Annotated in this window: 50 protein-coding genes and 2 pseudogenes (2 of these 52 running past the window's edge); 19 read left to right on the top strand and 33 right to left on the bottom strand. The window is 59.5% G+C overall.

The window, feature by feature from the left end; genetic code table 11:
- From P6U16_RS28080 to P6U16_RS28055, 6 genes are all read right to left on the bottom strand, one after another.
- Positions 1–233, bottom strand: the start of a protein-coding gene (locus P6U16_RS28080; RefSeq protein ID WP_277704945.1) for a branched-chain amino acid transaminase. 682 nt of this gene lie to the left of the window's left edge; the window shows 233 of its 915 coding nt (coding positions 1–233); the start codon lies at positions 231–233; its stop codon lies beyond the left edge, outside the window.
- 38 nt (positions 234–271) lie between these two features.
- Complete coding sequence (locus tag P6U16_RS28075; protein WP_277704944.1) at positions 272–1,435, bottom strand: PLP-dependent aminotransferase family protein; 1,164 nt, start codon at positions 1,433–1,435, stop codon at positions 272–274.
- A 109-nt stretch (positions 1,436–1,544) separates the two neighbouring features.
- The gene (locus tag P6U16_RS28070; RefSeq protein ID WP_277704943.1) at positions 1,545–2,831 is read right to left on the bottom strand and encodes an extracellular solute-binding protein; all 1,287 of its coding nucleotides are present in this window, start codon (positions 2,829–2,831) and stop codon (positions 1,545–1,547) included.
- Between the two features lie 23 nt (positions 2,832–2,854).
- Positions 2,855–3,691, bottom strand: a complete 837-nt coding sequence (locus tag P6U16_RS28065; protein ID WP_277704942.1) for a carbohydrate ABC transporter permease — start codon at positions 3,689–3,691, stop codon at positions 2,855–2,857.
- The gene (locus P6U16_RS28060; RefSeq protein WP_277705062.1) at positions 3,688–4,572 is read right to left on the bottom strand and encodes a sugar ABC transporter permease; all 885 of its coding nucleotides are present in this window, start codon (positions 4,570–4,572) and stop codon (positions 3,688–3,690) included. Before P6U16_RS28060 ends, P6U16_RS28065 begins: the two co-directional genes overlap by 4 nt.
- A gap of 71 nt (positions 4,573–4,643) precedes the next feature.
- The gene (locus P6U16_RS28055) at positions 4,644–5,816 is read right to left on the bottom strand and encodes an ABC transporter ATP-binding protein (protein WP_277704941.1); all 1,173 of its coding nucleotides are present in this window, start codon (positions 5,814–5,816) and stop codon (positions 4,644–4,646) included.
- Between the two features lie 175 nt (positions 5,817–5,991).
- On the opposite strand from P6U16_RS28055, the gene P6U16_RS28050 reads away from it, so the two are divergent.
- From P6U16_RS28050 to P6U16_RS27975, 16 genes and pseudogenes are all read left to right on the top strand, one after another.
- On the top strand, positions 5,992–6,912 hold the full coding sequence (locus P6U16_RS28050; RefSeq protein ID WP_277704940.1) for a LysR family transcriptional regulator: 921 nt from the start codon (positions 5,992–5,994) through the stop codon (positions 6,910–6,912).
- 204 nt (positions 6,913–7,116) lie between these two features.
- Positions 7,117–8,334: a pyridoxal phosphate-dependent aminotransferase gene (locus tag P6U16_RS28045; protein WP_277704939.1), complete on the top strand. Its 1,218-nt coding sequence runs from the start codon at positions 7,117–7,119 to the stop codon at positions 8,332–8,334.
- Positions 8,331–9,202 (top strand): annotated as a pseudogene (locus P6U16_RS28040) (isocitrate lyase/phosphoenolpyruvate mutase family protein). The gene P6U16_RS28045 and the pseudogene P6U16_RS28040 overlap by 4 nt, the downstream one beginning before the upstream one ends.
- An 8-nt stretch (positions 9,203–9,210) precedes the next feature.
- Complete coding sequence (locus P6U16_RS28035) at positions 9,211–9,450, top strand: hypothetical protein (protein WP_277704938.1); 240 nt, start codon at positions 9,211–9,213, stop codon at positions 9,448–9,450.
- Positions 9,451–9,531: 81 nt separating this feature from the next.
- Positions 9,532–10,731 (top strand): glycine C-acetyltransferase, encoded by a 1,200-nt coding sequence (locus tag P6U16_RS28030; protein WP_277704937.1) that lies wholly within the window; start codon positions 9,532–9,534, stop codon positions 10,729–10,731.
- 20 nt (positions 10,732–10,751) lie between these two features.
- The gene (gene tdh, locus P6U16_RS28025; protein WP_277704936.1) at positions 10,752–11,780 is read left to right on the top strand and encodes an L-threonine 3-dehydrogenase; all 1,029 of its coding nucleotides are present in this window, start codon (positions 10,752–10,754) and stop codon (positions 11,778–11,780) included.
- 39 nt (positions 11,781–11,819) lie between these two features.
- Entirely contained in the window at positions 11,820–13,469 is a 1,650-nt protein-coding gene (locus tag P6U16_RS28020) for a Na/Pi cotransporter family protein (RefSeq protein WP_277704935.1), read from the top strand.
- A gap of 67 nt (positions 13,470–13,536) precedes the next feature.
- Positions 13,537–13,863, top strand: coding sequence for a LysR family transcriptional regulator (locus P6U16_RS28015; protein ID WP_277704934.1), 327 nt, complete (start codon positions 13,537–13,539; stop codon positions 13,861–13,863).
- Positions 13,864–14,303: 440 nt separating this feature from the next.
- Positions 14,304–15,890, top strand: a complete 1,587-nt coding sequence (locus P6U16_RS28010) for an ABC transporter substrate-binding protein (protein ID WP_277704933.1) — start codon at positions 14,304–14,306, stop codon at positions 15,888–15,890.
- Positions 15,891–15,912: 22 nt separating this feature from the next.
- Complete coding sequence (locus P6U16_RS28005) at positions 15,913–16,851, top strand: ABC transporter permease (RefSeq protein ID WP_277704932.1); 939 nt, start codon at positions 15,913–15,915, stop codon at positions 16,849–16,851.
- A gap of 11 nt (positions 16,852–16,862) precedes the next feature.
- Positions 16,863–17,714, top strand: a complete 852-nt coding sequence (locus P6U16_RS28000) for an ABC transporter permease (protein WP_277704931.1) — start codon at positions 16,863–16,865, stop codon at positions 17,712–17,714.
- Positions 17,711–19,360, top strand: coding sequence for an ABC transporter ATP-binding protein (locus P6U16_RS27995; RefSeq protein ID WP_277704930.1), 1,650 nt, complete (start codon positions 17,711–17,713; stop codon positions 19,358–19,360). The genes P6U16_RS28000 and P6U16_RS27995 overlap by 4 nt, the downstream gene beginning before the upstream one ends.
- A 239-nt stretch (positions 19,361–19,599) precedes the next feature.
- On the top strand, positions 19,600–20,814 hold the full coding sequence (locus P6U16_RS27990) for an amidase (protein WP_277704929.1): 1,215 nt from the start codon (positions 19,600–19,602) through the stop codon (positions 20,812–20,814).
- A gap of 12 nt (positions 20,815–20,826) precedes the next feature.
- Positions 20,827–21,756, top strand: coding sequence for a MurR/RpiR family transcriptional regulator (locus P6U16_RS27985; protein WP_277704928.1), 930 nt, complete (start codon positions 20,827–20,829; stop codon positions 21,754–21,756).
- A gap of 29 nt (positions 21,757–21,785) precedes the next feature.
- Complete coding sequence (locus P6U16_RS27980; protein WP_277704927.1) at positions 21,786–22,976, top strand: serine hydrolase; 1,191 nt, start codon at positions 21,786–21,788, stop codon at positions 22,974–22,976.
- 535 nt (positions 22,977–23,511) lie between these two features.
- Entirely contained in the window at positions 23,512–25,353 is a 1,842-nt protein-coding gene (locus tag P6U16_RS27975; protein WP_277704926.1) for a methyl-accepting chemotaxis protein, read from the top strand.
- Positions 25,354–25,832: 479 nt separating this feature from the next.
- Here P6U16_RS27975 and P6U16_RS27970 read toward each other — a convergent pair.
- The 14 genes and pseudogenes from P6U16_RS27970 to P6U16_RS27905 form a co-directional block, all read right to left on the bottom strand.
- A pseudogene (locus tag P6U16_RS27970) lies at positions 25,833–27,496 on the bottom strand (electron transfer flavoprotein-ubiquinone oxidoreductase).
- 5 nt (positions 27,497–27,501) lie between these two features.
- Positions 27,502–28,443 (bottom strand): electron transfer flavoprotein subunit alpha/FixB family protein, encoded by a 942-nt coding sequence (locus tag P6U16_RS27965; protein ID WP_277704925.1) that lies wholly within the window; start codon positions 28,441–28,443, stop codon positions 27,502–27,504.
- A gap of 24 nt (positions 28,444–28,467) precedes the next feature.
- Positions 28,468–29,217 (bottom strand): electron transfer flavoprotein subunit beta/FixA family protein, encoded by a 750-nt coding sequence (locus P6U16_RS27960; protein WP_277704924.1) that lies wholly within the window; start codon positions 29,215–29,217, stop codon positions 28,468–28,470.
- Between the two features lie 47 nt (positions 29,218–29,264).
- The gene (locus tag P6U16_RS27955) at positions 29,265–30,125 is read right to left on the bottom strand and encodes a sugar phosphate isomerase/epimerase family protein (RefSeq protein ID WP_277705061.1); all 861 of its coding nucleotides are present in this window, start codon (positions 30,123–30,125) and stop codon (positions 29,265–29,267) included.
- A 10-nt stretch (positions 30,126–30,135) separates the two neighbouring features.
- Positions 30,136–31,284 (bottom strand): dihydrodipicolinate synthase family protein, encoded by a 1,149-nt coding sequence (locus tag P6U16_RS27950; RefSeq protein ID WP_277704923.1) that lies wholly within the window; start codon positions 31,282–31,284, stop codon positions 30,136–30,138.
- 9 nt (positions 31,285–31,293) lie between these two features.
- Positions 31,294–32,076: a 3-ketoacyl-ACP reductase gene (locus P6U16_RS27945; protein WP_210307508.1), complete on the bottom strand. Its 783-nt coding sequence runs from the start codon at positions 32,074–32,076 to the stop codon at positions 31,294–31,296.
- Positions 32,073–33,218: an acyl-CoA dehydrogenase family protein gene (locus tag P6U16_RS27940; RefSeq protein ID WP_183908947.1), complete on the bottom strand. Its 1,146-nt coding sequence runs from the start codon at positions 33,216–33,218 to the stop codon at positions 32,073–32,075. Before P6U16_RS27940 ends, P6U16_RS27945 begins: the two co-directional genes overlap by 4 nt.
- Positions 33,219–33,341: 123 nt before the next feature.
- Complete coding sequence (locus tag P6U16_RS27935; RefSeq protein ID WP_277704922.1) at positions 33,342–34,340, bottom strand: zinc-binding dehydrogenase; 999 nt, start codon at positions 34,338–34,340, stop codon at positions 33,342–33,344.
- Positions 34,341–34,359: 19 nt separating this feature from the next.
- A complete protein-coding gene (ugpC, locus tag P6U16_RS27930) occupies positions 34,360–35,439 on the bottom strand; it encodes a sn-glycerol-3-phosphate ABC transporter ATP-binding protein UgpC (RefSeq protein WP_277704921.1) in 1,080 nt (359 codons plus the stop codon).
- Between the two features lie 44 nt (positions 35,440–35,483).
- Positions 35,484–36,308, bottom strand: a complete 825-nt coding sequence (locus P6U16_RS27925; RefSeq protein ID WP_277704920.1) for a carbohydrate ABC transporter permease — start codon at positions 36,306–36,308, stop codon at positions 35,484–35,486.
- 13 nt (positions 36,309–36,321) lie between these two features.
- Positions 36,322–37,215 carry a sugar ABC transporter permease gene (locus tag P6U16_RS27920; protein ID WP_277704919.1) on the bottom strand — a complete coding sequence of 298 codons (894 nt, stop codon included), beginning with the start codon at positions 37,213–37,215 and terminating at the stop codon, positions 36,322–36,324.
- Positions 37,216–37,272: 57 nt separating this feature from the next.
- Complete coding sequence (locus P6U16_RS27915) at positions 37,273–37,572, bottom strand: hypothetical protein (protein ID WP_277704918.1); 300 nt, start codon at positions 37,570–37,572, stop codon at positions 37,273–37,275.
- Positions 37,569–38,636 carry an extracellular solute-binding protein gene (locus P6U16_RS27910; RefSeq protein WP_277704917.1) on the bottom strand — a complete coding sequence of 356 codons (1,068 nt, stop codon included), beginning with the start codon at positions 38,634–38,636 and terminating at the stop codon, positions 37,569–37,571. Before P6U16_RS27910 ends, P6U16_RS27915 begins: the two co-directional genes overlap by 4 nt.
- Before the next feature lie 174 nt (positions 38,637–38,810).
- Positions 38,811–39,326 (bottom strand): VOC family protein, encoded by a 516-nt coding sequence (locus P6U16_RS27905; RefSeq protein ID WP_277704916.1) that lies wholly within the window; start codon positions 39,324–39,326, stop codon positions 38,811–38,813.
- Between the two features lie 282 nt (positions 39,327–39,608).
- On the opposite strand from P6U16_RS27905, the gene P6U16_RS27900 reads away from it, so the two are divergent.
- A complete protein-coding gene (locus P6U16_RS27900) occupies positions 39,609–40,625 on the top strand; it encodes an aldo/keto reductase (RefSeq protein WP_183908939.1) in 1,017 nt (338 codons plus the stop codon).
- 47 nt (positions 40,626–40,672) lie between these two features.
- Here P6U16_RS27900 and P6U16_RS27895 read toward each other — a convergent pair whose 3' ends face one another.
- The 4 genes from P6U16_RS27895 to P6U16_RS27880 are packed head-to-tail and all read right to left on the bottom strand — an operon-like array spanning position 40,673 to position 44,623.
- Positions 40,673–41,938: a glycerate kinase gene (locus P6U16_RS27895; protein WP_277704915.1), complete on the bottom strand. Its 1,266-nt coding sequence runs from the start codon at positions 41,936–41,938 to the stop codon at positions 40,673–40,675.
- Complete coding sequence (locus P6U16_RS27890) at positions 41,935–42,216, bottom strand: Dabb family protein (protein WP_277704914.1); 282 nt, start codon at positions 42,214–42,216, stop codon at positions 41,935–41,937. Before P6U16_RS27890 ends, P6U16_RS27895 begins: the two co-directional genes overlap by 4 nt.
- Before the next feature lie 44 nt (positions 42,217–42,260).
- Positions 42,261–43,049 carry an enoyl-CoA hydratase/isomerase family protein gene (locus tag P6U16_RS27885; RefSeq protein ID WP_277704913.1) on the bottom strand — a complete coding sequence of 263 codons (789 nt, stop codon included), beginning with the start codon at positions 43,047–43,049 and terminating at the stop codon, positions 42,261–42,263.
- Positions 43,046–44,623, bottom strand: a complete 1,578-nt coding sequence (locus tag P6U16_RS27880; protein WP_277704912.1) for an acyl CoA:acetate/3-ketoacid CoA transferase — start codon at positions 44,621–44,623, stop codon at positions 43,046–43,048. Before P6U16_RS27880 ends, P6U16_RS27885 begins: the two co-directional genes overlap by 4 nt.
- Before the next feature lie 177 nt (positions 44,624–44,800).
- On the opposite strand from P6U16_RS27880, the gene P6U16_RS27875 reads away from it, so the two are divergent.
- Together P6U16_RS27875 and P6U16_RS27870 are read left to right on the top strand one after the other, a co-directional pair.
- Entirely contained in the window at positions 44,801–45,619 is an 819-nt protein-coding gene (locus P6U16_RS27875; RefSeq protein WP_277704911.1) for an aldo/keto reductase, read from the top strand.
- Between the two features lie 176 nt (positions 45,620–45,795).
- Complete coding sequence (locus P6U16_RS27870; RefSeq protein WP_183909207.1) at positions 45,796–46,446, top strand: TetR/AcrR family transcriptional regulator; 651 nt, start codon at positions 45,796–45,798, stop codon at positions 46,444–46,446.
- 45 nt (positions 46,447–46,491) lie between these two features.
- On the opposite strand, the gene P6U16_RS27865 is transcribed toward P6U16_RS27870, so the two are convergent.
- The 9 genes from P6U16_RS27865 to P6U16_RS27825 all read right to left on the bottom strand — a co-directional run.
- Entirely contained in the window at positions 46,492–48,099 is a 1,608-nt protein-coding gene (locus P6U16_RS27865) for a GMC family oxidoreductase N-terminal domain-containing protein (RefSeq protein WP_277704910.1), read from the bottom strand.
- 1 nt (position 48,100) lies between these two features.
- A complete protein-coding gene (locus tag P6U16_RS27860; protein WP_277704909.1) occupies positions 48,101–49,597 on the bottom strand; it encodes an aldehyde dehydrogenase family protein in 1,497 nt (498 codons plus the stop codon).
- Positions 49,598–49,658: 61 nt separating this feature from the next.
- Entirely contained in the window at positions 49,659–50,690 is a 1,032-nt protein-coding gene (locus P6U16_RS27855) for an alcohol dehydrogenase catalytic domain-containing protein (RefSeq protein WP_277704908.1), read from the bottom strand.
- A 7-nt stretch (positions 50,691–50,697) separates the two neighbouring features.
- Positions 50,698–51,639 carry an ABC transporter permease gene (locus P6U16_RS27850; RefSeq protein WP_277704907.1) on the bottom strand — a complete coding sequence of 314 codons (942 nt, stop codon included), beginning with the start codon at positions 51,637–51,639 and terminating at the stop codon, positions 50,698–50,700.
- Between the two features lie 8 nt (positions 51,640–51,647).
- Positions 51,648–53,153, bottom strand: coding sequence for a sugar ABC transporter ATP-binding protein (locus P6U16_RS27845; protein WP_277704906.1), 1,506 nt, complete (start codon positions 53,151–53,153; stop codon positions 51,648–51,650).
- Between the two features lie 9 nt (positions 53,154–53,162).
- Entirely contained in the window at positions 53,163–53,804 is a 642-nt protein-coding gene (locus P6U16_RS27840; protein ID WP_277704905.1) for an ABC transporter permease, read from the bottom strand.
- Between the two features lie 20 nt (positions 53,805–53,824).
- Positions 53,825–54,127, bottom strand: a complete 303-nt coding sequence (locus tag P6U16_RS27835) for a hypothetical protein (protein ID WP_277704904.1) — start codon at positions 54,125–54,127, stop codon at positions 53,825–53,827.
- A gap of 71 nt (positions 54,128–54,198) precedes the next feature.
- Entirely contained in the window at positions 54,199–55,311 is a 1,113-nt protein-coding gene (locus P6U16_RS27830) for a sugar ABC transporter substrate-binding protein (protein WP_277704903.1), read from the bottom strand.
- A 910-nt stretch (positions 55,312–56,221) separates the two neighbouring features.
- Positions 56,222–57,671, bottom strand: the 3' portion of a protein-coding gene (locus P6U16_RS27825) for an MFS transporter (protein WP_277704902.1). It continues 194 nt past the right edge of the window; the window shows 1,450 of its 1,644 coding nt (coding positions 195–1,644); its start codon lies beyond the right edge, outside the window — the gene reads right to left on this strand; the stop codon is at positions 56,222–56,224.

Raw genomic sequence — 57,671 nt, 5'->3', positions numbered from 1 at the left:
TCTTTATCCGAAGGACCGGCATCGAAACGCATGGCCTTCTGCGAAAAGGCATAGCGCTCGAGATGCTCCTTGAGTCGGAACAAGTAGATCTGCTCTTCGGCAGGATTCCAGTATCCTCGAATCCCTTCGAAGATTCCAATGCCGTATTTCGCGACTGGCGAGAACACATGTACTTTTGCGTCGTTCCACGGAACGATTTTTCCATTGAAGTATGCGAATTCAGGTAGTGTCATAGTTTGGTCCCATCAAATGATTTGCGGCGTAGCGATTTTCACCGGAAGAAAGCACCAGCGATTGCATCCAGACCGCGTTGAAGCACCTCCCGATCTCTTGCCTTGCCAGTTCCAAATCTGATGCGATGGGGAGCGGAACCGCCCGCGATCAGAAACGTGGTCGCGGGGCCGACTTCCGCGCCGCGGCGTTTGCAGTCTTCAACGAAATCAGAGAGTTCCCTGTTGGCCGGAACGTCCATCCAGACATGCAAGCATTCCGGCGCGGTGCGGAAACTGACGCCTTTCAGCGTTTCAGCCACCATGTTTTGCCGTGCGCGGGTTTCATCGCGGACAGCAGAAATGATCCTATCAGCACCGCCATTATGAATCAGTTCCGTCGCAACCCCCGCATTGGCGGGTGCGATCATCCAGTAGGTCATGCCGCTCCCAGGCCAGAACAAGCGAGCCGGATCAGTTTCTTTGGGCGTGACGAGATAGGCTGCCTTCAGGCCCGCTCCGATCGATTTGGCCGTGCCAAGCATATAGTAGGTGATCTCTGGCGCCAGTTCGGCGAGTGGTGGCGGCAGATCCTCTGGCAGGAGCGCGTAAATCTCGTCCTCAAATATCGCGACGCCATGCTTTCTCGCAATCGCGACGATTTCCTTCCGGCGCTCCAGGCCCATCAAAGCAGTCGTCGGATTCTGCAACGTGGGCAAAGTATAGAGCGCTTGCGGCTTATGCTGTTCACACACTTTCTCGAACGCGTCTGGTATGATCCCTTGATCGTCCAGTTTGACGCCAACCAGATTAAAGCCCATTTGCTTGGCGAATTTCGCCATGGTGGGGTAGGTCAATTCCTCGACTGCCAGGACGCCATTCGTTCCGATGAGCGCACCGCAAAGCACGGTCAAAATTGCCTGCGTCGAGTGGGACAGAACAACCCTATCCGGATCAGGGGCCACGGAAAGGCGGCGCGTAACGAACTTGGCGCCGGCCACACGATCCTCGGGAAAACCCAGGAATTGATGGACACCGATCCAGTCCATCGGCTGCCTTGCTTCGAGGACATTCTTCATCGCCGAGCGATACTCGGGATCGAAGACATCGGGGACACGCGGCGGAAGGTTACCCGTCATGGGAACAGGAGGCAGCGAAGAGCTCGCCGGTTTCTGTGGTTCGATTTGAGGTGTTCCTATGGCAGTGTTCATGATGGCCTCGTGCAATGCATTGGTTGAATTTGAATATGGTACCCGCGCAGCGAGCACCGGTTCGAAGAGCTTCGTTGCCGGGGGAACAAGGGGCCAGGGCAATTGCCTACTGGCCCCTACGGGTTCACTTCAGAAATTTCTGAGTGGCGGTTGACATTTCGGCGACGGCCGCTGCGGGGTCTGTCTTGCCGGTGATCACCCTTCGAACGACTTCGATCTGGGCGTCAAAGATCTGGTCAGTGTTGTCGACCGGATAGGTGTGCCAGTCTCCGGCATTCGACAATGACGCGATCAGGTTACGAGCGTAAGGATTGGACTTGTTGTAGTCAGCAAACAAATCACTTTCGCCGAATGCCTTGGAATTGGCCGGAAGGTAGCCAGCGTATTGAGTTTGTAACGCCTGGCCTTCGGAGCCGTAAGCCCATTCGAGATACCGAAGAGCAGCTTTTTGGCGAATGGGATCTTTGGTGAGAACGAACATTCCGTGAGAAACCGCCGAGAGCTTGCCTTTACCGGAAACGACCGGGAAGGAGCCGATCTCGAGTTGGAAGTTATTGGCTTGGGCAGCCTCCATAATTGAAGGAATGCCGCTTGCCGAACGAAACAGAATGCCCATTGTTCCTGCATTGAACGCTTGGCGCGCTTGGTTCGTCGTCATCGCTGAAGTATTCGCAGCCTTGGCGAAATCTCGGATGATCGTCATAGCTTCTACGCCGGTCTCATTGTCGAATCCTATGGCGCTGTCTTTGTCGCCCATGGAACCACCAATTCCGGTCAGCACGTTCTGATACATCCAGTTGTTAGACGCTTCGAACTCCAAGTAACCACCATTGATATTGCCGCCGAGGGCCGCGACCTTCGCCGCGGCATCAATGATCTCTTCCCAGGTTTGCGGTGAACGCGCTTGCTTCCAACCCGCTTTCTTGAGCAGGCTCATGTTGAAGAAGACAACGGGGATGGTGAGGCCGTAGGGTACGGCATAGACGTGTCCGTTCACCGATGCAGCCTCAACAAGAGCACTTGAGACGCCCGAGGACGAAATGAAAGCTTGGCCTCCAGGTATCGCGTCAATCGGCTGTGCGATGTTTTTGGCGGTAAAAAGCCCGGTATAGTTGATCAGCTGATGAGTGATATCGGGAAGTTGCCCGACGAGCGAATCCCGCAGCGTCGATTGAAAAAGCGGCTGCCAGTTGTCTCCTGCAGCAACATACTCGATCTGCACGTCGTCATGCGTCGCGTTGAAGCTGGCCTGCATTTTATCGAGGAACTCGGTTCGATTTGGCCAAGCATGGGAAATCTTCAGTGTGATTGTCTCCGCCGATGCTTCGGTTGCGGAGAGAATGGAAATCGCTGGAGCTGTGGCGAGACCAACAGCGATTATTTTAGCGAAAACTCGGCGAGTCAGTTTCATTGTAGCTGTCCTATTTTTGGAGGTCACTTCACCGCTCCGCCTGTGAGGCCTTCGACGAACCATCGTTGGGCGGAGAGGAATGCGATGATGAGGGGAGCGACGACGAGGGTTGATGCCGCCATAAGGGGGCCGTAGTCGTTGCCGGCTTCTTCGTTCTTGAAAGCCATGATGCCAAGCGGCGGCGGCATGAGCCCCTGGTCGCGCACGGCGATCAACGGCCAGAACAGGCTGTTCCAATGGCCGACGACCGAGAAGATGCCGAAGGCGATGATGGCGGGCAGTGCCATCGGCACCATGATCTTCCAGACGATGCCAAGTTCGGAGAGTCCGTCGAGGCGCGCGGCATGGATAACGTCGTCAGGAACCGTCTTGAAGAACTGCCGGAGTAGGAAGATGCCGAAGGGCGAGACGATATAGGGGAAGATCAGCGCTGCATAAGTGTTGAGGATGCCGATCTGGTAGCCGAGGATGAACAGCGGCAGGGACAGCACCTCGTGCGGCAGGATCAGCGCGATCAGTACCATGCCGAACAGCAAGTTCCTGCCGGGAAAGTCAAGCTTGGCCAGCGCATAGGCCGCCGGCGCGCAAACGACGATCTGCAGCACTACGATCATCGTGCAGACAAAGATGCCGTTCAGCATGTATTGCGGCAGCGGCGCTTCGGTCAGAGCCTTGGTGTAGTTCTCGATGCCGTAGAACTGCTCAGGCCAGAAGCTGAAGGAGGCGCGAAAGATCTCGCCCGGCGGCTTGATCGACAGCGAGACCATCCAGACGAAGGGGATGAGGATCAGGGCGCCGGTGATCAGCAGGGCGGCATGCCGCAGGATGTGCGACGGTGGTGTGAGACGATCGGTGCTCATTGGTAGTGGACCCTTTTGTCCATCACGCGTGCCTGGATGAGGGTCAGCGCGACGACGATGAAGAGGAAGACGACAGCGACTGATGCGCCATAGCCGGTGCGCAGGTACTCGAAGCTCTCGCGGTAGAGCGTATAGAGCAGCATCTCCGAAGCGTGCCCCGGTCCACCCCGTGTCAGAACCTGCACGGTATCGAAGGTCTCAAAGGCTCGGAGCGCCACGACGATGAAGACGAACATGGTCACCGGCCCAAGCATCGGCAGGGTGACGGTGCGCAGCCGGTCGAGCCAAAGGTCAGCGCCGTCAATGTCGGCAGCGTCATAGAGGTCCTGTGGTATCGACTTGAGGCCTGCGAGGAACAACACCATGGCATAGCCGAGGTTTTGCCAGACGCCGATGACCGCAAGAACCGGCAGCACCGTGTTCTCGTCGCGCAGCCAATTGGCCGTCGGCAGGCCGACGGCGGCGAGCGTCTGATTGACGAGACCGAGGGTTGGATGCAGCAGTGCCTCCCAGGCGATCGCCATGGCGGTCAGCGTCGCCATGAACGGCAGGAAGTGAATGGCGCGGTAGAAGGCGCGCAATGATTTGCCGCTTTCTATGAGAAGTGCGATCACAAGCCCAAGCACGATCGTACCAGGCACGACGATCGCGACGTAGAGGAGGGTGTTGGTAAGTGAGGCGCGAAAACCCTCGTCGGAGAAAACCTCCTTGAAATTGCCGAAGCCCACGAAGGAGAGCGTACTGGCGCCGAACTGCCAGTCGGTGAGCGCAATGCCAAAGACGGCAAAGACAGGCAGGAAGAACAGGATGACAAGCAGGACAAGTGCCGGTCCGGCCAATGACCATGCTGCGAGTGTTTCGGCGAACCTGTGATTGCGCAGCGCCTTGCGGGTTTCGGCGGTGTTAGTTGAAGAACCGGCGGGGTCCGGCCCTGTAAAGGAAGCCGTGCTCATTAGACGCGCTCCTTGATCTGCAGCACGTTCGCCTTGGTGTTTCCATCCGGACGCAGCCGCCGTCCATCGGCCGCGAAGAGCAGCAGGCGCTCCGGCTTGACGCCCAGATGGAGGGTCTGGCCCGAGACGATCTGCGGCGCGCGTTCCGCGAGCAGCCGCGCGACAAGAGGATGATCGGCACCAGGCACATCGAGATGCACATAGAGGTCGGAGCCCATATGCTCCACCAGTCGCACCGAACCGGTCAAGACATTGTCCTTGCTCGCATCAACGAGATGGAAGGCTTCTGGGCGGATACCCAAGGAAAGGGTTGATCCGGGTGCAAGACCCGCCGCTACTGTGAAGCTTGTGCCGGAGGCGTCGGCCAGTCCGTCCGAACGCAGCGTCGCCTGGAGGATGTTGATCTTTGGCGAGCCGATGAATTCGGCGACGCGCAGGTCGTCGGGATCGGCATAGATCTCCTGCGGGGGCGCCACCTGCAAAAGCTCACCGTCGAGCATCACCGCGACCCGGTCCGACATGGTCATGGCTTCGGACTGGTCGTGAGTGACATAGACGAAGGTGACGCCGAGGCGCTGATGCAACTCCTTGATCTCCGCGCGCATCTGCACCCTGAGCTTGGCGTCGAGGTTGGACAGTGGCTCGTCCATCAGGAAAACGGCAGGCTGGCGCACCATGGCGCGCCCCACAGCCACGCGCTGACGCTGGCCACCGGACAGTTGCCCGGGCTTGCGGGCCAGCAGATGGCCGATGCTGAGGGACTTGGCGGTGCGGGTGACGTCCCGCTCGATCTCCGCGGTTGTCGCCGTCGTTCCCGGCAGCAATTCGCCCATCAACGGCAATCTTTGCCATGCTGACAGCCGCCGCATGCGCAACGGCAGCGCCATGTTTTCCTGTACCGTCATGTGCGGATAGAGCGCATAGGACTGGAAGACCATGGCGACGTCGCGCCGCTTCGGCCGTATCCCGTCCACCACGCGGTCGCCGATCGCCAGCGAGCCGCCACTCTGCACCTCAAGTCCCGCCAATATGCGCAGGAGTGTCGATTTCCCGCAGCCGGAGGGACCGAGTAGCGTCAGGAACTCGCCGTCGGCAATTTCAAGCGAGACGCCTTTCAGTACTGACGTCGCGCCAAAGGACTTCCCGATGTTTCGTATCGATATTTTCGCCATTGTGTTCCCCTTCATTTTTCAAGGGCCCTTTACCAGGCCAGAAGTTTTTGGCGTTGGTAGCTAGCTAATCAGCCAGTTTTGCTACAAGTAAATGACAGGCATCGAAAAAAGCGATATCAAAAAGACGATTCGCGATTTGATGCTTCGACCATCTTGACCTAAATGGAAGACCGACATGTCGGAGAAGGAAGACCTCTCTCTCAACGCAGTACGCGCCTTCGTGCAAATCGCTCGCGAGAATAGTGTAACGCGTGCGGCCGAAAGCCTTGGGATAACGCAAAGTTCTGCCAGTCGCCATCTGGCCGTTCTGGAAGAATATCTTGGCGCTAAACTCATCGAGCGCCGGGGCCGCAGCACTCAACTGACCGATTTCGGCCGTCTCTTTGCGGATGCCGTCTCCGAACCATTGGAGACGATACTGTTCACCGCCAATCGGATGCGCCGCGGCGACCGAAAGGAGCCAAACCGTCTGATCGTGCGGACGTCACTATCCACCTTCTCCTATTCGCTTTTAATCCCCAATCTTCAGTACTTCTCCAAAGAAATGGGCGGCGTTACGGTAGATATCGTTACTTCCCTGTCTGCCCCAACTGCCACAGACAATTTCGATGTCCTGCTGACACGCGACCTGGCGCTTACGCAAGCGTCTGACCGCTGGGACATCCATGACGAGCAGCTTGTGTGCGTTGGGGCGCCGAAGTTTGTCGCGGGGCGCAACCTCGCCTCTTTGCGCACCACACCGCTCATCACGGTCACATCCAGACCCGACATCATTCCAATCTGGACACGTGCCCTGGGTCTGAAGACCTCTGATATACTCTCCGGCGCGCGATATGATCACCACTATCTGGCATTGCCGGCCGTCACGACGGGGCAAAGTTTGCTGGTGACGCCCCAGATTTTGGTCGCGGATCTGATTGCTCAAGGACTCTTGGAAGTCTTGCCGGGATCGCGTGTCAACAGCGGAAAGCAATATCACGCCTACGCACTCGACCGAAGCCACAACCCGGATCTTGCCCGCGCCTTCTGCCGATGGATCACCAGGCTCTGCCGGAAAGCCGGGGCCATGGATGGTACGAACGGAAGCGCGGAATGATGCCGCTGGCCAAGTCGATCGCGAAATGAAGCGAGCCTGATTTTCTGTCTGAATTGCCGTCGGTTGTCTTTGTGATTCCGCTTACATTGGAAAATGCGATTTTAATCCCTCACAAATGATATGGATAAGCTGGCAGATCCATTCTGCCCGGCCTAGGTTGCCTCGAAACCAGCGCGCCGCAGTGGCGCGGGCAAGGAGGCTACATTGACTTTTATCTCGAAGCGGCTTGGCGCTGTTAAGCCATCGGCCACCAAGGCAATGACTGCCAAAGCGCGTGAACTGAAGGAGCTCGGAAAAAGCGTCATCGCACTGAGCGCCGGGGAGCCCGATTTCGATACGCCTGAAAACATCAAGAACGCCGGGATCGATGCAATCCGCTCCGGCAAGACGAAATATACACCGGTTCCCGGCATTCCCTCTCTGCTCAAGGCCATCCAGGACAAGTTCGAGTGCGAAAACAATCTGCACTACGACATCAATCAGATCACCACTGCCTGCGGCGCCAAGCAGATCCTGTTCAACGCCCTGTTTGCGACCCTCGATCCGGGCGACGAGGTGATCATTCCGGCGCCTTGCTGGGTGTCGTATCCGGATATGGTCCGCCTCGCCGGCGGCACTCCGGTCATCATTTCCTGCAGTGAAGCAGATGGTTTCAAGCTCACGCCGGAAGCGTTCGAAAAGCAGATCACGCCGCGAACGCGCTGGCTGATGCTGAACTCGCCGTCCAACCCGACGGGTGCCGTCTACAGCGCGGAGGAGCTTCGCGCGCTGGCCGAGGTGCTGAGAAACCATCCGCATGTCATGGTTCTGGCCGATGATATCTATGAAAAGCTTATTTATGGGGATACCAAATTTGCGACCATCGCGGCTGTGGCGCCTTGGCTGTACGATCGCACACTGACCGTCAACGGTGTTTCGAAGGCAAACGCCATGACGGGTTGGCGCCTTGGCTATGGGGCTGGTCCAGCGGACCTCATCAAGGCCATGAACACCATTCAGGGTCAGACCGCCTCCCACACCAGTTCGATCTCCCAATATGCGGCAGTTGAGGCCATTGGCGGCGATCAATCTTATCTTCAGGGCTTCGTCAAGCAATATGAGGCCCGCCGGGATCTCGTCGTCAGGAAACTCAACGAAGCCTATGGACTGCGCTGCACTGCTCCCGACGGGGCATTCTACGTCTTCGCCTCCTGCGAAGGTCTGATCGGCAGGAGAACGCCCGCCGGCAAAATCATCAGGACCGACGAGGACGTTGCGATGTTTCTGCTTGAGGATGCCGGCGTCGCCGTCGTTCCCGGCTCCGGTTTCCTGATGTCACCCTACTTTCGGATATCTTACGCTTCTTCCGAAGCGGAACTGACAGAGGGGTGCGACCGGATCATCGCCGCCTGCCAAGCGCTTGTTCAGGAGGACGCAGCATGAGCAAAGGCAAACAACTCAAGCAGACGATTATCGCAAATGGCCTCGCCCATGTGATGGCAGCGCACAGCCCGCTTTCGGCACGTTTGGTGGAAGAGGCAGGTTTTGACGGCATCTGGGCATCGGGCTTTGAACTGTCCGCTCTTTACGGTCTCGCCGATGTCAGCATGATCTCGATGACGCAGCATCTCGACATGGTGCGCGCTATGGGTGAGCAGAGTTCGCTGCCTATCATTGCCGATATTGACACCGGTTTCGGCAATGCGATCAATGTCATCTACGCGATCCAACAGTACGAACGCGCCGGCGCTGCGGCGGTGGTTATCGAGGACAAGACATTCCCGAAGGTTACAAGCCTTGTGGCCGATGGACGCCAGGACCTGCTGAGACTTGAGGAATTTCAGGGCAAGATCCGTGCGGCCGTCGCCACGCGCTCAATCCAGATTTCCTGATCATCGCCCGCACAGAGGCGCTGATCGCCGGTTTGGGTGAGGAAGAGGCGTTGAAGCGCGCTGCAGCCTACGAAGCCGCCGGGGCCGATATGATCCTGATCCATTCCAAGCAGAAGACACCGGATGAAGTGGAGAGCTTCGTGCGGAACTGGAATGGCAAGGTGCCGATCGTCATCGTTCCGACCGCCTATCCGGAAATGAACGAGGAGCGGATAAAGGCGCTCGGCAAGATCGCGATCGTCATCTACGGCAACCATGCCATTCGCGCCTCCGTCACCGCCATGCAGGATGTATTCGTCCGTATCCTCAAGGATCGCGGCATCCATGCGGTCAACAACGACATTGTCAGCGTCGAAGAAATCTTCCGCCTGCAGAAGATGGATCAGGTAAAGACGAACGAGAAACTCTTCCTGTCCTGAGGGGGCGCATGACACGTATTGGTGCCGCCAACAGCAACGATCACGATTTTGGCGTGGAAATCGTCAAACAGGGCGAGGAAATCTCGCTGATGTTCGATCTCGAAAAGATTGATCAGTTCAAGGCCGCGTTCGGGGACGCGGCCTTCCTTGAAACGGCAACACGATACGTCCAGGGCAAAGCCACATCACTTGGTGCCGAGGACCAGCTATGGCTGTGGACCGAGGCCGTGGCGGCGCACGTACGATAGCTACTCAGGGTCGCAGCGAACGCTTTTGAATTCCAACAACTTGGGCTGGTATCACGATTAACCCTGGAAGGGAGCGTGTGAATGCGCGAATTCAACGAACATCTATACCAGACGCTGGCAGCTATTACCGCAGAAGGACTTCTGAAAGTCGAGCGTCAAATCACTGGTCCTCAGTCTGGTCGGATTTCTAGATCGGCCAAGGACGGTCCGCGAGAGCAAATAAATCTCTGCGCCAACAACTATCTCGGGCTTGCGGACCACCCGGAGATCATAGCCGCTGCGAAGAACGGTCTTGATGAGTTTGGTTTCGGGATGGCCTCGGTGCGCTTCATTTGCGGCACGCAAACGCTCCATCGGGAACTTGAGCAGACAATTGCACGGTATCTCGGCAAGGACGACGCCATCCTGTTCGCGGCCTGCTTCGACGCCAATGGCGGCGTGTTCGAACCGCTGCTGGAAGCGGATGATGCCATCATTTCTGATAGCCTCAATCACGCCTCGATCATTGACGGGGTGCGTCTTTGCAAGGCCAAGCGCTACCGGTTCGCCAACGGCGACATGAACGAGTTGGAGGACAGGCTTAAGGAAGCTGACCGCGACGCGGCGCGCTTCAAGCTGATCGCTACGGATGGTGTGTTCTCCATGGACGGATATGTGGCCGATCTTGCCGCCATCTGTGATCTCGCCGAGCGATACGACGCGCTCGTGATGGTCGACGACTGCCACGCGACCGGCCACCTTGGTGAGGCCGGGCGTGGAACACCGGCATTGACGGGCGTCAATCAGCGGGTCGATATCGTCACTGGGACGCTTGGCAAAAGCCTGGGTGGGGCCATGGGTGGTTTCGTCGCCGCGTCCCAACCGATCGTCGATCTCCTGCGTCAAAGATCACGCCCCTACCTCTTCTCCAACAGCCTCGCTCCAGCAGTTGCGGCCGGATCCATCAAGGCGATTGAGATTGCCGAGAAAGCGGATGATCGTCGGCAGAGACTTGCCTCCCATACCGGGCGCTTCCGGTCCGGTCTGCAGAAGGCCGGATTTGATCTGCTGCCTGGGAAGACGCCGATCATTCCCGTGATGCTGCATGAAGCGCGCCTCGCACAGGATATGGCTCAAGCTTTGGATGAGCGTGGCGTCTATGTCGCCGGCTTCTTCTTCCCCGTCGTGCCCAAGGGCAGGGCGCGAATCAGGACCCAGATGTCCGCAGCGCTGACCGAACAGGACGTCGATTTCGCGATCGATGCTTTCATCGACGCGGGCAAGTCGTTGGGCGTCATCTGATGTTGAACAGAGGTGTTTTCATGAGAGCTCTTGTTAAAGCGGAAGCGCAACCCGGCCTTTGGCTCGATGATCGCCCGATCCCTTCGATTGGTCCAGATGATGTCCTGATCAAGATCAACAAGACGGGGATTTGTGGGACAGATATCCATATCTATGCATGGGATGAGTGGGCGCAGCGAACCGTCCCCGTGCCGATGGTGGTGGGGCATGAATACGCCGGTGAGATCGTGGAACTCGGTGCCAATGTCCACAATCTCGCCATCGGGCAGAGAGTTTCGGGCGAAGGCCATGTTATTGGTCTTAACAGCCGGGCCGCGCGCGGGGGACGGTTCCATCTCGATCCTGAGACGAAGGGCATAGGCGTCAATATACCGGGTGCCTTTGCCGAGTATCTCCGACTACCGGCTTTCAACGTTGTGCCGCTTCCTGACGCAATCGATGACGATCTTGGCGCGATCCTCGATCCGCTCGGCAACGCTGTCCACACAGCACTCTCCTTCGACCTTGTGGGCGAAGATGTCCTGATCACGGGTGCGGGGCCGATCGGCATAATGAGTGCCGCCGTTGCGCGTCACGTCGGAGCGCGTCACGTGGTGATTACTGACATCAATCCAAACCGCCTGGCGCTAGCCGCAGAAGTCGCAGACGTCATCCCCGTCGATGTCAGTAGAGAAGACCTCTCTTCCGTCAAAGCCCGCCTCGGGATGAAGGAAGGTTTCGACATTGGCCTGGAGATGAGTGGCGCGCCGGCTGCCTTCGACCAGATGGTCAATCATCTCGTCATGGGTGGAAAGATTGCCATGCTCGGCATTCCCGCGCGGCCAGCTCCCGTCGACTGGACCAAGGTCGTGTTCAAGATGCTCACAGTAAAGGGCATCTATGGTCGAGAGATGTTTGAGACCTGGCACAAGATGTTGGCCATGCTGCAAAGCGGGCTTGATGTCCGTAAGGTCATTACCCATCGGCTACCGGTCAGTGAATATGATCTCGGGTTCAAAACGATGCAAAGCGGCAATTCCGGCAAGATCGTCCTGGACTGGAATAGCTGATGAAGCTCGTTTTACGAGGTATCGCTGCGGAGAATACCCATGCTTGATCTTATTGGCGCAGTCGCACTTCTGCTGTGGGGTCTTCGTCTGGTGAAAACCGGCGTAATCCGATCCTTCGGCGTGCGACTGCGCCGGTGGATCGGCTCCGGTACGAGGAACCGGCTGCTTGCTTTTGGGGTCGGTCTTCTCGCGACCCTTGCTCTACAGAGCAGCACGGCAACAGCGCTGATGACGGCCTCGTTTGCCGGAAGCGGTTTCATGAGCTCGATGATGGCCCAGGCGATCATGCTTGGGGCCAATGTCGGCACGAGCCTGGTAACGCGCATCCTCGCATTCAATCTTCACTTTCTGGCACCGTTGATGATCGCGGCCGGCGTGTTTGCTTTTGGCTTCAGCCATTCCAAGCCCGCCAAGGGCCTGTCGCGCGCCGTCCTTGGGCTTGGATTGATGCTGCTGTCGTTGCGGCTTCTCGGTCAGGCGACCGAGCCCATGCAGCATTCCCGCGTGCTGGTCGCCTTGATGGCATCGCTCGACGCGGTGCCGCTGCTTGCCGTGGTCGTCGCGGCCGTGCTTGCGGTCGCAGCCTCCTCCAGCCTTGCAATCGTCCTCCTGGCAATGTCGCTGGCCGCAAGCGGGACCGTGACACCTGCACTCGGTATCGCTCTGGTGCTCGGCGCCAATCTTGGCGGCGCTATCCCGCCGGTCCTCGGAACTCTGAACGATGGTGCGCTGGCACGTCGCGTGACCATCGGCAACATGCTGGTGCGTCTGATCGGATGTGTCGTGGTTCTGCCATTCATCGAAACGGCTGCGGCACTCCTTTCGGAGGTAAGCCAGGGACCGGCAGCCCTCATCGTCGATGCGCATATCGCCTTCAACATCCTGCTTGCCGTGCTCATGCTGCCGGTGCTGCGGCCGCTGTCTGCTCTGATGCGCCGTATCCTTCCGGAAGTCACGGAGATCGAGGGCGGTCCCCGTCATCTCGATCCCGACAGCCTCGATACGCCAGCCCTTGCGCTTGCCGGGGCTGCTCGCGAAACCCTTCGCATCGGCGATTGCATCACCAGGATGCTGCAGACGAACCTTGAGGCACTCAGAAAGAACGACACGGTCCGCTCTTCCGGCATTGCCGCCATGGACGATGAGGTCGATCGGCTGAACAGCGCGGTCAAATTGTACCTCGCCAAACTCAACCGTTCCGCTCTCGACGAGAAGGACGAGCAGCGGTCCAGCGAGATCATCGGCTATGCCACGAACCTTGAGCACATCGGCGATATTGTCGACCGGAACCTGCGCGACCTGGTGGACAAGAAGATCCGCAACCAGTTGAGCTTCTCGGCCGAGGGCGCTTCCGAGATCGAGGAACTCTACCGGGTCACACTGGAAAACCTGCGGCTGGCGCAGAGCATTCTGGTCACCGGCGACACGCAGCTGGCCCGCCAATTGGTGGAATCCAAAGTCGATATCCGCCATCTGGAGGAACGATCGGCCGCCAACCATATGGCGCGCCTGCGCGACGGGATGATCGACAGCATGCAGACCAGTTCGCTGCATCTCGACATCCTGCGCGATCTCAAGCGGATCAACGCCCATATCGCCGCCATCGCCTATCCCATCCTCAAGCGACAGGGCGCGCTGCGCGAAAGCCGGGTCATGACGGGAGAGCAGATCGCGGCCACATCGCGGTGATCCAGGCATCAGGTCCGATACCAATCAGTGTGGGGTCAAGAACATTTTGCAAGAAGGAGCATGCGGATTGGCCATCGACCTGCGCCAGTTGAGATATGTGATTGCCGCCGCCGAGCATGGCAGTTTCCGTCAGGCGGCGGCCTCTCTCGGTGTCGAGGTCTCGGCCATCAGTCGAGGCATACGCGATCTCGAGGATGGGATCGGTGCCTCGCTGTTCTCGCGTCATTCAGGCGGTGTTCGCCTGACGCCAGCCGGCGAGCTGTTTCTCACACGCGCGCGCAATGTCGTGACCGAACTCGAAACGGCCGAGCGCGATGTCGGCGTGATCGGACGGGGCGAGCGCGGCCGTGTCCGCATCGGCATCTACTCGTCGCTGACCTCCGGCTTTCTGTAGGATCTGCTCAAGGATTGTGATGCCCGGCATCCCGAGGTTCTGCTCGACTATCTCGAACGAGATCCTTCGGAACTGATTCCGGCAATCCGCCAGCGACAGCTCGATATCGCGTTCGTCCATGACGAAGCCAGCGATACGATCCGCTGCCCAGCTGGTCAGACGCTCCGGCCGTTGGGCAAACACAGCCGCAACCGGGCGATCCGCTACCGCACTTCGGCATGCAAGAACTGTGTCCTGAAGCCGCAATGCATGCCTGGCGCGCAGCGGACGATCCACAGATTAGTCGATCAAGGCGCCGTCGCTAACCCGGGCGCCAGGGTTTGTGATCTAGCAGTGGCCTTATGTTATCTTTTCAACTTTTGTGTTGACATAAGTTAGAAATATCCCGTAACCTCTGCCCATGCCGAAAGGCACAAGAGAAATACCGGGAGGAGAACAAGATGAATTCCTTTAGCGGATCCCGCACGCGGGCTGCGGGCGCGGTGTTGCACGGGGCTGCCCTCGTCGCGATGGGTTTGTGTTGGGCCGTTCCGGCCTTCGCCGACGATGCCATCCGCATCGTTTCGCCTTACCAGACGACGACACTGGACCCGATGCGTTCGGCGGCTGCGGGCAACATCGAAACCTATGGCCAGCTCTACTCACGCCTGCTGCGCCGCAACTCCGAAACGGGCGCGCTGGAGCCGGGGCTGGCAGAAAAATGGGAGATTTCGCCGGACGGCAAGACCTACACCTTTCATTTGCGCGATGCGAATTTCTCCGACGGCTCGCCGATCACAGCTAGTGACGTGGCGTTCAGCCTCGAGCGAATTCGCAGCGACAAGAAGTCGGCTTATCCCGCACCGCTCGGTGCGGTGGAGTCGGTGACGGCAGCCGATCCGAAGACCGTGTTGGTCACGCTCAAGTCGGCTTTCGCGCCATTCCTCGGGAACGCGGAGATCTGGAACATGGGCATCGTCTCCAAGGCTGATGTCGAGAAGCGAGGCGAAGAAGCAGCCTTTGCCAGCGTTCCGGTTACGTCCGGTCCCTACGAGGTCAAGCAGTGGAAGCCGAACGAAAGGCTCATCCTTGAACCCAATTCGCATTACTGGCGCAAGGGTTATCCGAAGTCGGACGCCACGGTCGAACTGATCGAGGTTGCCTCGCCTGAAACCCGCATCGCTATGTTGAAGGCCGGCGAGATCGATGCCGTGCGGGCGGTGCCATGGGCGCAGGTCGACGAGTTGAAGGCGGTCGATACAATCGATATGCGGTTGGAGCCCTCGACCACCATCTACATGACCCTGCTCAACCACAAGCGCGAGCCCTTCTCCAATCTGAAGGCCCGGCAGGCGGCTGGCATGGCGATCGACAACAAGGCGATGGCCAAGGCCATCACGCGCGGTTATGCCGAGCCGGCAAACACCACGCTGCCGGGCAGCGTCGATTTCCATGACAAGGATTATCCAGGCATTGCCTACGATCCCGCCAAGGCGAAGGAACTGCTCGCCGAATCCGGCATGGTGGGGCACGAAGTGAAGATCCTGGCGGCGGCAGACGCGCCCTCCCAGCAGACGGCGCTGCTCATCCAGGCGCAGTGGCAGGCGATCGGCCTGAAGCCGGTCATCGTCAATGTCGACAGCGGCGCCTGGTGGGATGCCACCGGCAAGGGCGACTACGACGCTGCGGCCAACTGGTGGTACAACGAGACGCCCGATCCCGATCTCGCCGTCCGCTGGGCGGTGTGTGGAAGCTGCGGTTCCAACTCCTACAACACCTTCTATGCGAACCCGAAGGTGGACGAGCTCGTCGAGCAGGGCACCAAGGAGGCCGAACCGGTCAAGCGCGCGGAGATCTACAAGGAAATCCAGAAGGTCACCACGGAAGAGGTCGCGCAGATTCCGCTCTACTATGCGCCGAATGCTGTTGCCTATTCCAAGCGTCTGCAAGGCCTCAAGCTGACCCCTCGCTGCAATGGACCCTGGAAGAGACGTCCATCGGCCAGTGATCCGACTCAAGCGCGCCCCAGAATAGGGGCGTGCCCTTGACGCTCGAACCGGAGAACCGGATTTGTCCCTTCTGCAACTCATTGCGCGGCGCCTGCTGCAATTGATCGGCGTGCTCGCGGGCATCAGCCTTGTGACGTTTCTCTTGGTCCACATGGCCCCGGGCGATCCCGCGCGGCTTATGGCCGGGGAGAGGGCGAGCCCCGAGACCATCGCGGCGATCCGTTCGCAATATGGGCTTGATCTGCCACTCTGGCGCCAGTTCCTGACCTATCTCACCAACCTCGTTTCGGGCGATATCGGCCTGTCGCTGCGCTTTCAGCGGCCGGTGAGTCAGCTCATAGAGCAGTTCATGTGGCCGACACTCTTCCTGACCGGCTACGTGCTGTGCCTCGCCATACCGCCGACTGTAGCGCTCGCCATCCTCGGCGCCCGGCGTCCAGGCGGCATCGCCGACCAGATCATTCGTCTGGTGGGGATTGCCGGCCTCACCATCCCGGTGTTCTGGCTGGGTATCATGATGTCGCGCTTCTTCGGCGTCAGCCTGGGCTGGTTCCCCGTCTCGGGTTACGGCACCGGTTTCGCGGGGCATCTTCATCACCTCTTCCTGCCAGCCCTGTCGACGGCCATCTGGCTGGTACCGGTTCTGACGCAGAGCCTGCGCGCCGCTCTCATTGAAAAGACGACGGCCGACTTCGTCACGGCCGCGCGGGCGCAGGGCGCGACGGAACGGCAAATCTTCTGGCAGACCATGTTGCCGAACGCCGTGCTGCCGACCCTCAACCTGCTCGGCGTCATGGTGGCTTTCATGATCGGCGGCGCCATCATCGTAGAAACCGTCTATGCGGTGCCCGGCCTTGGCACGCTGATGGTCAATGCGTTGCTCGGCCGTGACTATTACGTCGTGCAGGGCCTGACGCTGATCTTTGCGGTCTCGACCGTCCTGATCACGCTGATGGTGGACCTGCTCACCGCCTTTATCGACCCGCGCGTCCGGCTCTGAGGAGATCGCCCATGGCTGACAGCCCCATTCTGGTGCAAACCGCGCCGCCCGCCCGCATCATTACGCCCACCATGCTGATTGCACTCGTCATTCTTGGTGGATGGCTGGTGACGGCACTGGCCGCTTCGGCGATCGCGCCCTATGATCCCGATGCCATCGACATCATGAACATGCTTTCGCCGCCGAGTGCCGCCCATTGGTTCGGCACGGACCAGGTTGGCCGCGACGTCTTCTCGCGGGTTCTTTTCGCAAGCCGGGTCGATCTTCTGCTCTGCGTGGTCGGGGTACTTCCGCCCCTCCTGATCGGTACGACGATCGGGCTGTTGAGCGGCTATTTCGGCGGGGTGGTCGATAACGTATTCATGCGCATCTATGACCTGACCGTCGCGTTCCCCTTCTTCGTGCTGGTGCTGGCCATTGTCGGCGTGCTCGGACCGGGGTTGCTCAACTTCATCCTGGCGCTGACGCTGGTCGGCTGGGTCAGTTATGCGCGGCTGGTACGGGCGCAGGTGCTGACCATCCGCGAAAGCGAATATATCCAGGCGGCCAAATGCCTCGGCTATCAGCCGGCCACCATTCTCAGCCATCATGTGCTGCCGAACGCTGTCGGACCGGTCATAGCCTACGCGGTCAGTGATGCGGTGCTCGTCATGCTCGCCGGTGCAAGCTTCGGGTTTCTGGGTATGGGCGCGCAGCCACCGCTGGCCGAATGGGGCGTGATGATCGCCGACGGACAGGCTTTCGTCCAGCAGGCATGGTGGATCTGCCTGTTCCCTGGTTTAGCCGCGATCTCCCTCGGCCTTGGTTTTGCTCTGCTTGGCGATGGACTGGGGCTGTTGCAACGGAAGGGAGTTACGGCATGAGCGGGCTGGAAACGAGCAAGCCGCCGCTGCTTGAAGTCAAGGATCTGTCCGTCAGCTTCGGCGGTTTCGCAGCGGTGAAGAACGTGTCGTTCACGCTCCAGCCGGGAGAAATCCTCGGTATCGTCGGCGAAAGCGGTTCGGGCAAATCCGTGACCTGCCGAGCGGTGATGCGACTGCTGGCGGCGACCGCACGCGCCGAGGGCACGGTGGCCCTTGATGGACGCGACCTGCTGACACTCAGCGAAGACGAATTGTGCGCCGTTCGGGGCCGCGACATCGGCATGATTTTCCAGAACCCTGCATCGCATCTCGATCCCCTGCGCCGCATCGGCCAGCAGGTCGCGGCGCCGATGATCCGGCACCTCGGTATCGGCAAGCGCGAAGGTCTCCAGCGCGCGGTCAAGCTGCTGGAAGATGTGGGTATATACGAGCCGGAAAAGCGTGCGCGCTCCTATCCGCATGAGTTTTCGGGTGGCATGAAACAGCGGGCGATGATCGCCGCCGCCATTGGTTGCCAGCCAAAGCTGCTGATCGCCGACGAGCCGACAACCGCTCTTGACGTCACCGTGCAGGCCCGCATCCTTGAATTGCTCAAGGAGCTCAATCGCAAGACCGGGCTGGCGATGATCCTCATATCGCACGATCTCGGCGTCGTCGCGGATATCTGCTCGCGCGTCGTGGTCATGCGCAACGGCGAGGTGGTGGAGCAGGGGCCGATCGACGACGTCATCAACCGGCCGCGCCATCCCTATACGAGGCTGCTGATCGAATCCCAGCCGGGCCGAAAGAGCTATGGCACGGCCGGCGGTCCGGACCGGGGAACGCCGCTGCTGAGCGTCGAAAATCTTTCGGTGACGTTCCCCGCCGGACAGGGGCTGCTCGGTGGCTTCGGAAGCAGCAATTCCTTCCGCGCCCTCGACGGCGTTGATCTGGAGATCAATACGGGCGAAACGGTCGGTATCGTCGGCGAAAGCGGCTCCGGCAAGAGCACGCTCGCCCGGTCAATCATTCGCCTGAACACGCCGAGTGGCGGCGCGATCCGTCTGGACGGGCAGGATGTCGGGGCGCTCGGGGGCGAGGCGCTGACGGCGTTCCGCCGCCGCGTGCAGATGGTGTTCCAGAACCCGTACGATTCGCTCAATCCGCGCATGACAATTGCCGAGGCCGTTGCGGAGCCGATCTGGCGCCATGGCATCGCGGACCGAAAGGCGGCCCGGAAAGAAGCCGATGCCTTGCTGGAGATGGTGGAATTGCCGAGCAGCCTGCGCGATCGCAAGCCGCAGCAGCTTTCCGGCGGACAATGCCAGCGCGTCGGCCTTGCACGGGCGCTGGCGCTGAAGCCGCAGCTTCTCATCGCGGACGAAATCACCTCGGCGCTCGACGTCACGACGCAGGCGCAGATCCTGGAACTGCTCGTGCGGCTCCAGCGCGAACGCTCGCTGACGCTGCTCTACATTTCGCACGATCTCGCCGTGGTGAGCAGCCTTTGCCAGCGCGTCTATGTCTTCAAGGCCGGGCGCGTCGTCGAGCAAGGCGTGGCGCGGCAGGTTCTGTCTGCGCCGCGGGACCCTTATACACAGGCGCTGGTCGGCGCGCTGGCCCGGCTGCCGTCGGCCGGGACAATTCCCCTTCACAATCGGTCGTGACCTATGCGCCTTGATGAATATGCAGCCCATGATGGAACCGGCCTCGCACGCCTGCTGGCAAAAGGCGAGGTCACTCCGAAGCAGCTCGGCCGGTGCGTCGAACAGGCCGTCGCGGCCGTGAATCCTGCGTTGAACGCCGTTATCGAACTCTATCCGGACGCACTTGAGACCCTGCCGGAGGTGGCGTCCGCCACCCCTTCGGCGGCATTCCCACCCTCACCAAGGATTTCCCGATCGAGGTGGGCCGCCCGGCCGAGTTCGGCAGCCGGCTTGCGCGAGGTTTCCGCGCCGGCCATGAGGCCGTCTACTGGACACGGTTGCGCGCCGGCGGCCTGAACAATGTCGGCCGCACGACAAGTTCCGAATTTGGCGTCCCAGCCACAACGGAATCGCCCCTCTATGGCGCAACGCGCAATCCTTGGAATCCGCAGCGCGGCGTTGCGGGATCCAGCGGCGGTGCCGCCGCGGCTGTCGCCGCAGGCATCGTGCCTTTTGCACAGGGCAGCGACGGTGGTGGGTCAATCCGCAATCCCGCGGCGTTCTGCGGCTTGATCGGTCTGAAACCTTCACGCGGGCGTGTTACCGGCGCGCCGAATGGAAACGCCCCGCTTTTGGGCTTGGCAACGGCCTTTATGATCACACGCTCCGTGCGCGATACTGCAGCCCTTCTTGACCTTTGCCATGGCCCGGATGCCGGCGACGGTTATGAGATCGCACCGCCAGTGGGCACCTATCTCAACGCCATCAAGCACAGGCCGCACGGCCTGCGCATCGCCCTTTGCACGCGCTCCTGGTCCGGTGTGCACATTGACCCGGAGGTTGTCACCGCGGCAAGATCGGCGGCGGAGCGGCTTTCATCCCTCAGCCACCATGTTGAGGAGGCGTCCCCGGACTTCGATTATCCGGCCTTCCTCCAGGCGCAGAAGGTCATCTGGGCCGCCGACGCCGCCGCGCATATGCCGGCGATGGCGCAGCATATGAACCGCTCGCTCGAGGAGGCGCTTGGTTCAAGCGTATATGCTCTTTACAACTGGGGGCAGGGCATCAGCGGTGCACAGCTAATCGACGCGCTCGCCGTCTATGATCGGGTGACGCGGCAGCTCGGGCGCTTCCTTGCCGGATATGATCTCTTGCTCACACCGACCAGCGCCATACTGCCAGAACCGATCGGCACGTTCGATCCTGGCCGAGCGGGCATTGATACGGAAGGCGTGTTCAATGATCTTGCGCCGAAGGAGACCTTTACCGCGCTGTTCAATGCGACGGGGCAGCCCGCGATTTCCCTGCCAATTGGACGAAGCCGGGACGGTCTGCCGATCGGGATTCAGCTTGTCGCCAGTTTCGGACGCGAGGACCTTCTGCTTGCGACCGCGCGGCAAATCGAGGAAGAGGTGGAGAGCGGTCCCGGTGTCTGGGGGCAGGGGCGTCCGGTCATTCACGCCGGCAATTTTTAGGAGTCTGTCACTGTGGTGAAAGCACGAAGCGGCAAGGATGCAAAGGGATCGAGCGGCGTTGAGCAGAAGATCGACATCGAAGCGATCTTGCGCGAACGCATGTCCGGTTTCTCGCCCTCGGAGCAAAGCCTTGCCGGCTATATCCTGGACAACATCGAGATTTTGCCGTTCGAGACCGGCAGCAGCATAGCTGAGGCGGTGGGCGTTAGCGAAATGACCGTCACCCGGTTCGTTCGCGGCCTCGGGTTCGAGAGCCTGCGCGACCTCAAGAAGCGGTTGCGTGTCGCGGTCTCGGAGAAGGACAGCGAAGTGGACGACTACCTGGCCCGCTTCCAGATGCGCGACGGCCGGCAGCCGCAGCTGCAGGAAAGCCTGCGGCTGGAACTCGACGCCATCGTCAAGGCCTATGCCTTGACGACCACCGAAGTGTGGGACGAGGCCGCAAGCCTGCTCGTGAAGGCGCGCACCATCTATGTCGTCGGCTTCCAGGCCTCGAAGGGGTTGGCCATGGATTTCGCCAGCCGGCTGCTGTGGGCGCGACCCAACGTCATTTTCATCGACAACGCCTCGGGCACGTTCGGCGAGATCATCAATGCAGATCCCAAGCAGAGCGCCGTCGTCCTCATTGATACGGCCTCGTACGCGACCCGCGGCATCAAGCTTGTCGAGAAGCTGAAGTCGATGGACATGCCGCTGGTCATTGTCACCGACAAATTCAGTCATTGGGCGTTCGCATATACGCGCTTCGTTTTCGAGGCGCATACGCATGTAAAAACCTTCTGGGATTCTACGGCAAGTATCAGTGTCGTGCTCAATCTCCTCATCGACGCCGTTGCCACCAAACTCGGGCCGAAGGCTAAGCAAAACTTTGCCATGATGAGCGACATGGGCACCCTCTTCGGAGAGTTCGTCGGCGGCAGCTATCTCCGCCGCGACGATTGATCCTTCTAAAACCGCAAACGAGAGTATCCATGACGAGCATCCCGCCACTCCGCGATCCAACTGCAGCCGGCAATCCTCTCATTCCGAGGCAAGATTGGGACCGGGCGCCTTGGAACCGCTGGACCTTCCAGCATGTCAGGGACCTGCTACCGACCATGCCGGTCTTGCGGGGAGCGGGGCCGGCAAGCATTCTGCCGACCGATCTGCAGGATATTGAGGCCATTACCTTCGTGGCTGAGGGGCGAGCCTGTACCGTTGGCAGCTTCCTTGAGTCAAACTACGCCGATGGTTTCCTCGTGCTCCATGGCGGCAAAATTGCTGTCGAGCGCTACATGAACGGCATGACACCGCGTACTCAGCACCTGTCACAATCCGTCGCCAAATCAGTGGTCGGTACCGTGGCGGGCATCCTGATCGACCGTCGAGTGGTAGACCCAGCCGCGCTCCTTACGCACTACCTGCCTGAGCTGGAGGCCACGGCCTACCGGGGCGCGACCGTCCAGCACGTGCTCGACATGACCAGCGGCGTGGTCTTCGACGAGACCTACACCACGCTCGATTCCCACATGGCGCAGCTGGATGTCGCCAGCGGCTGGAAGGATCGTCGGAACCCGAACTGGCCCACGAATGTCTGGGACCTGATCCTGTCTTTGAAGGATCTGGAGTGCCCGCACGGTACCTCCTTCCGCTACCGCTCTATCGAGACGGATGTCCTGTCCTTTGTTCTGCAGCGCGCGGCCGCTACCCCGCTTGCAGAACTCGTCAGCCGTGAACTGTGGGCGCCGATGGGGGCGGAGGAAGACGCTTACTTCACCGTGGACGCTGCCGGCTATGCCCTGGGTGACGGCGGGTTCAATGCGACTCTTCGCGACTATGCTCGTTTCGCCTTGCTGCATCTTCGCGGTGGTGAGATCGACGGCAAGCGTATCGTTTCGAATGAGTGGCTCGCCGGGACACGGTTCGGAGCTGATCCGACCCTCTTCGGTGGCATCTACCAAGAGGTTCTGCCCGCGGGCGCATATCACAACCAGTTCTGGATCGAGGATACCGCGCGCGGTGTCTATATGGCCCGCGGCGTCTTCGGACAACTGATCTACATCGACCCGGTGGCGGATTTCGCGGCGATTGTCCTGTCGAGCTGGCCGGAATTCGTGAGCACGACGCGGATGCGAACAGCACTGGCGGCGGTCAGGGCTATCCGAGGGGCGCTGGGGTCATAACGAGCGGGCTATCCCATTCGCTCCTCGGCCGCGCCGGTTGGCCGGATCGTCAAGATGCAGAGCGTGAGTAATCGGAGACGCCGATGCAGTCGGCCATGGCCACTTCGTGCTGGCGCGGCTGACGGACTACGGGGGGCGTCTTGTAAGACACCTCCAAAAGATCGTACCGGTTCGGGATTTGCCTTGCGTTGCTGTTAGAGTTTGCGTTGAACGCCGCGGCCCAACTTCGTCCAAGTCATATGTGAGGTGAGGAGAAAGGCTGGAAGGGGCCGGGGCGCCTGCAAGACGTTATGATATATAACATATCGCATAAGATAGCTTATGGAACTTCTCTAATCGGCGTGTTGAAGTTAAGCGCTGTCGAGCTTCCATTGGCACCGGCATCTGACGTTATGACCGTTCATATAATTGCCGTAGAGTAACTAACTATTTTGTGCGTTAAAGCTAAAAATTCTAACTTTCTTAACTATGAAATTTTATCGTCCAGCCATTCCAAACTTTTGCCGACGCAAGATCATCGATTGGAGCCTACCGGATGAAAAATATACCGATCGCAGCCAAATTCCTGATGATGTTGGGAATTTTCGGTGCGCTAATGCTGGCCGTTTTCGCGTATTCCTGCTACCAGATGGCGAGTATTAGCAACTCTTATTCTCGGCTCATTGCCGGCGAAAGTGCAGCGGCTTTGTCCATGGCAGATGCAAATCGGACATTCCAAGCGTATCGAGCTGGAATATCTGAGATGATACTCCAAACTGAGGCCAGTAAGGTATCTTTGGCCAAAGACGGTCTTAGCTCATCCCGTTCTGCTTTCGACAGGAACCTAGAGGAGGCTATGTCTTCACTGTCTAATGACCCCAGTTTGCCCGTGTTGAAGGCTGAGGCCGCTAAAGTGATGGAAAAAACCTGTGCCTCCTCTATTGAGCGGGGGATGCAGGTTGGAGTGGCGAAGGAAATTGCTTCCATCGGCGCAACTTTCGCCCTCTTCTGTCAGCCGAAGTTCACCGAAGTCGGCGGAAAATTTGCTGCCAAGGCAGACGAACTCAAGCGAAAAGCTATCGAAAACAGCCAAGTTCTGTCAGCAACGGTTAGAACTACCACTTACACTACAGCTGCATTTTCCGTTGTAGCTGTGGTCTCAGTCTTGGTGTTTTGTGTCTTTGCTACCAAGCTTTGGATAGTATCTCCCCTCAAGAGTTTGGGATCGTCGATGCAACAGTTGGCAGGGGGCGACCTCGAGGCTGACGTGATTGGCAGAGGCCGCGAGGACGAAATCGGCGAAATGGCCACTGCCGTTCAAACATTTAAGGATAACGGCCTCAGAGCGAAAGCGCTTCAGGAGGAGGCCGAACGAGTCAGGGCAACTGCGGAAGCAGAAAGAGAGCGATCGGCACATGAAGATCGCGTGAGGACAGAGGCAATGGCCCTCGCGACGTCTGGACTGGCAGAAGGCTTAAGAAAGATGTCGGTCGGCGACTTGTTGACAAAACTTGATGCACCATTTTCATCCGAATACGAGAGCTTGAGACGCGACTTCAACAATGCGGTCACGCAGCTAGCTTCTGCGCTGGGTGCTGTTGCGGATGCGGGCCACACCATAGAAGTAAGAGCTGCCGAGGCTAACGATGCTGCTGGCGATCTCTCCAAACGGACCGAACAACAAGCGGCTTCGCTAGAGGAAACAGCTGCGGCGCTTGATGAAATCACCGTGAACGTAAATAACGCACTTAAACGCGCAGAAGATGCTCGCGCCGTCGCTCAAGAGGCCGGACATGCTGCAGCCCAGTCTGCCATGGTTGTATCCAGTGCTGTTGCCGCCATGCAACGAATTGAAGCGTCTTCCAGGCAAATCTCACAGATTTTGACGGTGATGGACGAAATCGCTTTTCAAACCAATTTGCTCGCATTGAACGCGGGCGTCGAGGCAGCCCGAGCCGGTGACGCTGGTAAAGGTTTTGCTGTTGTAGCTCAGGAAGTACGCGAACTTGCACAAAGAGCTGCCCAGGCAGCGAGGGAGATAAAATCTCTGGTGGCCGCTTCAACCAGTGACGTGGAAAACGGCGTGGGCATGGTCGATAAAACGGGGAAGACTTTATCCTCGATACAGGCTCATATCACGACGATTAACCAGCATATGGAGGCAATCACAAACTCGGCGCGTGAGCAAGCGTCCGGTCTTGCCGAGATCAATTCAGCGGTAAATTCGATGGACCAGGTTACGCAGCGAAACGCGGCTATGGCTGAAGAGAGCACGGATTCTGCCGCAATTATGGCTGAAGAGGCCAGGCTGCTAGGGAAACTGGTCAGGCAGTTTAAGGTTCACATAGGAGAAGTCGATCGCATCGCCGATGGTGGCCATCAACGTCGGTATGCATGACTCAGTGCTGTTGGGATTAAACAGGCTGATTTGAAGAGGCGGCTAGGTATTCAGGCTGTTTGCTAACAGCCCCCTATTTGGTCGCCAGTCAACCTGAACCTTTATTTTGGTGATCTTTCCTACACCGGCATGGCTGATTGCTATGTCACGCCGGCGGATGCGGCCAGCAGCTTGTGCGGTCCGCCCACATCCATGCGGCTCGCTCAGCCGGCATAAGCATGATCTACCATTGAAATCGGGTCATGCGACCGCGCGCTTTTCTCGATTTGCGTGATCAAGCGATGATCGCTCGTTATTGAGGAAACGTTCCAGATCCGCAATGCTTGTCGTGACGGTTCGAATTGGGGCGGTGTCGCAAATATCATGGCCGACATTCCGTCGTAGTCGAGCAAAGGACGTCAATGAAGCTCTGGTGCATCAGGGGAAACTCTCCCCGGCTTTAGCGTTTGCCCAGCGTCGCGAGAGCAAACTTGATCACCTCACATATTCGGATAGACCGGTCCCTCGCCGCCCTGCGGCGGTACCCAGTTGATGTTCTGGTTGGGGTCCTTGATGTCGCAGGTCTTGCAGTGGACGCAGTTCTGGGCGTTGATGACGAAGACGTCCTCGCCATCCTTTTCCACCCATTCGTAGACACCGGCGGGACAGTAGCGGGTCGAGGGGCCGGCATAGATGTCGTGCTCGGACGACTTCTGCAGGGCCATGTCCTTGACCTTCAGATGCACCGGCTCGTTTTCCTCGTGATTGGTGTTCGACAGGAACACCGAGGAGAGACGGTCGAAGGTCAGGACCCCATCCGGGCGCGGATAGGCGATCGGTTTGTGCTTGGCTGCTGGTTCCAGCGACTGCGCATCGGTCTTGCCGTGTTTCAGCGTGCCGAAGAAGGAGAAGCCGAACAGCGTATTGGCCCACATGTCGAGACCGCCGAGCGCGACGCCGGCTGCCGTGCCGAGCTTCGACCAGAGCGGCTTGACGTTGCGCACCCGCTTGAGGTCCGTGCCGATATCGGTGGCCCGCCATTCATTCTCGATCTCGACCGGCTCGTCATTGGCGCGGCCGCTGGCGATGGCCTCGGCGATCTTGTCGGCCGCCAGCATGCCGGACAAGACAGCGTTGTGGCTGCCCTTGATGCGCGGCAGATTGACGAAGCCGGCCGAACATCCGATCAGCGCGCCACCGGGGAAGGAGAGCTTCGGCACCGACTGGTAGCCGCCCTCGGTGATGGCGCGGGCGCCATAGGTCAGCCGCTTGGCGCCCTCGAACGTGCCGCGGATCGCCGGATGCGTCTTGAAGCGCTGGAATTCCTCGAACGGATAGAGGTAGGGGTTCTTGTAGTTCAGGTGGACGACGAAGCCGACGGCGACCAGATTGTCCTCAAGATGATAGAGGAACGAACCACCGCCGGTCTTCATGCCGAGCGGCCAGCCGAAGGAATGCTGCACGAGACCCTGTTTGTGGTTCTCGGGCTTGACCTGCCAGAGCTCCTTGATGCCAAGGCCGAATTTCTGCGGCTCGCGATCCTTCGAGAGATCGAACTTCGAAATCAGCTGCTTGGCGATCGAGCCGCGCACGCCTTCGCCGATCAGCGTATATTTGCCGAGAAGTTCCATGCCGCGGGCGAAATTCGGACCCGGCTCGCCATTCTTCTCGACACCCATGTCGCCGGTGGCGACGCCAATGACAGCGCCTTGATCATTGTAGAGCACTTCGGTCGCGGCAAAGCCCGGATAGATCTCGACACCCAGCGCCTCGGCCTTTTCGGCCAGCCACCGACAGACGAGGCCAAGCGAGACGATGTAGTTGCCATGATTGTTCATCAGCGGCGGCATCAGGAAATTCGGCAGGCGAAGGAGCCGGCTGGACCAAGGAATAGAAACTGATCGTCTCTGACCCGTGTTTTAAACGGGTGATCCTCCTCCTTGGTCCAGCCGGGCAACAGTCGATCAATCCCGACCGGATCGACGACTGCGCCTGATAAAATATGGGCGCCGACCTCGGCACCCTTTTCCAGAACGACGACGGTGAGCTCAGGATTCACCTGTTTCAGCCGGATGGCCGCAGACAGGCCAGCTGGACCCGCGCCGACGATCACCACGTCGAATTCCATGCTTTCGCGTTCGGGAAGATCCTTTCGCTCGCTCACGATACTCAAAGCGCTTTTTCGAGCTCGGGCAAGATCGTGAAGAGATCGCCGACGAGGCCGTAGTCTGCAACCTGAAAGATCGGGGCTTCCTCGTCCTTGTTGATTGCAACAATGACCTTGGAATCCTTCATGCCGGCTAGGTGCTGGATGGCGCCGGAAATGCCGCAGGCGATGTAAAGCTGCGGGGCGACGACCTTGCCGGTCTGGCCGACCTGCCAGTCATTTGGGGCATAACCTGCATCGACCGCAGCGCGCGAGGCGCCGACGGCGGCACCGAGCTTGTCGGCCACCGGCAGAATGACTTCCTGGAACTTTTCCGAGGACCCAAGCGCCCGACCACCGGAGATGATGATCTTGGCCGACGTCAGTTCCGGACGATCGGACGAGGACAGCGCGTCCTTGACGAAGGTCGAGAGACCGGGGTTGGCCGCCGTCGAGATCACCTCGACGGCGGCCGGGTTGCCTTGGGAGGCGGAACTAAAAGAAGAGGCACGAACGGTGATCACCTTTTTGGCATCGCCCGACTGCACCGTCTGGATGGCGTTGCCGGCATAGATCGGCCGCTTGAACGTGTCGGCCGAGACGACTTCGGCGATTTCCGAGATCTGGGCGATGTCCAAGAGGGCTGCGACGCGCGGCAAAACGTTCTTGCCGGTCGAGGTGGCGGCCGAGATGATGGTGTCGTAGGAGCCGGCCAGCGAGACGATCAGGGCTGCGAGCGGCTCCGCGAGATTGTTTGCTAGGTCATCGCTTTCGGCGAGCAGCACCTTGGAGACGCCGGTGAGCTTTGCCGCGGCATCGGCTGCAGCCTTGGCGCCCTTGCCGGCCACCAGCACATGAACGTCGCTTCCGGCCCCGCTGGCGATCTTGGAAGCAGCCGTCAGCGCCTTGGCGGTCTGGTCGGAGAGCGTCGCGTTGTCGTGATCCGCGAGAAGAAGAATGGTCATGGTCGTATTTCCTTTCGCGATCTCTTAGAGGACGCCGGCTTCGTGTCTGAGCTTGTCGACCAGCTCAGCGACCGACTTGACCTTGATGCCGGCCTTGCGGCCCGAGGGCTCCTCGGTCTTCAGGACCTTGAGGCGCGGGCTGGTGTCGACGCCGAAATCGGCGGGGCTCTTCTTGTCGAGCGGCTTCTTCTTCGCCTTCATGATGTTCGGCAGCGAGGCGTAGCGCGGCTCGTTGAGGCGCAGGTCGGTGGTGACCACCCCCGGCAGCTTGATCTCGATGGTCTGCAGGCCGCCATCGACTTCGCGCGTCACTTGCGCCTTGCCATCACCGATCTCGACGTTCGAGGCAAAGGTGCCCTGTGCCCAGCCCAGGAGGGCCGACAGCATCTGGCCGGTCTGGTTCGAATCGTCATCGATCGCCTGCTTGCCGACGATGATCAGACCGGGCTGCTCGGCTTCCGCCACGCCCTTGATGATCTTGGCGACGGCGAGCGGCTCGACCGCATCGTCGGTCTCGACCAGGATCGCCCGGTCGGCACCCATCGCCAGCGCCGTGCGCAAGGTCTCTTCGGCCTTGGCCGGACCAACGGAAACGACGACCACTTCCTCAACCTTGCCGGCTTCCTTCAGCCGCAAGGCCTCCTCGACCGAAATCTCGTCGAACGGGTTCATCGACATCTTCACATTGGCAAGCTCGACACCCGTGCCATCCGCCTTCACACGGATCTTCACGTTGTAATCGACGACCCGCTTGACGGTGACCAGAACTTTCATGATGTCCTTCCTTACGAAACGTTTGCGACGGTCAGTGGCGAGAGCCTTCAGCAAACCGTCTTGAAACGCTCGACGCAGATATCGAGCACTTCGCCTGGATCACGCTTCCACCAGTTGCCAGCGGAAAAGATCTCGACTTCGCAATAGCCTTCAAAACCGGTGCTCTCGACGGCACGGCGGATGGATTTCAAGTCGGCGACGCCGTCTCCCATCATTCCGCGATCTAGGAGGACGTCCTGGGTGTCGGCCATCCAGTCGCATAGGTGATATCCAGCAATCCGCTCCTTACCGAGCCGGTTCAGCTCCGCCTCAAGGGAGAGGTCCCACCAAACGTGGTAGACATCCACGGCAACGCTGACAGCGGCATGTCCAATCGCCTCGCACATGTCGACGGCGTCTCGTACGGTGACCAGACACGATCTGTTTCCACCATAGACGGGATGAAGAGGCTCCAGCGCCAGCTTGACATTGCCCTTGGCGGCGTATGGCGCCGCGTCGGCAACAATGTCGCGTACCTGCTTCAGACTCTCGGTCATCGAATGGGTGCCCTCGACGATGCCGCCGACACAGATGGTGAGGCACGAGGCGCCCAGCGCCGAGGCCATATCGATCGACGCGTGAAAATCATCGATTGCGGCCTGCCGCGGCTTCGGCGCCAGTGGCCCGACGAGAAAGGGTGCGCGGCAAAGGCCGCAGGCATCGAGGCCCGCCGCACGCGTCCGCTCGCCGATCTCCACGGCCCTGCCGCCGATTTCCCGCCGCCAGAAGGCGATGGCTCCGAAGCCACGTTCCGCGCAGGCATCAATGATGCGCTCCGGCGACCAGCCGGCCCCCTGCCCCTCAACGTTGTGGCCGAGGGTCGCGGTATTGAGGGCAAGCGCCGAGTGATCGGCGGAAAAATCTCGCAATCCGTTCACATCACACTCCATACATGGAAAGCATCTTCTTCATCCGGCCGATGGCAAGATCGCCGTCTCTGAGCAGGCCGCACTGGTCAGCCAGCCTGAAGACCTCCGTGAAATACGGCAGCGGACGCATGGCCTGAGCGCCGTTCAGCATTATGAAGTGATCCTGGAACCCGTTCAGCCAGGCGAGAAACACCACGCCGGTCTTGTAATACTGCGTCGGTGCTCGGAAGATCAGCCGCGCCAGCGGCACCGTCGGATCAAGCACCGCGCGGAATCCCTCTGCGTCGCCGGCCTTCAGTCGCGACAACGCGAAGGCGGCGGCTGGCGCCAGTGGATCGAAGATGCCCAGCAGGGCATGTGAATGGCCCTGCGCGTCGCCCTCGATCAATTCGGGATAGTTGAAATCATCGCCCGTATACATTTTGACGCCTTCCGGCAGGCACCGGCGCATCACGACCTCCTTGTCCTTATCGAGCAGGGAAATCTTGATGCCATCGACTTTGGAGATGTTTTCGCCGATGACCGTCAGCGCCGTTTCCATCGCCTCTTCGAAGCTGCCGGAGCCCCAGTAGCCGGCAAGCGCCGGGTCGAACATATCGCCCAGCCAATGGAGAACCACAGGTTCGTCGCAAGCCGAAAGCGCATCCCGGTAGATGTCAATATAGTCCTGCGGCCCCTTGGCGAGCTTGGTGAGCGCGCGGCTTGCCATGAGGATGATGCGGCCACCGATCTTCTGGATGGCCTCGATCTGCTCGCGATAGGCGCGGCGAACGTCATCGAGCGAGCGCGCGTCGTTGGGGCTCAGATGATCGGTGCCGGCGCCGTTAAAAACCAGCGCATCGGGCACTTCCTGCCTGGTCCGGCGGATCAGTTCCAAAGCACCCGGCCAATCCAGCCCCATACCACGCTGCGCGGTGTCCATGGCTTCGGCGATGCCAAGGCCGAGATCGTGCAAGTGCCGGCGGAAGGCCATTGTGGCCGTCCAATCGACGGATGCTGGACCCGACGGATCGTTCGCGGTCCAGGGATTGGCGACGACATGGGCGGCGGAAAAGACGACGCGATTGTAATCGCGCGAAAATTCGGCCGTCTGGATCGGCGTGCCGGTCAGGCGATACGGCGACAGGCGGCCGTTCTCATCGGGAAGCTGTAGGTCCATTTTATATCCTCAAAACCGGGGAACAAGCATGCCGGCGTCGGCGGCAAGAACCTGCCCTGTCATGTACGGCAGGCCGCCTGTCGCGAGAGTCGTGACGATCCGGCCCATGTCGGCCGGTTTGCCAAGACGAGGAATGAGGGTCAGCCCTTCGTCCTCGATGCGGCGGCGATAGGTTTCCGACACCGCCTTCGTCATATCCGTCTCGATCAGACCGGGCTGCACATCGAAAACGGCGATGTTTTCTGAGCCGAGCCGCGCTGCGAAGACTTTGGAGATCATCGCTGCGGCGGCTTTAGAGGCGCAGTATTCACCGCGCAGGATCGATGCCGCCGTCGCGTTCGACGAGGTCACGTTGACGATACTGTAGAACCGCCCATCCGCGCGGTCGCGCTTGACAACGCGGCGTGCAAAAGCCTGCGACAGGAAGAAATGCGCCTTGGCGTTGACCGCCATGCAGCGGTCATAGCTTTCCTCGGTGACATCGAGCAGATCGCCGCGTGACAGCACCGAAACCCCGGCATTGTTGACGAGCGTCGTCAGCGGGCCGCATTCGGCCTCGGCCGCATCCAGCATTTCCTCGTGCCGTGCAAGCAGGCTGATATCGCCGGGGACCTTGACCGCTTTGACACCCTTCGCCCGAACGGCTGCGACGGCTGCATCAAGTTCCTCGCTCTCGCTGTAGCCGTTGATGGCGACGTTGAAGCCGTGGTCAGCCAGATCCAAAGCGATCGCAAGGCCGATGCCTCGGCTGGAGCCGGTTATAAGTGCAGCATGTGCGATAGTTGCGCTCATCCCCGCGCTCCATGCTTGACCAACTCGCGCGCAATGATCATGCGCTGGATCTGGTTGGTTCCTTCGTAGATCTGTGTAATCTTGGCATCGCGATAGAGCCGCTCAACCTCGAAACCGCGAATGTAACCGCTGCCCCCGAAGACCTGGATGGCGTCGGCCGAACGGGCGACCGCCATGTCGCCTGCGAAACACTTGGCCATCGAGCAGGCTTTGGTGGCGTTTTCGCCCCGATCAAGTTTTCCCGCCGCACTATGGACGAGGAGACGCGCGGCCTCGATATCCTTCGCCATGTCGGCCAGCAGCCACTGCACGCCCTGGAATTCGGAAATCTTCGAGCCGAACTGCTTGCGCTGCTGCGCATAATCGAGCGCCGCCTCGAGACCCGCCTGGCCGATGCCGACGGCGAGTGCTGCAATGCCGACACGGCCTTTGTCGAGCACGCTCATCATCATGTGGAAGCCTCGCCCTTCCTCGCCGAGGAGGGCTTCGGGCGGCAGCATGACATCGGTAAAATTGAGCGCGCCGACCTGGCTTGCGCGCTGGCCCATCTTGTGTTCCTTGGGCCCCCGCTCGACACCCTTGGCATGGAGATCGACGATGAAAATGCTCATACCCTTGTGGCCGGCATTTTTGTCGGTCCTTGCGAGAACGAAGCCGACATCCGCGACCGGCGCGTTGTGGATCCAGATCTTTCCACCATTCAGCCGCCAACCCTCTCCGTCCCGGTCCGCCGTGCTGCGGATCCCCGAAACGTCCGTTCCGGCTTCCGGCTCGGTGATGCAATACGCAGCCTTCTTTTTCGCCGTCATCACCGGAGCAAGCCACTCGTCCCGCTGCTGAGACGTTCCGTGGCGAACCAGAAGCGTGGAGATCAACTCTACAAGGCCGCATTGGTCGGCAACCGAGGCGTAACCGCGTGAAAGCTCTTCCATGACGAGGGCATAGGTCAACGTGTCAAAGCCCGGACCGCCCATGGCTTCCGGCACGGCGATACCGAACAGGCCGAGCTCGCCCATTTGCTCGTAGAGCTCGGCGGGGAATCGTTCTTCGCGGTCCAGAGCTTCAGCAACCGGGCGAATTACGTCTTCTGCAAATTGCCGGGCCATGTCCCGCACCTGCTCTTGAACCTCGGTCAAATACATGGTGAACTCCTATGTCCGCTATAACCAGTTAGTTACTAAATAGCATCCGTGGGTATCCCTGGTCAAGGCGCATGGATGTAGAAACGGGGATGGTTCAAGCGCGCCGACGGCGCGCCTTGACCGTCAAGAATTCGGCCATTCGAAGACAAGGAACGGCTCGGTCATCCTGCGTTCCAGCAAAGCTCCGTAAACCGCGGCTGGATCGACCGGTGACAATTGGCGCACGAGCCCGCGCAAGGGAATGCGGTCTTCCGAAAGCCACTTCAAGGCCTTGGCAAATCCTGTGAAGATGCTGTGTGGGCTGTTGTTGTATCCTTCCAAGAGTTCGGCCCATTTGAACCCTTTGGCAAGCAGCGGATACTCCCACTCCCAACCGCTTCGCAGAAGGACGAAATTGTTGAAGACGGCATTCAGGATGTCGTGGGCGTAAAGCTCTGTATGACGTTTCCAGGGGACACCGATGAGCACGACTTCGCCGTGCTGGCAAACAATGCGGCAGCCGCTGAGAACTGCCTTTTCGTGACCGGAGCAATCAACGACCAGCGCGACTTTCCCTAGGAAATCTTGATCCTCGGTCGGCATATCGGCGAACGTCGATGAAATTCCGGACGCTTCAATTTGCCCCCGACGCGTGGCATCAGGCTCGACGACGGAAACCTCGTATCCTGATAGCTTGAAAATATGGGCCGCGAGATAGCCGACCGGGCCGGCGCCGCTGATAATGACGCGGTCCCCGGGTCTTGCTTTTGTCGTCATCAGTGTTGTCATGGACACGCCGATAAGCCGTGCGATGACGGCTGTTTCAGCCGCTAGCCCTTCGGGCACAGGCAGGGTGAAACGACGATCGACCTGCTGAAAGCTGCGATGTGGCCCCATGCAGAAGAGCCGCGACCCGATCTCGATATCCGTTACGTCCTTGCCGCATTCCTCGACTTCGAAGACGGCCGCATAACCTGGATGAACGGGGAAATCCTCGCCGGTCGCCCAGGCAAGTTCCGTGCCGGGACTAACCAGTGACGTGAGCGTCCGGCCACGCACTTCGCCGTCGCCAAGTGGCGGTTTTTGGCAATCTGCGTAGATGAAATTGCCTTTGCTTGGAAAGATTATCTCGTGTTCGGACATGATCTTGTCCTCCCTCTGTTTAAAGAGCCTGACCGCTCTGGCTGTCGAAGAAATGAAGGCCAGCGGGATTGAAGAACACGCTGACATCTTGGTCCGGAACCGGCCGCTCGGCGGCCGCGACCTGGGCGATAAACTCTTGGCTACCAATTCGCAGATTGAGCAGGGCTTCTATGCCCAGATATTCGACAACATCGACGCGCGCCTCGAAGGAACCTGGCTCTCCCTTTGCTGCAATCCGGATATCACTCGGCCTGACACCAAGGGTAACCTGTCTGCCTGGAGACAGTTTGCTAAGCAGCGGACTTGGCACCGGCACAGAAAATGGCTGAGACGTCAGCAGCAAGCCCAATTCGGCTTGCTCCACCGTCATTTGGAACAGGTTCATTGATGGGCTGCCGATGAACGTCGCGACAAACAGATTTTTCGGGCTGGCGAAAACCTCTTCCGGCGAACCGACCTGCTCGATATGGCCGTCCTTCATGATGACGATCTTGTCGGCCAGCGTCATGGCTTCGATCTGGTCATGGGTGACGTAGAGCACGGTTGTTCCCAGCCGCTTGTGGAGCTTGGCGATTTCCAGCCGGACCTGGGTCCGCAGCTTGGCGTCCAGATTAGACAGCGGCTCGTCGAACAGAAACACTTTGGGCGTGCGCACCATGGCCCGGGCCATGGCGACGCGCTGTCGCTGGCCACCCGATAATTGCGCCGGCTTTCGGGCGAGGAGCGGCTCAAGCCCGAGGATGCGGGATGCTTCGGTGATCCGGCGATCAACCTCCCCATCAGCCAGCTTTTGCGGCTTGAGCGCGAATTCCATGTTCTGCCGCACGGTCATGTGCGGATAGAGCGCGTAATTCTGAAACACCATGGCAATCTGGCGGTCCTTGGGTGCGACATCGTTGACGACACGCGAGGCGATTTCAAGCTGGCCGTCGGAAATGCTTTCGAGCCCGGCCACCATCCTGAGCGTTGTGGTCTTGCCACACCCAGAGGGCCCGAGCAGAACGACAAAGGCGCCTTCGTCTATTTCCAGGTTGATGCCATGCACGACCTCCAACTGGCCGTAGCGTTTGACGACATTGCGTAGCGTCACGGATGACATGGACATACTCCTCAAAAAGTGTCGCGTTGATGGGCAGCCGGGCTTCAGCCCTTGACCGAGCCCATGGTAAGTCCCTTGACGAGCCAGCGCTGGCACGTCAGGACGAAAATCACACCGGGGATAAGAACCACGAACGATCCGGCCATGATGCGGCCCCACTGCACGGCATCACTCGACCAGAAGGACATGACGGCGATGGTTACGGTTTGCGCCTTCGAGCCTGTGAGCATCAGCGCGAAGAGAAACTCGTTCCACGAAAAGATGAAACAGAAGACCGCTGCGACTGCGAGGCCAGGGGCGGTCAACGGCAGCGTCACGTACCAGAAGGTGGCAATGACGCCATGGCCATCCACCTGTGCCGCCTCTTCGAGCGCTTCCGGTACCTCGTCGAAAAATCCTTTCATCAACCAAACCGTCAGCGGAATGTTGAACGTGGAGTAGACGATAATGAGGGCCAGCGGCGTGTCGAGAAGGCCGATCGACTTGAAGATGATGTAATAGGGAACGACGACCGCGATGGGTGGAAACATCCGCATCGACAGGATCCAGAAAGAGACGTCGTTGATCCATCGGCTTTTGATGCGCGAGATGGCATAGGCGGCCAGCGAGCCCACGACGAGGCTGAACGCTGTCGATCCCAAGGCAACGATCAGGCTGTTGAGGATCTGCAGATGAAAGGGCCGCATGGTGAAGAGGTCGTAGTAATGCTGCAATGTCGGCGTGAAGATGAAAGTCGGCGGCCGGGAGAACATCAGCGCTGACGGCTTCAACGAAGACACCACGATCAGATAGATCGGTGTCATGAACACGATCAAAACGATGGCGATCAAGATATATAAAAGGATTTTCTCGCGTGCGTTGGCGGTCATGGCTTTGCTCCGCTCATCTCGCCAACGCAGCCTGGCTGCGCTGCAAGGACTTGAAGAAGAAGGTGATCAGGATGGTAATAATGATGAGCGAGACAAAGGAAGCCGCCGCACCGACACCCATGCGCCAGAATGTAAAGCTCTGCCGGTAGATGTAGAGAGAGATGACTTCCGTGGCGTCGGCCGGGCCGCCCTTCGTCAGAACGAAAATGATGTCGTAAATCTTGAAGGCGTCGATGGCACGAAGGAATAGCAGACTGATGATCACCGGCTTGAGCTGCGGCAGCGTGATGTAGCGAAAGACATCGAAGCGGCTGTTGCCATCAATCCGCGCCGCCTCATAGGGTTCTGGCGACAGGCTCTGCAAGGCGGCAGCCGTCCCCATCATGAAGAACGGTGTCCACTGCCAGATATCGGCGATGGCAATGGCCGTTAGCGCCCAGCCTGTGCTGGTGATCCAGGCGACGGGGCCGATGCCGACCAGGCTGAGGAAATAATTGAGATAGCCCAATTCTGGGAAGTACAGAAACAGCCAGACCAGACCGACGATAACAGGCGAGATCATCATGGGGATAAGCAGTAAGGTACGCACGACCGCCATGCCCGGCAGTTTCTGCGTCACGAGTAGCGCAATGCCCACACCAAGCACGACCTGGACGGAAAGTGTCATGGCCATCAGCTTGAACGTGGTCAACAGCGCATGCAGGAACGCTTGGGAACTGAGGACTTCCACGTAATTCGCCACGCCGACGAAGACCCTGGGAATGAACGGCTTGGAAAGATCATAGCTGCGGAAGCTCAGCCAGAGCGCATAAAGCATCGGGTAGATGGTCGTTACGAAAAGGATGACGACCGCTGGCAAAAGGAAGACGAGCGCAATGCGCCGGTCGCGGCTCACAGTGTGGTTCATGACGGATCTTTCCAACGGAGGTGTCCGCCCGGACGCAAGTCCAGGCGGATCGCAACCTTACTTCTTCAGGACTTCAGCCGGAGCATCATTGATCCAGCGCAGGCGCTGGTCGGCCGGAAACATCTGGAGCTGCGTGTTGACGGCGTTGCACGCTGTCGTCAACGCTTCCTGGGCGGTGGCCGTTTCGCCGGCCATGTATTTGCTGAGTTCCACGCCGAAATTCTCTTCCACGGCCTGATAGAAGGGATGGAAAATACGGCGGCGCGCATTGACCTGGCTGTCGAGCAGGACCTTGTAATAGGGGTATTTCTCCTGCAGCTTGGCGTCGCCAAGGATGGACTTGCGGAACTGGCTCACCCCTTGCCCTCATCGGCGAAGCGGCGCATCAACTTCTCGCTCGTTGCCCATTTGATGAACTCCCAGGCCGCGTCCTTTTCCTTGTCCGGCGATTTGGCGTTGACGGCAAAACCGAGCGTACCGGTATAGGTTGGCTGTGGGCCGGCGTCGGATTCGGGGTTGGCGGCAAAACCGGCCTTGCCGATTTTGGCCAGCACTGCCTCTTCGGGATTGGTCAGGCGCACCGACCGGACGCTCCAATAGGCAGCCTCGGCCGCTTCGCCACGCTCCATGAAGCCAGACTGGATGTCCCACATCAGGCCGAGATAATCTGGCGGATTGAACGGGATGAGCGACTTCATGTATTCCGCCGCTTTGATGTGCGGTTCGCCTGTCATGGCGCAAAGGCCCGTCTTCGGATCCCAGTAATCACCCCCGAAAGAGCGCATGAACGGGAAGTAATCGTGGGTGATTGCACCTTGGACGCGACTATAGGACTGGCTGACGCCGTAGAGGTCGTTTTCCAACGGCTTGCCGCCGGCCAGATCACCTTTTTTGCGGGTGAAGAATTCGGCGATATCGCGATATTGGGCCCAGGTCTTGGCCGGAGCGAGATCGTAGCCGTACTTCTTCTTGAAGTTGGCCTGTTCATCAGGATTTTCGAGCAGATCGGCGCGGTATTGCTGAAGCCAGGTCATGCCGGAGGCCGGAAAGGCAAGCAGCTTGCCCTGCCAGGTATTTTCCTGCAGCTGGATGGGCACGATATCGTCCAGTCCGATTTCGGTTGCATCTCGCTTGGCGCGAGACGTCAGGTCCTCAAGAGCCCCTGACTCGCCGAGTAGCCCTACCCAGGGGCTGTCGATCCAAAGCAATTGATAAGTCGGGCTGTCCGAACTCGATTCAACGATGATCTTGTCGATCAGGCCGGGATAGGGAAGTTGGTCGATCTGCACCTTGATGCCAGTCAGCTCTTCAAACTCGCCCACCAGCGGCGCGACGCGTGTCACTGACGTATCGCCGATGCCGAGCATTTTCAGCTCGACGCCGGCAAAGGGCTTGTCCTGCGCCCAAACGCTGCTGCTCATCAGTGCTGCAACGCCTAAAGCGATAGTGGATTTATTCCATATTCCCATCGAAATGCTCCTCCATATTCGAATGAAACGATCGACCGCCCCCAAGCTTTTGGGCACAGTTTCTTGATGCCGCCCCTGGGGAAACCAAGGGCGGATTTCACACCTCATTATTGAGGTGGAATGCGCTTACGCGTTCGTGACCGGTGACCAGAGTTTAGGGCCACCCTCGGCCTCGTAACCAAGCGGTCCGGTCATGCTGACAATTTCCAGGAATTGGCCCCACGGCGCCCGCAGATAGAGCCAGGTCAGCCCTTTCATTGCACCAGTATCGATATATGTCGGGCCATCCAGAACTTCGACACCCTTTTCCCGCAGACGCTCGGCTGTGGAAACGGCGTCGTCAACCTGGAACGCGACGTGAAAGCCACCCGGCTGACTGTTGCGTTTCAACGCGTCGTTCGTCGTCTCCCCAGAATACTGAAAGAGCTCCATGTTGCTTCCATTGCCGAAGCGAAGAACTTTAATATTTTCGATCCGACAGTGCTCCGGCACACCGAGGCGCCGCCGCATGAAATCGCCGTCAACGTCCACTTTGCCAGTCGTCAGGATCGTGACAGCGCCAAAGATCGTTTCGAAGAACGAAACCGCTTCATCCAGGTCGGGCACGGTGAAGCCGACGTGGTCAATGCCAAAGACTTTCAAAATTCTCCTCCTTGCCGGGCTCTCCTTGTCCCCGGCCTTCGCCCTCCCGGGCGGCACAACCAGCATATATGTAACTGGTTAGTTATTTAACTATGCACGATCCGGTTACTAAGTCAATGTGGTTTTGCAAACTGGTTTGGGTTTGTTCGGAAAAGTCATCGCGACACTCACATGATATGACGGCGCCAAGTTTCTCGCCGCCAATCTGTTGCAAGCACTTGCCATGGTCGCGCCATCAGCACTATAAGTAACTAGATAGTTATTGATGGAAGGGAGGGTTCTATGAAGCCATCAACCACGAGGAAATTCGGCCGTGTCGATCTGGACGTGACCAGTTTTGCATTTGGCACGGCGCCAATCGGCAATATTTTCCGTCCGATCGACGAGGAAACCTCGGACCAGATGATACAGACCGCTTGGGACAGTGGCGTGCGGTTCTACGATACCGCGCCCATGTATGGCCACGGGCTGGCGGAACTGCGGACCGGCCATTCGCTGCGCTGGAAAAACCGGGACGATTTCGTGCTGTCGTCCAAGGTCGGGCGGCGCCTGAAGCCGAAGCGGCGGTCGGAAATCGATTTCGCGCCATGGAACAACGCGGCCGCTAACGAACTGATTTTCGATTACACATATGATGGCACGATGCGTGCCTTCGAGGACTCGCTTCAGCGTATGGCGCTGGAACGGATGGACATCTGCTTCATCCATGACATCGACGTTTTCACCCGTGGCGCCGACCAGCCAGAGGTTTTCAAGCAGGCCATGGATGGCACATGGAAAGCGTTGGCCCAACTGCGCGACGAGGGCGTTGTGAAGGCCATCGGGGTTGGCGTCAATGAGTGGGAGGTTTGCCATGAGGCGCTGAAGCAGCGGGACTTCGACTGCTTTCTGCTGGCCGGACGCTATACTCTGCTGGAGCAGGAATCGCTGGATGCCTTCCTGCCGCTTTGCGAGGAGCGGAACGCGGCCGTCATCATTGGTGGCGGCTTCAACTCGGGCATCCTGGCGACCGGCGCAATCGAAGGTGCGAAGTATAATTATGCACCCGCACCCGAACCAATCCTGGCCAAGGTGCGCGGTATCGAGGCCGTCTGCCGGGAGTTCAATGTTCCCCTGCCCGCCGCTGCCATGCAGTTCGTGGTCGCGCACCCGGCAATCCCGTCTTTCGTGGCAGGAACGCGCACGGTCGAACAGCTTCAGAAGAACCTTGAATGGTTTAGCCATCCGATACCGACCGAATTCTGGGCGGCGCTAAAGTCCAAGGGGCTGCTTCGCGAAGACGCGCCGACGCCTGCTTAAGGCAGTCACCGGCGACCTCGCAACAGAGTTCGCCGGTCACTTGACGGTTACCGGATCAGGATCGCCCGGAAATCATTGACATTCGTGCCGGTTGGACCGGGCACGAAGAGATCGCCGAGCGCATGAAACGCGGTCCACGCATCATTGTTTGACAGCAAGGTGAACGGGTCCAGCCCCGACGACTGCAGGCGCAGGATCGTCGATCCGTCCGCGAACGCGCCGGCATTGTTCTCGCTACCATCAATTCCATCCGTATCGGCAGCGAGCGCGTGAACCCCCTCATGGCCATCGATTCCAAGCGCCAGCGACAGCAGGAATTCGGTGTTGCGCCCACCCTTGCCCCGGCCCTTAAGGGTGACGGTGGTTTCGCCGCCGGAGAGAATGACCACGGGCCCGGTGAACGGCCGGTTCCGGAGCCGCACCTCACGGGTAATTGCTGCATGGACGTGAGCAGCCTCCCGCGCTTCTCCCTCAATGGAGTCCGACAGGATAACAGCTGGAATTCCGGCAGCACGTGCTGCCGAGGCCGCCGCTTCAAGCGAGATGGATGCGGATGCGATGATACGGTGGGAGTGGCGCTGAAACCGCGGGTCTGAGGGAAGTGGAGGAACCGGGGCGCCGCTTTCGATATGTCGGAGCAGCTTGTCCGGAAGGTCTATCCCGTACCGGCGGATTGCTGCTAGCGCATCCTCAGGCCCGCTGTTATCGGCCAGCGTCGGGCCTGATGCCACGTCGGCGGCGTTGTCGCCCGGAATATCGGAAACGATGAGACTGACGACGCGCGCGGGCCAGGCAGCCGCGGCAAGCCTGCCGCCCTTGATGCGGGAAACCTGCTTGCGGATCGTGTTCATCGCGGAAATCGGAGCACCGCTTGCGAGCAGCACTTCATTCAGGGCGATCTCGTCGGAAAGGTCCAGCCCATCAGCAGGCGCCGGCAGCAGGGCGGAGCCGCCGCCGCAAATGAGGGCTATAACCAGATCGTCTTCGCTCAGACCAGAGACCCCGGACAGCAAACGCTCCGAGGCAACGAGGCCAGCGGCATCCGGCACCGGATGCGACGCTTCCAGCACCTCGATGGTGTCGCACGGCACGCCGAACCCGTAGCGGGTAACGACAACCCCTTCGAGTGGCTCTCCCCACGCCCGCTCCAGCGCCCGCGCCAGATGCGCGGCACCCTTGCCCGCGCCAACCACGATCGTACGACCCTTGGGTTTGGTCGGGAGATGGGCACGTATCGCCTGATCGGCATCAGCGGCGGCAACAGCTGCTTGAAACAGCGAGACCAAAAATTCGCGAGGCTCGATCACAGTCAAATCCCGATACCCACCACGATAACGCCACCGGTCCCGCCGACCGTACTGGAGACGATCCGCCCGCCGATCAACCGATGCTCCTGATCCACGAGGTAAGCGTCGCGCACATGCGCACTGGCAAAATCGATCCAGAACGCGTTAATGAAGCCCTTGTCCATGCCCGGTTCAACGCAGACATTCGGCCCTGAGTGGAAATCGACAATCCCTTCAAGCCATGATTTAAGGCCTTCCAGAGCGGCAAAGAGTGCTTGCTCCACGCCCGGATTGACGTTCAGCAAAACCAGATGTCTTATCATTTCGGGCCCCTCCCGGGCAGGTGCCGTTACAGGCCCTTAAACTCTGGCTTTCGTTTGTCTTTGAAAGCGGCAACGCCCTCAGCGAGATCAGCAGTGCCCGCGGCCGCGATGCCGGCGAGCGCTTCGAGGACCCGCTCCCGCTCCTCGCCCTCGGCTGCATTCACCAGCATTTTCGCAAACTCGGTGGCGACGGGCGCACGTTCGGTCGTGAGCTTGGCAATTGCAAGTGCTCGCTGCATGCCTTCACCCTTCGGCACCACGTGATCAACTATACCAAAGGCCTGCGCCTGTGCCGCACTGAAAACCTCGCCAAAGACAGCCATGCGCCGAACGATCTGCGAGCCAAACCGGCGCACGGCGCGTTGTGTGCCCGACCAGCCGGGGATGACGCCGATGCCCGCCTCGGGAAGCCCGACCTTAACGTGGTCCTCTGCAATGCGCATATCGGCGAGTGCTGCCAGTTCCAGGCCGCCGCCTAGCGCGTGACCATTTAGCACCGCGATGACCGGCTGCCTCAGCCTTGCGAGCAGATCGAAGGCCGAATGCCCCTCGCGCAGCCAAAAGCGACCGAAATCCAGCGCCGATTTAGCGCCCCAGGCCTCGATGTCTCCGCCCGCGCAAAAGGCCTTGCCTTCACCCGTCACGATGACAACCCGCACATCGGGGCTTCTCTCGATCACCCGGCAGGTCGCTGCAAGCTGTTCCACCATCGGCTCGTTGAAGGCATTCAGCTTTGCCGGTCGATTGAACGTCAGTATCGCGATGGCTGCATCGATCTGCAGCTTGATCAACTGCTCTTCTGTGGCCCCTGTCATTGTCCGAGGTCCAGTCCGAAGCGTTCCGGCTGAAAAAGCCTAGCGTCCATGACCTTGACATCGCTTGAGATGATTAATGGAGTTTCTGCCTGCGCGAGGATATCTCGCTCGACGTCGATGCCCGGCGCAACCTCGGTGACAACGAGGCCGTCTGGCGTCAGCTTGATCACGCATCGCTCGGTGACATAGGTGACATCCTGCCCCTGCGCGACGCCGCGACTGCCGGAGAAAGTGACGTGATCGACCTTGTCGACGATCTTCGCGACCTTGCCTTCCTTGGCGATGATCAGCTTGCCATCGGCGATTTCGAACTTCGCACCCGCGTTGAAATAGCCGGAGAAGATGATCTTTTTCGCGCGCGAGGTGATGTCGACGAACCCGCCCGCGCCCGCCGTGACATGCGGTCGAACCGCGAGCTTGGACACGTTGACGGAACCCTGGCTGTCGATTTGCAGAAATGACAGCAGCGAGGCGTCAAAGCCTCCGGCCTGGAAGTAGGTAAACTGGTGCGGTGACGCGACGAAGGCTTCTGCATTCGACGAGCACCCGAACTTGAAATCAAGCAACGGAATACCACCGACGGCGCCCTGCTCGATCAGCCAGGTCACATCTCCATGTCTCCCCTCTTCCAGCAGGATGCGCGGCACGTTGGCCGAAATGCCGAAGCCGATGTTCACCGCCCAGCCCTTCTTCAGCTCCATGGCGACCCGGCGCGCGATAACCTTCGCAACATCGAAGTCCGGTGTGCGGAAGGTGTCGAGTGGGCGGAACAGCTCGCCCGATATGGCAGGGTCGTAGACGGTTGCGGTGGTTTGCAGCTGGTCGGGCGCCTCGACGATATAGTCGATCAGGATACCCGGCACCCGCACATCATGCGGCCGCAGCGAACCGGCCTGTGCAATGCGCTTGACCTGCGCGATGACGATGCCACCGCTGTTATGTGCCGCGAGCGCCACCTCCATGGCGCCGAGATAAGCGCCCTCATGCTCGAATGTCAGGTTGCCGCGTTCATCGGCAGTACTGGCACGAATAATGCCGACTGTCGGCGAGATGGCCTTGAAATAGAGCCATTCCTCGCCATCAAACTCGACCCTGCGCACGATCGGCTTTTCAGCCGCCGCATCATTCATGGCGCAACCCTGCTGTGCCGGATCCGCGAATGTATCCAATCCTACCTTGGTCAGCACACCCGGCCGCATGGCGGCGGCCTCGCGAAGCATGTCGAACACGATGCCACTCGGCACGTTATACGCGGCGATCTCGTTGCGGCCGAGCATCTGCCAGATCAGCGGCGGTTCGGCTGAAGACGGACCGGACGGGTAAGATCCGCCGATGACGGTCGAAAGCATGCCGGGTTGGGCTAGATGGTCTACCCCCTTGGTGCCGAACATGTCTCCGGCTGCGATCGGGTGGATCGTAGTGATACTGCGGGGTGATCCCTCGGCGCGAAACCGCTCGCCAAGCGCCGAAAGAACGGCGTCCGGGCAGCAGAGCCCGCTCGATGAATTGACGGCAATGATCGCTCCATCCTTTATTCCGGCCACAGCCTCCGCAGCAGTTCTGATCTTCGACATGCCCTCTCCCACTCAAGTCCGGCGTCTTGCTATTAAGTAACTGGATGGTTATAACATAGGCGAGACTTGCGGTCTGATCAAGTGAAAATCCGAGGATCTTCCGGCACTGGTCACAAGTGGAATTCGTGAAGAACTCGGCAGTCCAGGCCGGCATAGCGATATGAGGAGGAGGAAGCGATGAGTATATATTTTACCAAAACGTTCCAGCGGTCGTTTGGCACATATCCGCTGCGCAGTGACGAACTGACGGCAGCGCTGAAGACAGCAGTCGACATCGGCTACCGGTCCATAGACACGGCGCAGATGTACCAGAACGAAAGCGATGTCGGAGAGGCGATCGCGGCACTACGCATGCCGCGCGAGGAACTCCTGGTGACCACCAAGGTGCACCCCGACAACTTCGGCGAGGACAAGTTCCTGGCATCGGTGGAACAGAGCCTTCGCGATCTCAAGCTCGATTATGCCGACGTCCTGCTCGTTCACTGGCCCCCTCTGGACAGGGATATTCGCCCGTCGCTGAAGCTTCTCCAGAAGGCGAAGAAGGACGGACTGGCGCGGCATATTGGCGTTTCCAACTACACTGCCCGAATGATGCATGATGCGGCATCGATCTGCGATGAGCCGCTGGTAACCAACCAAGTCGAATTCCATCCGCTGCTGGACCAGAGCATCTTGCTGGATGCGGCGGCCAAAACGGGTATCCCGCTTTCCTCCTATTGCTCCGTCGCTCGGGGCGAAGTCTTCAAGCACGCGATCGTTGGAGAGATCGGCGCGGTCTATGACAAGTCGCCGGGTCAAGTCGTGCTGCGGTGGATCCTGCAACAGGGCGTAGCGATCAATACGATGTCGACCAAGTCGGAAAACCTGAAGGCAAATTTCGACATCATGGATTTTGTTCTCTCCAGCGTCGACATGGCCCGGATTTCGAAGCTGTGCGCCACGAATTTCCGCATCGTCGGCATCGACAAGGTTCCGTGGGCCCCTGACTGGGATTGAGCCTTGGCAAACTGCAAACACAAGATGTCTGTTTGGGATATTCGAGAAACAAGCGTGTTCCGGCGCTTGCACAGATTGCGCACAACGCGTTAAATAACCGAAGCGTTACATCGCCGGCTGCCCTTCAGAAAGGCGTGGCCGGAATTGATTCCTACCTTAGAAAGCAGGCCACAAACATGACAGGTCCAACTCCGGCCAAGCCCCGTGTTCGTGACGCCGAAGCCACTCAGAAAAGGATCATGATCGCGGCGAAGAAGGAGTTTGCGAGGAGCGGGCTCGGCGGCTCGCGGGTCGATGACATCGCCGAACGTGCCAAGGCCAACAAGCGCATGATCTACCACTACTTTGAGAGCAAGGAATTGTTGTTTCAGCGGGTGCTGGAAGAGGCCTACACCGATATCCGCAGCGCGGAGCGAAAGCTCGAGCTTGATCATCTGGATGCGAAATCCGCGCTTGAGAAGCTGGTCCGCTTTACCTGGAAATACTACCTCGACAACCCCGAATTCATCACGCTGGTGAACAGTGAGAACCTGCACAAGGCCAAGCATCTCAAGAAGTCGGAGGTGATCCATGTGGTCAGCCGCCGGCTCATCGACATGGTCTCCGGCATTCTGGATCGCGGTGTCTCCGAAGGGGTGTTCCGGGAAAACATCGATCCCGTTCAGCTGAACATCACCATCGCGGCGATCAGCTACTATTACCTCACGAACCGGTTTACCGGCTCGATCGTGTTCGAGCGCGACCTCATGGCAACGGAAGCCCTGGAACAGCGTATTGCCTTCAATATCGAAACCATTCTTCGCATGGTCTGCAAGATCAACGATTGAGCGGCGAACGAGGAACGGGCCGGAGCCCATCTCCGGCCTTACCTGTCATCGGTTGCCGCGAATAAGGTCCGCAGCACGCTCACCGATCATGATCGAGGGCGCGTTTGTATTGGAGCCGATCAACGATGGCATGATCGAGCTGTCGCATATCCGGATGCCATCCAACCCGTGTACCCGCAGCGAAGGATCAACCACGGACATGTCGTCAGTGCCCATCTTGCAGGTGCATGTCGGGTGATAGGAGGTGCGGCCGTACTGGCGGGCGTAGGCCTCCAGATCCGATTGGGTCCGAACCTCGCTGTTCGGGAAGCGAAGTTCGCGGATATATTTCTGCAGGCTCGGCTGGCTGAAAATCTCCCGGCTGATTCTGATGCCTTCCACCGATATGCGCAGGTCATCCGGGTGCCCGAGGAAATTCGGGTCCACCACCGGCGTATCGCGCGCATCGGCACTTCGAAGCGTCACCGTCCCACGAGACTTGGGTCGTAGCGTGTAGCTGTTCAGCGTGATGCCGGATGAACCCTTGCGAACGCTTGGTACGCCGGCTTCAGCGCCGGCACCCGCCAGAAAGTGGAACTGGAGGTCGGGATACGGACTGCTGCCAGCCCCATCCGCATACCAGAAGGCACCGCCTTCCACGACGTTGGACGCGACCGGCCCGGAGTTGAACAGGTAATATTGTATGCCTGCCCAAAGCGCCCAATGAGGCTTGTTGTATTTGTCGAGACTGTCGTGCGCCTTCAGTTCAGCGACGATATCGATACCGAAATGATCGTGCAGGTTCTGCCCGACCCCTTTCAGATCCTGCACCACGTCTATGCCGTGGCTGCGCAAATGCGCGGCGGGGCCGACGCCTGACAGCATCATCAGCTTTGGCGTGCCGATGGCGCCAGAGGTGACGATGACCTCCGCCTCAGCCGTGGCAGTGACCGGCGATCCATTGCCCGTGGAGTAGCTGACGCCCACGGCGCGCTGCCGATCAAAGACCACCTTGTGAACGAGAGCGCCGGTGATGAGGTGGAGGTTCTTACGCCCCAGTGCCGGCCTGAGATAGCCGACCGCCGCAGAGCAGCGCCGGTTGCCCCGGGTCGTCGTCTGGTAAATCCCGGCGCCTTCCTGGCTGGGACCATTGAAATCCGGGTTATAGGGCAGGCCCTGCTCCTGGCAGCTTTGCACGAAGGCAAGCGAGACCGGGTTGGGGTTCGGATTGTTGGAAACGCCGAGAGGACCATCGGTCCCGTGCCATTCGCCCGATAGGATCGAGTTGCCTTCCGAACGCAGGAAATATTTCTGGATATCCTTGAAGGCCCAGCCTTCGGCACCCTCTTCCTTCGCCCAGCGGTCATAGTCGGCAGGATGTCCGCGGGTGAAGATTTCCGCGTTGATCGACGATCCACCGCCAAGCACCCGCGCCTGGGCATAAGGAATTTCACGGTTGTTGGCATGCTTCTGTGGCGCTGTCACCAGCCCCCATGTCAGCGGACCTGTCGTCATCTTGGCAAAGCCGACAGGCATGTGGATCAGCCGGTTGGTATCTGGCCCGCCGGCCTCGAGCAGGCACACGCGCACAGCCGGGTCTTCCGAAAGCCGTGCTGCCAGAACGCACCCCGATGAGCCGCCGCCGACAATGACGTAGTCGTATACGTTCGCCATGTTACTTGATCCAATGGCTCCGCTTGCCGGTATCGATATGAACCGACTTCACCTGCGTGTATTCCTCCACGCCATAGACCCCTGCCTCACGTCCCCAGCCGGATTGCTTGAACCCGCCCAGCGGCATCTCGGGTCCGCCTGCCATGATGCAATTCACCCAGAAGCGGCCAGCGCGGACGCGCCGGGTAACTGAAAGAGCCGTGTCGATGTTCTTCGACCAGACACTGGCCGCAAGCCCGTAGACGGTGTCATTGGCGAGATGAATTGCCTCTTCGGTCGTATCGAAGTGAAACGAGGAAAGGACGGGGCCGAAGATCTCGTCCGTCGCGATCGACATGCCCTTGGTAACATCGGAAAACAGGGTCGGCTCGATATAGGTGCCCTTGCCCAGATCCATCTGCGAACCGCCGGTTACGAGCCGCGCGCCCTCGGCGTTGCCCTTGGCGATGTAGCTCATGATCGTTTCGTTCTGCTGGGACGTGGTGATGGCCCCCACCTGCGTCGACTCATCCAGCGGATCGCCCACCACGATCTTCTTCATTTTCCGCGCAAGGATTTCCTCAAATTCCTTCGCCACCCGCCGATCGACGATCAGCCGGCTCGAGGATACGCAGCATTGCCCGGTGTTAAAGCTGATCCCGAAGGCTGCGCCGTCGGCTGCATCCTCCAGGTCTGCATCTGCAAAGACGATGATCGGGTTTTTGCCGCCCAGTTCCAATCCCAGCTTCTTGAAGTTGGTATCGGCAGCGGCGTGCACCACGGAGCGCCCGACACTCGTCGAACCCGTGAAGGAGAGCATGTCCACGTCTGGGTGCTCCGTCAGGGCCTGCCCGATGGTGCGGCCAGAGCCGGTGACCACGTTATAGGCCCCCTTGGGAAGGCCGGCGTCCGCGAGTATCTCTCCAAGGATGAGCGTTGTCGCGCTGGTAACCTCAGATGGCTTGACGACCATGGTGCAGCCGGACGCAAGGATGAAGGGCACACGCTCGCAGAGGATCAGGAACGGGAAATTCCAGGGGGTGATCAGGCCAACGACACCGACCGGTTCGCGGAGCACCATGCCGAACAGATTGTCCCCGAGCGAGTTGAAACTGTCGCCGTGGAGCAGGCGGGCTGCCCCGGCAGCAACCTCGAAGCAGGCGATGCAATGATCGATCTCGCCGCGCGCCTGGGAAATGGGCTTGCCGTTTTCCAGCACCTCCCAATAGGCGATTTCATCGCGGCGATCGCGCAGGATCTGGGCCGTGCGCAACAAGACACCTGCACGCTCTGCGCCTGAAATGCCTGCCCATGACCGATCTTCGAAGGTGCGACGGGCGGCGGCAACGGCGGCATTCAGGTCGTCCACCGTGCATTTTGGAATGAGGGTGACAGGCACACCGTGTCCGGGTGAAGAACGCTCGAACAACTCGCGACCGCCTTGGTAGGCACCGTCGAGCCAGAAACCGAATTCACGCGGGGCTGTGGGCGCAGTTTGAGTGTTTGCGAATTGGGACATGGTATCCTCCTTGTTCCGGCTGCCGTCCCGGATCCCGGTTGTGGCGCGGTTAAAATTTTGATCAGCCGATGACGATCTGCGTTTTCAGATCGCTCGGCCGTTCGGCAAGCGTGTCGAAGGCGGTCTGGATTGCATCCAATGGAAAGCTCGACCGGGTGAAAGCGTCAGTCCGGAAGCGCTTGTGAGCTAGCAGGGTCAAGGCATCGTGCATGTCCTCTCCCATTCCCGCGACGCTGCCCTTCAGGCTGTTTTCTTCAAGAACCGTGCGCAGGATCGGCACTGAAACCGCCTCATCCGGCCCGGTAATGCCGAAGAAGGCCACATGGCCGCCCTTGCGGATCAGTTCAAACGCCAGGGCATAGAGACGGGCCGAACCGACGCTTTCAACGACGAGATCGGCGCCACGGCCATCTGTCGCCTTCAGAACAGCGTCCTTCAGGTCAGCGGGATTAGAAATGGCGATATCGGCGCCTGCCTCAAGTGCCATTCGGCAACGGTCTTCTGAAAGATCCGCGACAATGATGGGCGCTGCCCCGCAGAGCCGGAGCATCTGCACATGTAGGTTGCCGATGGGCCCTGCTCCGAGCACGACCGCCGATTGCCCGAAGCCGACACGGGCCTTGCGCGCCGCACGAACGACGCAAGCGACAGGTTCGACGAGCGCCTGAAGCTCGGCGGGAACCCCATCAGGCACAGGGATGACGAGCCGAGCGGGAAGCGCCACGTATTCGGCAAAAGCTCCGTCTCGCCCTATCCCCACCTGCTTCATCGACTTACAGTTCAGGATCTCGTTGCGGCGGCACCAGTAGCAGGTGCCGCAGCCGATATTGATGTCAGCGACACATTCCTGCCCTTCGCGCAAATGGGAGACCTTAGCGCCCAGTCTGGCAATCGTGCCGCAAAACTCGTGACCCGGCACCAGCGGCAGGTGTTCCGCCGCATAATGCCCGTTGAAGATATGCACATCCGTGCCGCAGATACCGGTGCGATTCACCCGGATCAATGCATCATCAGGTCCGAGTTCCGGAATACCGATTTGCTTGACGTCGAACCGTCTGGGCTCGACGAGAACGGCAGCCAACATCTTGCTCATTACCACCTCACTTCACGATACGGAGCTTGGAACGGTCGATCGTCAGCGCAATCGCCACGATAAGGACCAGGCCGAAGACCATCTGTTGCTGGGTCGCCTCGATGCCGAAATAGAGCATCGATGCGCGGATGACGGCTACCAGAAGCGTGCCTATGGCCGTGTTGATGACGCCTCCAACACCACCTGTCAGGGGCGTTCCCCCGACAAGCACCGCGACGATCGCCGGCAGAAGAAAGCCATTGGCAATGGTCGGTGCCCCACCTGAGAGCTTCACGGCAAAGAGCAGACCGGCAACGGCTGCCAATGCGCCTGAAATCGCAAATGCGAGGATCTTGTAGCGCGCCACGTTGACGCCCGACGCCGCCGCCGCCAGCTCACCGGCGCCGACCGCCTTAAGCGCACGGCCGAGCGTTGTGCGTCTCTCGATGAAGATGCAGAGCGCAAGAAGTGCCGCGGCGATGAACAGTTCATTCGGGATCATGCCGGTATGACCGATCATCCAGCCGAATGTAGAATCGCGCTGGGCCGCTTCCATGTTCAGCGCTCGGTTTCCGGAAAGCCATTTCGCCATGGAGAAGCAGACACCACCTACGGCAAGCGTCGATATGAACGAGGGTACCAGCAGCTTTGTGGTGACATAGCCGGACACCATGCCGAGCGCAAAGCCCGCAGCAACGCAAAGCAGAGCCACCCACGGGCCGAACGACGCCAGGTAGACGGACGCCACCACTGTGATCATGTTGGCCATGGACTGGGCCGAAAGATCGATCCCGCCGATATAGATCGCGAAAGTCAGGCCCAGCGCCATAATGAACAGGGGCACGATATCCCCCGCCAGCGACAGCAGGTTCACGGGCTTGAGGAAGTTCGGGTCGTTGATGCCCACGATTGCAACCAGCACCAGAAGCGTGATCCAAGGGAAATGAGACTTCAATTGATGTATCGACATTTCTGTTCTCAAATCATGTAATGGAGGAGGTCGAAGAGCGTGGGCTTGGCGCCCGGCTCGCAGGCAAAGCGCTTTTGAATCTCGCCATCCTTGATCACGAGGATCGTGTGGGAGAGCCCGATCGCTTCTTCCAAGGTGTCTGCAACAAGCACCACCCCCGCCCCGTCGTCGCTCATGTCCCGGATCATCTCGTAGACATCTTCCTTCGCCCCGATATCAAGGCCACGGGTCGGGTGATCGAGCAGCATGATGTCCGATCCGCCGGACCGCCATTTCGCCAGCACCACTTTCTGCTGGTTTCCGCCGGACAGGTTGCCGCAATCGGCGTATTCGGAATGGGCCTTGATTGCGAGCCGGGAAATCCAGTCGCGCGCCAGCGCTTTTTCCGCACCGACGTTCAGCACGCCGCCTTTCGAATAACTGCCCATCTGCGAGAGCGTCATGTTTTCATAGACATTCATGCCAGCCACGATGCCTTCGATCTTGCGCTCGCGTGGCACATATCCAATTCCGCGCTCTACCGCCGCCCGGGCGGTGAAGCGATCCATGGCTTCGCCCTTGATGGTCACTTTGCCGGCGGTGGGGGTTAGCATGCCGTAGATGGTGCGCAGAATTGCCTCGCGCCCGGAGCCCTCCGTGCCGACGAGGCAAAGCACTTCGCCACGATGCAACGTCAGCGCAATATCCCTGATGCGGCCGGCGAGGCTCACGCCTTCCAGCTTCAGCAACTCGGCCGACGCGTCGAATGACTTCTGCCGGTGCTCACGGTAATATTCCTTGTCCACATTGCGCCCGACCATCTTCTGCTGGATCGCCTCAGGCGAGGACTTGCCCCGCTCGACGGTATCGACGACCTGCCCGTCCTTCATCACGTAGATGCGGTCGGAAAGCTCCATAACCTCGTCCATGCGGTGGCTGACAAAGATGAAGCTTGCCCGCGACGTGAGCTCCCGGATGATACTGAAGAGCATCTTTACTTCGTCTTCCGCGAGCACGCTTGTCGGCTCATCGAGCAAGATCACGAGGTCACCTTGCACCCGCTCCTCCAGCGTCAAGACCTTGGCGAGCTCCACAAGCTGTCGCTGCGCGAAGGAAAGCTGCGAGGTCACCATGGCAGGATCGATATCCAGCTTCACCTTCGCCAGTTGCTTGCGCGCCGCGTCGGCCATGGCTTTCCAGTTGATCACGCCGAAACGGACGAACTGTGCTTCATAACCGAGGAAGATATTCTCCATCACTGTCAGGTTGGCGATGAGCGATTGCTCCTGGAACACCATACCGATGCCCATTTCCATCGCCTGCCTGGGGTTCTGGAGACGCACTGGTTTGCCGTTGATCGACACGGTGCCGCCATCCGGCAGATAAGCACCATAAATGACCTTCATCAGGGTGGATTTGCCGGCGCCATTTTCACCGACCAGCCCAACTATCTCGCCGCGCTTCACGTGGAAGTCCACGGACTTCAGGGCGTGAACCCCGGGGAATTTCTTATCGACCGCCTTCAACTCGTACATGGCGTCCCCTCACTTCACGAAGCTGACCGCGCGGCGGTCCGTTGAAAGGATGACGGCGACGATGACGAGAATGCCGAGCATTCCGTCTTGCAGGTAATCGGGCAGGCCAATGACGATCATCCCGTTGCTGATGACGTTGACGATGATGACGCCAATCACGGCATTCCACACGCCGCCGATGCCGCCCCACAACGCAACGCCACCGACTACCACCGAGGTGATTGAGAGAAACATGAAATTTGCCCCGGTCACAGATTCGGCCTGGCCGAGCTTGGCCACCTGCAGGATACCCGCGACCGAGTAGAAGACGCCGGCAACCACGAAGCCGAGGATCCGCACGCGGCGGACATTGAGGCCGGAGGCATGGGCAAGCTCTTCACCCCCGCCCACTGCATAGAAATTTCGGCCAAGCCGCGTATAGGCTTGGATGAACCAGGCAAGGACGGACAGCGCCACCACGACGTAGATCATCAGCGGGAAACCCGCGATGCGCCATGTCAGCAGCATGCGAAACGTATCGTCGTTAATCTTGACGATGTCGCCGCCGGTGATCAGGACGACGGCGCCGGTGGCGATGAAACCCATGGCGAGACTGGCCATAAAGGAGGGGATCCGCAGCCGCACATGCACGAGACCATTGACCAGTCCCACGAGACCACCAACCACGAGGATCAGGGGATCGCGACCCAGCCGCCCGCAGCAAGCGTTCCGCCGAAATGCAGGAAGGCGATGCAGAAGAGCACGGCAGTCAGCGAGACCGCGCCCTCCATGGATAGATCAATGGAGCCCATGATGATGATGAAGGTTACGCCGATTGCCACCATCACCGCCGGTGCGGCGGCAATTGCGATGCGTGCAAAGTTCCGCTGGGTCAAGAAGGCGGGATTGATGGCGGTGAACAGTATCACCAGCGTGAGGAGCACCAGCAGCGGCGCCCATCTGATCACGGTTTCTCGGTTGAAATTCAAATTCACTCCGTCCTCCTCTGACGGTGGTGCACGCTAGGGGCGGCAACCAGGTTGCCGCCCCTTTCGAACATCTCGGCTTACTTGTATTTGATGCCACCGTTGGACGGACCCCAGAAATCCTTCCAGTCGTATGTCGGCACGTTGTCCAGATACTTGGCCTTGAACTCCGCTGCGTCCGTGGCCGTGACTAGAACGGTCGGGCCATAGAATTCGCGGTGTTCTTTCGGCTCTTCGGAAGGTTTGAAGGTACCAATTGCGGCATGATAGGCGAGCGCCGCCGTGATGCCGCCGCCCCAATGGGGATTGGTGAAGACGGTAGCCAGCAGCTTGCCATCCATCACCATCTGGACGGCTTCAGGATTGCCGTCATAAGCGACGATCGGCATGTTATCGATGCCTTCAGCCTTCAGCGCTTCAATGACGCCATAGGCGATATTGTCGTTTGCGCAATGAACGCCGGTGATCGTGTCGCCATATTTGGTGAGGAAGCCGGCCATGACCTGCGCTGCCTTAGTGGTGTCCCAGTCAGCCGGCTGCACATCGAGCAATTCAATATCTGGAAAATCCTTCAGCGCATTCTTAAGGCCGTTCAGGCGCTCGATCGCCGGGTTGTTGGCCGCAATGCCCCCGAGATGCACAACGCCGCCCTTGCCGCCCATGGCTTTGAACAGAATGCGCGCGGTTTCTTCGGCCGGCTTTTCATCCGACCAGGTCATGTGGCTGACCCAGTTGTCGCCGAAATCCCACGGATGGGCATCGTCTGTCTTGTTCCAGATCGTGGACACGTATCCACCGGCAGCCTTCACAGCTTCCGCGACCGGGCGGGCATTCGGGCTGTCATTTGCATCGCAGGCAATGGCGCAGTTGCCATTGTTCTTGGACAAGAACGCCTTGATGTCGGCAAGCGACTTTTCAGAAGAACCCTCGTTAATCAGAGAGACAAGCGCCGATTTGGGCTTGCCGAGCGACTCGACGAACGTTTCCCCGCCCGAAACGACCGAGTTCCAATAAGCGCTGGCGCGGTCTCTATAAGACCAGGCAATAGCCGGATCGTTCAGCGCGGCGCGGGCGCTGCCGCCGCCCAGTATGCCGGGCACCACGGCTGTCGTCAGTCCTGCGGCAGTCGCAAACAAAAAGTTACGGCGACTGACGGTTTCCCGTTCGATAAAATCCTTGATGAATGTGGACATGGTTTCCTCCTCTTCCCACAAAGCCCTACCTGCTGCGCTGTTAATCAATCCCCTGCCCGGCCCAACTCAGCCAGTTGCTTGCTGGTCGCCGTCGAGAAACGCGTCACGTAATGCACTATCTAGTTACTTGGTTAAGCGGATTGAAGTCAAGCCGTTATTTGACGTTCGAACTTTGGAAGTCTTTTGGAGTTACGCGCAGGACGCTTTCGCGGGCACGGAAGCCATCCGGATTTCTGACATCGTCGGATTGGTGGCGAACTTATCTTGATGGGAGGTAGCCGGGAGATCTGAATGCACACACAGATGAGCGAGGTGAATACGTTGGTCGTCATTCTGAACTATGTTCGCAAGGTTTCGGTCAACTGACGCGGCCGATTAGATAAGTCCAGCGCAGATAGCGAGCGCGACCAGGTGGGCATCGTATGGATGCTAGGGTCATCGCGACAGCCTGTTCACGTTTTTGGTCTTTGTTCGTCTGCCCTCCGAAAGATCCGTCGACAGAGACTGCACAAAGCCGAAAGCTGGACGGAGACGTGGTCGCTGTTGTCATCGAAGGCTCCGGTTGGGTGCTTCGGTCGCCTTCACATGTTTCCGTCCCGCAATGCGGTGAGACGTGGCTGCCGTCGAAACTGGTCCGACGACAGCCACCTTGCCTTGGGAGGCGGACGGGAAAGAAGATTTGGTTGAGCTCAGCGCTGCCTGAACGCACCGAGAAAAAGCGGCTGCTGTTGGAAGTGGGTAAACGGCAGCCGAGTGGCCCTGCGTGGCATGGGGTAATGCCATTCGCAGGTCAGGATCTGATGCAGCCGAAGTCTGATCGGCCTTGGTCGAGGCGATGTTCGTCAAACTCTTGGGCCTGGGAGCCCGTTGCAAGCATACCTGTTCGTTGAGTGATTGGTTCATGTGGACATCATCTCAGCGCCCGTGAAACGACTTCGACGGGTCGGGTGCGGGCTGCTTCGGTCGTGCGCTCGATCGAAAGCACCGTCTGCGGCGGACGCTCTCCATCATGGAGGACCCGGAACTGCTCGCCAAGGTCCTTATCCGCGGCCGTGAGCCGATGGTTCAGGCGAAGGAAATCCATCCACGTGGGCGTGCGGAATGTCTCCGTCCAAATTGACGGCATTTGCAGGTTGCGCTGGAGGGTCCAGTTCCGTGCACCGGCACGGCTTTGAACGTGCCGCCTTGCGCGCATGCAACCCAGAAACGCCTCGGTGTTCTCTTCGGATATGGAATACTCGATCTTGACACCGATCGGGCCACTCCTGGGCTTCAGATCGAGTGCCAAGTCGGGCGGATGGAAATCCGAACTCTCCTGGTCCGCTTCTTCCCATGGACGCACGGGGAACAGTAGTCCCGCTGCCGCGACCAGCAGCAGAGCTCCTGACGCGCCCTCCAGGGCCCAGGTCAGGGAGTAGTTCTGGGCGACGGTTCCCCAGACCCAACTGCCGGCCGCCATGCCGCCGGCACTCAAGGCGTAATAGATAGAGAGCGTGCGGCCGACAACCCATCTTGGACTGGCCAACTGCACCGCGACGTCGATGCCAGTCCACGTAATCAGCCATCCGGCACCGCCGAGTGCCAGCGCAAAAGCCGCCACGGCGACTGACGATGTCAGAGCAAGGGAAAGGCAGCATGCCGCACAGGCAACAGAGGCGACCGCCACCAGCTTGTTTTGAGACATGATCCGCCGGAGGAAGCTGTTGCACACGCCGGCCACGAAAGCACCGCCGCCAAAGCCGGCCAACAGGATACCGTAGACGATCGGCCCGCTTTGCAAATGGTCGCGGACGACGAGAGGCAGCAGTGCAAGGATAGAGATGCTGGCCAAGCCGAACAGGGTCGCCCGGACGACCGCTGATCTGATCTCGAAGGACATTGCCGTGAAGCGCAGACCGTCGTGGATCGCCGTGGTCATTCTTTCACGTGGGAGAGGCGAAGCGCGCACGTGCCATTTGGTGCGCCAGATGGCACCAAGCGGCGTCAGATCGCACAGCGCGGCGATGGCGAAAGCGGTGAGCGGTCCGAAGAAAGCCAAGATTACGCCACCCAAGGCCGGACCAACGCTGCGCACGATGTTGTATCCGACAGACGTCAGCGTCACCGCAGCCGGAATGTCGCGCTTGTGCAGGATATCGCCAATGGAAGCGTGCCAGGCAGGATCATTCAAAGCGAAGCCGCCGCCGGCGAGGAAACCCAGTCCGAGGATGAGCCAGGGACTGATAAATCCCAGTCCCACAGAAATCACCAGCGTCGTCGATGCCAGCACCAACAGGCAGTGTCCTGCAAACATCACCCAGCGGCGGCTAAAATTGTCGGCAATGGCGCCGGCGAGGATCGACAGGAAAAATACCGGCAAT

The organism is Rhizobium sp. 32-5/1 (assembly GCF_029537235.1).
GTDB lineage: Bacteria > Pseudomonadota > Alphaproteobacteria > Rhizobiales > Rhizobiaceae > Pararhizobium.
The sequence above is the reverse complement of the archived record's forward strand: the minus strand, read 5'-3'. Positions and strand labels throughout refer to the sequence as shown.

Excerpts from the sequence above, each read along its gene's own strand:
- P6U16_RS27950 (WP_277704923.1), bottom strand. The coding sequence starts at position 31,284 with ATGGACCTACAGCTTCCCGATGAGAACGGCCGCCTGTCGCCGTATCGC.
- P6U16_RS27865 (WP_277704910.1), bottom strand. The coding sequence starts at position 48,099 with ATGGCGAACGTATACGACTACGTCATTGTCGGCGGCGGCTCATCGGGG.
- P6U16_RS27910 (WP_277704917.1), bottom strand. The coding sequence starts at position 38,636 with ATGAGCAGCAGCGTTTGGGCGCAGGACAAGCCCTTTGCCGGCGTCGAG.
- P6U16_RS28000 (WP_277704931.1), top strand. The coding sequence starts at position 16,863 with ATGGCTGACAGCCCCATTCTGGTGCAAACCGCGCCGCCCGCCCGCATC.
- P6U16_RS27945 (WP_210307508.1), bottom strand. The coding sequence starts at position 32,076 with ATGAGCGCAACTATCGCACATGCTGCACTTATAACCGGCTCCAGCCGA.
- P6U16_RS27845 (WP_277704906.1), bottom strand. The coding sequence starts at position 53,153 with ATGTACGAGTTGAAGGCGGTCGATAAGAAATTCCCCGGGGTTCACGCC.
- P6U16_RS27880 (WP_277704912.1), bottom strand. The coding sequence starts at position 44,623 with ATGTCGAAGATCAGAACTGCTGCGGAGGCTGTGGCCGGAATAAAGGAT.
- P6U16_RS27920 (WP_277704919.1), bottom strand. The coding sequence starts at position 37,215 with ATGAACCACACTGTGAGCCGCGACCGGCGCATTGCGCTCGTCTTCCTT.
- ugpC (WP_277704921.1), bottom strand. The coding sequence starts at position 35,439 with ATGTCATCCGTGACGCTACGCAATGTCGTCAAACGCTACGGCCAGTTG.
- P6U16_RS28070 (WP_277704943.1), bottom strand. The coding sequence starts at position 2,831 with ATGAAACTGACTCGCCGAGTTTTCGCTAAAATAATCGCTGTTGGTCTC.
- P6U16_RS27830 (WP_277704903.1), bottom strand. The coding sequence starts at position 55,311 with ATGTCCACATTCATCAAGGATTTTATCGAACGGGAAACCGTCAGTCGC.
- P6U16_RS27885 (WP_277704913.1), bottom strand. The coding sequence starts at position 43,049 with ATGACAGGGGCCACAGAAGAGCAGTTGATCAAGCTGCAGATCGATGCA.
- P6U16_RS27965 (WP_277704925.1), bottom strand. The coding sequence starts at position 28,443 with ATGACCATTCTTCTTCTCGCGGATCACGACAACGCGACGCTCTCCGAC.
- P6U16_RS27995 (WP_277704930.1), top strand. The coding sequence starts at position 17,711 with ATGAGCGGGCTGGAAACGAGCAAGCCGCCGCTGCTTGAAGTCAAGGAT.
- P6U16_RS27850 (WP_277704907.1), bottom strand. The coding sequence starts at position 51,639 with ATGTCGATACATCAATTGAAGTCTCATTTCCCTTGGATCACGCTTCTG.
- P6U16_RS28020 (WP_277704935.1), top strand. The coding sequence starts at position 11,820 with ATGCTTGATCTTATTGGCGCAGTCGCACTTCTGCTGTGGGGTCTTCGT.
- P6U16_RS27860 (WP_277704909.1), bottom strand. The coding sequence starts at position 49,597 with ATGTCCCAATTCGCAAACACTCAAACTGCGCCCACAGCCCCGCGTGAA.
- P6U16_RS28010 (WP_277704933.1), top strand. The coding sequence starts at position 14,304 with ATGAATTCCTTTAGCGGATCCCGCACGCGGGCTGCGGGCGCGGTGTTG.
- P6U16_RS27925 (WP_277704920.1), bottom strand. The coding sequence starts at position 36,308 with ATGACCGCCAACGCACGCGAGAAAATCCTTTTATATATCTTGATCGCC.
- P6U16_RS28035 (WP_277704938.1), top strand. The coding sequence starts at position 9,211 with ATGACACGTATTGGTGCCGCCAACAGCAACGATCACGATTTTGGCGTG.
- P6U16_RS27960 (WP_277704924.1), bottom strand. The coding sequence starts at position 29,217 with ATGAAAGTTCTGGTCACCGTCAAGCGGGTCGTCGATTACAACGTGAAG.
- P6U16_RS28055 (WP_277704941.1), bottom strand. The coding sequence starts at position 5,816 with ATGGCGAAAATATCGATACGAAACATCGGGAAGTCCTTTGGCGCGACG.
- P6U16_RS27855 (WP_277704908.1), bottom strand. The coding sequence starts at position 50,690 with ATGAGCAAGATGTTGGCTGCCGTTCTCGTCGAGCCCAGACGGTTCGAC.
- tdh (WP_277704936.1), top strand. The coding sequence starts at position 10,752 with ATGAGAGCTCTTGTTAAAGCGGAAGCGCAACCCGGCCTTTGGCTCGAT.
- P6U16_RS27975 (WP_277704926.1), top strand. The coding sequence starts at position 23,512 with ATGAAAAATATACCGATCGCAGCCAAATTCCTGATGATGTTGGGAATT.
- P6U16_RS28030 (WP_277704937.1), top strand. The coding sequence starts at position 9,532 with ATGCGCGAATTCAACGAACATCTATACCAGACGCTGGCAGCTATTACC.
- P6U16_RS27980 (WP_277704927.1), top strand. The coding sequence starts at position 21,786 with ATGACGAGCATCCCGCCACTCCGCGATCCAACTGCAGCCGGCAATCCT.
- P6U16_RS27935 (WP_277704922.1), bottom strand. The coding sequence starts at position 34,340 with ATGTCCGAACACGAGATAATCTTTCCAAGCAAAGGCAATTTCATCTAC.
- P6U16_RS28065 (WP_277704942.1), bottom strand. The coding sequence starts at position 3,691 with ATGAGCACCGATCGTCTCACACCACCGTCGCACATCCTGCGGCATGCC.
- P6U16_RS27875 (WP_277704911.1), top strand. The coding sequence starts at position 44,801 with ATGAGTATATATTTTACCAAAACGTTCCAGCGGTCGTTTGGCACATAT.
- P6U16_RS27940 (WP_183908947.1), bottom strand. The coding sequence starts at position 33,218 with ATGTATTTGACCGAGGTTCAAGAGCAGGTGCGGGACATGGCCCGGCAA.
- P6U16_RS27870 (WP_183909207.1), top strand. The coding sequence starts at position 45,796 with ATGACAGGTCCAACTCCGGCCAAGCCCCGTGTTCGTGACGCCGAAGCC.
- P6U16_RS27900 (WP_183908939.1), top strand. The coding sequence starts at position 39,609 with ATGAAGCCATCAACCACGAGGAAATTCGGCCGTGTCGATCTGGACGTG.
- P6U16_RS28050 (WP_277704940.1), top strand. The coding sequence starts at position 5,992 with ATGTCGGAGAAGGAAGACCTCTCTCTCAACGCAGTACGCGCCTTCGTG.